Genomic DNA, 57,671 nt, shown 5'->3' with positions numbered 1-57,671 from the left:
ATAACGATTCGGTTTTATCACTGCATTCTGGTGGCTGCAATCATAAATCTAACACCGGTCACATTTTTCCAGCACATCGCACCGAAGGTTATATTACCAATGCAATCCAACACGAAATATTGTGAGGCGAGTTCCTTTCGTTCAGTCTCGGCATTGGCAGATAAACCAGGGTGTGAGAAAACGTCCGGTAAAATTGCCGCGCCTTGATAGCGAACAGGCAGCAAAAAACGTATCATTGCGCGCTTTACGCACCCTATTTTACAGAGAGAGCGGCACCATGACGCAAACTTTTATCCCGGGCAAAGATGCCGCCCTGGAAGACTCCATTACGCGTTTCCAGACCAAACTGCAGGATCTGGGCTTTAATATAGAAGAAGCCTCCTGGCTTAATCCCGTTCCACACGTCTGGTCTGTGCATATTCGCGACCGCGACTGCCCACTCTGCTTTACCAACGGCAAGGGTGCCAGCAAGAAAGCCGCCCTGGCTTCGGCGCTGGGTGAGTATTTTGAACGTCTGTCCACCAACTACTTCTTTGCCGATTTCTGGTTGGGTAACAGCATCGCTCAAGGCGATTTTGTCCATTATCCCAATGAAAAGTGGTTCCCCCTGCCTGAAGATGACAGCCTGCCAGAAGGGATTCTGGATGCGCGTCTGCGCGCCTTTTACGATCCTGAAAATGAAGTGGCTGCGTCAGATTTGATCGATCTTCAGTCGGGTAACCACGAGCGCGGTATTTGCGCCCTGCCTTTCACGCGCCAGTCCGATCAGCAAACCGTTTATATTCCGATGAACATCATTGGCAACCTGTACGTATCGAACGGCATGTCAGCCGGTAATACAGCCAATGAGGCACGGGTTCAGGGATTATCTGAAGTCTTTGAGCGTTACATTAAGAACCGTATTATTGCGGAGTCTGTCAGCCTTCCCTCCATTCCTGAGTCGGTGATGGCACGCTATCCTGCCGTGGTGGAAGCCATTGCCCGCCTGGAGGCGGAAGGCTTCCCAATCTTTGCTTATGATGCGTCATTAGGCGGTAAGTACCCGGTTATATGCGTCGTGCTGTTTAACCCTGCTAACGGTACCTGTTTTGCCTCTTTCGGCGCGCATCCGGACTTTGGCGTGGCGCTGGAGCGTACCGTCACTGAGCTGCTTCAGGGCCGTAGCCTCAAGGATTTGGACGTCTTTACGCCGCCTACCTTTGATGATGAAGAAGTGGCTGAACACGCTAACCTGGAAACACACTTTATTGATTCAAGCGGCCTGATTTCCTGGGATATGTTCAAAGAGACGGCTGATTATCCGTTTGTGGACTGGAAATTTGATGGCACTACCGAGCAAGAATTCAGCACGCTGATGGCGATTTTCGCGGCCGAAGGTCAGGAAGTCTATATCGCGGACTACGAGCACTTAGGTGTTTATGCATGCCGCATTATCGTGCCTGGCATGTCAGATATTTATCCGGCTGAAGACCTGCTGCTGGCTAACAACAGCATGGGCGCGGGCATACGTGAAACGCTGCTTGCCCTGCCTGGAAGCAACTGGAATCCGGAAGAGTATCTCGATCTGATTTCTCAGCTGGACGAAGAAGGTTTTGATGACTTCACCCGCGTCCGCGAGCTGCTGGGTCTGGCAACGGGTAAAGATAACGGCTGGTACACCTTACGCATCGGCGAGCTTAAAGCGATGCTGGCGCTGGCCGGTGGTGACCTGGATCAAGCGTTAATCTGGACAGAATGGACCATGGAGTTTAACGGCTCCGTTTTCAGCCCAGCACGTGCAAATTACTATCGTTGCCTGCAAACCTTGCTGCTTCTGGCCATGGAAGATGAGCGTAATCCACTGGAATATCATGCTGCCTTTGTACGCATGTATGGTAGTGAGGCTGTAGAAGCAGCCTCTGCGGCGATCAGTGGTGAAGCGGCCTTCAACGGGCTCCAGCCGGTGGACAGCGATCTCACCGCTTTCCCTGCCCACCAGGCGCTACTGGCGGCTTATGAGAAACTGCAGCGTGCTAAACGTCGCTACTGGGAAAACGCATAATTATTTGCGGCATTCTGTCAGATTAAGTTTGCGATAAACGCAAAGGCACTAATACTCATTAGTGCCTTTCTTTTTTACCCATTAAGCATTTCAGTTATTAATAGATCATCGTTTTTATTATCCAGAATAAAAACAACACAATAGAGATATTTTGTTAACAGCAAAGTGACATCGACACGTGCAGCACCTCGTCAATTAAACAAAACCTGTATTATTTAAAATAAATTTAATTGTTTATTTTCAATAATTTATTCAAAAAATCATTCTTTTTTGTCAGGATTTTTCCGCAATTGCCCGGCCGAACATGATCTAAATCAACTTCTACCTCTGTTGCCTTTGTTATTATTTTTTCAGACAACTTTTGGAGTGAGTTAGTGTGAAAGCTGACAATCCTTTTAACCTGTTATTACCCGCCGCGATGGCGAAAGTTGCTGAAGACGCTGGCGTTTATAAAGCAACCAAGCATCCCCTGACAACGACCTTTCTCGCGTTTACTGCGGGCATGTTCATCTCTATCGCTTTTGTGTTTTACATTACGGCCACCACCGGCAGCGGTGAAATGGCCTACGGTATGGCAAAACTCATCGGCGGTATCTGTTTTTCACTGGGCTTAATCCTTGTCGTGGTCTGCGGTGCCGATCTGTTCACCTCTACCGTGCTGATTGTGGTCGCTAAAGCGAGTGGCCGTATCACCTGGGGGCAACTGGCACGGAACTGGATTAACGTTTATTTAGGTAACCTGGCCGGTGCACTGTTTTTTGTGACACTGATGTGGTTTTCCGGTGAGCATATGGTGGCCAACGGCGCATGGGGTTTAAACGTGTTGCAAACGGCCGACCACAAAATGCATCACACGTTTATCGAAGCCGTTTGTCTGGGCATCCTGGCAAATTTGATGGTCTGTCTGGCGGTCTGGATGAGCTATTCAGGGCGCACCTTAACAGATAAAAGCCTGATTATGATTTTGCCGGTGGCGATGTTTGTTGCCTGTGGTTTTGAACACAGTATCGCAAATATGTTTCTGATTCCTTTCGCCATCATTATTCGTGATTTTTCTGGCCCTGAATTCTGGCATGCCGCTGGCACGACCGCGGCCCAGTTCCCGGCCCTCTCTGTAAAAAACTTTATTTTCGACAATCTGATTCCGGTCACGCTCGGCAACATCATCGGCGGCGGCCTGTTAGTTGGATTGACCTACTGGGTAATTTACTTACGCGGTGGGCACGAAACGCACTAATCCTGTCTCGACGGTGCATCCCAACCCGATATACCCGAGAGCAAAAGTCTCCTTAAATAAGGCAGGTATAATATGACCGAACTTAACGCAAAACTCGCCTCAGCCTGGCAAGGTTTTACTGAAGGCGAATGGCAGAACAGCGTCAACGTACGCGACTTCATCCAGAAAAACTATACGCCGTATGAAGGCGATGAATCTTTTCTGGCAGGTGCCACCGAAGCCACAACCAAACTCTGGGAAAGCGTGCTGGAAGGCATTAAAGTTGAAAACCGCACTCACGCCCCCGTAGATTTTGATACCGATCTTGCTTCTACCATTACGTCCCACGATGCCGGTTACATCAACAAATCGCTGGAAAAAATTGTTGGCCTGCAAACTGAAGCCCCATTAAAACGCGCCATTATTCCCTTTGGCGGTATCAAGATGGTCGAGGGCTCATGCAAAGTTTACGGTCGTGAACTTGATGCCGCACTGAAAAAAACCTTCACTGAATATCGTAAAACCCATAATCAGGGTGTGTTTGATGTTTATACCCCAGACATTTTACGCTGCCGTAAATCCGGTGTATTAACCGGCCTGCCAGATGCCTACGGCCGTGGGCGCATCATCGGTGATTACCGTCGCATCGCGTTATACGGCATTGACTATCTGATGGCTGATAAGTTTGCTCAGTTTACTTCCCTGCAGAGCGATCTGGAAAATGGCGTAAACCTGGAAGCCACTATTCGTCTGCGTGAAGAAATTGCTGATCAGCATCGTGCGCTGGGACAGATTAAAGAGATGGCAGCCAAATATGGTCACGATATCTCTGGTCCAGCCACTAATGCCGTGGAAGCGGTACAGTGGACCTATTACGGCTATCTGGCCGCAGTAAAATCGCAAAATGGCGCGGCCATGTCGTTTGGTCGTGTTTCAACCTTCCTGGATGTGTTCATCGAGCGCGATCTCAAAGCAGGCAAACTGAATGAAGAGCAGGCTCAGGAACTGATTGACCATCTGGTGATGAAACTGCGTATGGTACGTTTCCTGCGCACGCCTGAGTATGATGAACTGTTCTCTGGCGACCCTATTTGGGCCACTGAGTCGCTGGCCGGTATGGGTGTTGATGGTCGTACGCTGGTGAGCAAAACCACCTTCCGCTTCCTGAACACGCTGTACACCATGGGGCCGTCACCCGAACCTAATATGACCATTTTGTGGTCTGAAAACCTGCCGGTTAACTTCAAAAAGTATGCGGCGAAAGTGTCTATCGATACCTCGTCACTGCAGTATGAAAATGACGACTTAATGCGCCCTGACTTTGACAACGATGACTATGCGATTGCCTGCTGCGTCAGCCCGATGATCGTCGGCAAGCAAATGCAGTTCTTTGGTGCCCGCGCGAACCTGGCGAAAACCTTGCTCTACGCAATTAACGGCGGCGTGGATGAAAAACTGAAAATGCAGGTGGGTCCAAAAGAGGCCAAAATCACCGACGATGTGCTTGATTTCGACATCGTGATGGCACGTCTGGATCACTTCATGGACTGGCTGGCAAAACAGTATGTCACTGCATTGAACATCATCCACTTCATGCATGATAAATACAGCTATGAAGCGTCGCTGATGGCACTGCATGACCGTGATGTTTACCGCACCATGGCATGTGGTATTGCCGGCCTGTCTGTCGCTGCGGACTCACTGTCTGCAATCAAATACGCGAAGGTGAAACCGGTACGCGACGAAGACGGTTTGGCCATTGATTTTGATATTGAAGGTGAATATCCACAGTTCGGTAACAACGACCCACGCGTTGACGACCTGGCTTGCGACCTTGTTGAACGTTTTATGAAAAAAATTCAGCAACTCGAAACCTACCGTCACGCAGTACCGACCCAGTCAGTGCTGACCATTACCTCTAACGTGGTTTACGGTAAGAAAACCGGTAATACGCCAGACGGTCGCCGTGCAGGCGCGCCTTTTGGCCCAGGCGCTAACCCGATGCACGGTCGCGATCAGAAAGGTGCGGTGGCATCCCTGACCTCGGTCGCTAAACTGCCGTTTGCTTACGCAAAAGATGGTATTTCCTATACCTTCTCTATCGTTCCAAACGCGTTAGGTAAAGACGACAACGTGCGTAAAACCAATCTGGCAGGATTGATGGACGGTTACTTCCATCATGAGACCAGCATTGAAGGCGGTCAGCATCTTAATGTGAACGTCATGAATCGGGAAATGTTAATGGATGCGATGGATAATCCTGAAAAATATCCTCAGTTAACCATTCGCGTCTCCGGTTACGCCGTGCGCTTTAACTCGCTCACTAAAGAGCAACAGCAGGACGTGATTACCCGTACCTTTACACAGTCCTTGTAAGTACGGTTAGCCACTACGCTTATCTGAGGCTCCTTCATGGAGCCTCTTATTCAAAGTCTGCTTTGGTGGTTGTCTGAGATACGGATAACAACCAGAATCGATTTCCTGTTCAGAGCACGCCAGAGAGTGTGCCACCTGCTCCGCAGGCTTACCTGGAGAATACATCGCAATGTCAGCCATTGGTCGCATCCACTCATTTGAATCATGCGGAACCGTAGACGGTCCCGGTATTCGGTTTATCACCTTTTTCCAGGGCTGTCTGATGCGCTGCCTTTACTGTCATAATCGTGATACCTGGGACACGCACGGCGGTAAAGAAATCACCGTTGAGGCGCTGATGGCGGATGTTCTGTCCTATCGTCACTTTATGAATGCATCAGGTGGCGGGGTTACCGCATCGGGTGGCGAAGCGATTCTGCAGGCCGAGTTTGTGCGCGACTGGTTTCGCGCCTGTAAAGCAGAAGGCATTCATACCTGCCTTGATACCAATGGCTTTGTTCGCCGCTACGACCCGGTTATTGATGAATTACTGGACGCGACGGATTTGGTCATGCTGGACCTCAAACAGATGAATGACGAGGTTCACCAGATCCTGGTCGGCGTGTCCAATCATCGCACGCTTGATTTCGCCCGCTATTTACAGAAAAAAGGGAAACGTACGTGGATCCGTTTCGTCGTGGTACCTGGCTATTCTGACGATGATGACACCGTCCATCGCTTAGGCGCTTTTACTCAGGATATGGAAAACGTTGAGAAGATAGAGCTGCTGCCTTATCACGAACTGGGTAAACACAAATGGATTGCGATGGGTGAAGAGTACAAACTTGACGGGGTGAAGCCGCCCAGTAAAGAGACAATGGAGCGGGTAAAAAACATTCTCGCCAGCTACGGGCATGAAGTGATGTATTGATGACGATGCCGGGAATAGTCACCCCGCTCAATTCACCCCACTCACAGAAACGAATCACCCAACTCACGGGCTGCGATGTGCCAACGAAGCACAGGGCAGCTCTCTGAGAAGTCGGTCAGGCATGCGCCACGGGCGTGGCATGATGATCGGCTTTACGCAACAGCATAACCAGGTAAACCAGCGCCACTGCCGCAATCATTACAAACAGCACGCGGTCAGAATAACTCTGCATCAGCATCGCGGTCATGCTTGGACCGGCCAGGCTGCCCAGCGTATAGCTTAGTAACAACGCCTGATTCATGGCCACCAGTTCGTGGTGTGCAACGGTTTCACAGGCCCACGACATCGCCACGGGATAAAGCGTAAAACCGGCCAGCCCCAGTACAAACAATGCGGGTGCCATCGCGGCATTGGTCAGCATCGCAATAGCGCCCAGGATCACCACAAATACCTGCACACGCAGCACCATCATGCGACCAAAGCGATCGGCCAGACGACCAATCGGCCACTGCCCGACAATGCCTGCACTGACCAGTAGCGCCATCCAGTAGCCAACGTTCGCGTCACTCATGCCCTGGTGGGAAAGATACAGCGGCATCAAACCATACAGCGAACCCAAAACAATACCTGAGATGATACAACCGTTGATGCCAAGGCGAGAACTGCGGCGACGCAGCATAGGCAAAATGCGTCCACCCGGCAGCGCTTCAGCAGGGTCGCTGTGGGTGGCAACCTGAGTGAAGATGAGCGGTAAAATGGCACAAATCACCGTCGCGGTTACCCAGGGGATCACACTTAACAACTCAGTCGAAAGCTTGCTTACCAGCAGTTGGCCGGCAACCGTGCCCAGGTAATACACGATCATATAAGCAGCCAGCAGTTGTCCACGGTTGCGTACCGTGCCGCTACATAATAAAGCGCTTTCAACCACGACCCAGACTAACGCACAACCGATGCCCGCCGTAAAGCGTAACAGCGTCCATGACCAGAATCCCGACATCATCATCATGCACAGCGTGGCCCCGGCAAACAGACCGGTTGCCAGATAATAGCTACGGTTAAATCCATAATGTTTGATCAACCAGCCCGCCGTTAAGGTCCCGAGCAGATTGCCGGTATAATATGACGAACTCACTACGCCCACCTGCCAGGTAGCCAGAGCATCATGCGTCAGCCAGAGTGGAACCAACGTATTCAGCACAGCAATAGAAACTGTCATTAATAACAGGCCGCAAAGCAGCAATATCACAGGACGTGACCAGGTCGACATAGGGATTAAAAACCAAAAGAAATGAAGGAAATTGCGCGCAGTTTGCCATTGCGTTTTTTAAAGTCAACGGGGAGAAACAGGCCTCAGCACATTTTGCTGCCCGACAATTTAATTTATTTATCTTCAGTAAGTTAGCGGGATATTTTACGCCGATGAAAATAAAGCTATCTCTATGATAATGTAGATTTTTACGCTTCCGGCAGCGCGATACATCGATAACGTTTATTTGTGATAAATGCTTATGCGGTTCGTAGACATCGTTCCGCCATTTGGACCAAAAAAAAACCCAGCGGGCGCTGGGTTTTTCAGAGGATAACGGGCGATTAACCAATAAATTCCAGGCCCTTCATATAAGGGCGCAGTACCTCTGGCACGGCAATGCGGCCGTCTTGCTGCTGGTAGTTTTCCAGCACCGCCACCAGGGTGCGGCCCACAGCCAGACCGGAACCATTTAATGTATGGACCAGACGCGGCTTTTTATCCTGCTTATTACGGGTGCGGGCCTGCATACGGCGGGCCTGGAAATCCCCCATATTTGAGCAGGAAGAGATTTCACGGTACGTATTCTGCGCCGGTAACCACACTTCTAAATCGTAGGTTTTGGTGGCGCCAAAGCCCATATCGCCCGTACACAGTAGAACTTTACGGTAGGGCAGATTCAGCAGCTGTAAGACTTTTTCGGCATGACCGACCAACTCTTCCAGGGCATCCATTGAGGTTTCTGGCGCGACGATCTGTACCATCTCGACTTTATCGAACTGGTGCATACGGATAAGTCCGCGCGTATCACGGCCATAGGAGCCCGCTTCAGAGCGGAAACACGGCGTATGAGCCGTCAGCTTCAGCGGCAGGTTCTCTTCCTCGACGATTTCATCACGTACAAGGTTGGTCAATGGCACTTCTGCGGTAGGAATCAGCGCATAGTGGCTGCTTTCTGATTCTTCTTCCAGTGGTCGGGTATGAAACAGATCTTCACCAAACTTAGGTAGCTGTCCTGTTCCGTACAACGTCGCATGGTTAACCAGATAAGGTACGTAGGTTTCCAGGTAGCCATGCTGCTCGGTGTGCAGGTCAATCATAAACTGGCTAAGCGCACGGTGCAGGCGGGCAATCTGGCCTTGCATCACGACGAAGCGTGAACCGGTAAGCTTTACTGCCGCGGCAAAATCCAGCCCTTTCGCGGCTTCGCCCAGCTCAACATGATCTTTTACCTGAAAATCGAACTGGCGTGGCTCACCCCAGCGGCTGACTTCCTGGTTCTCGCTGTCGTCTTTGCCCAGCGGCACTTCATCCGCAGGAAGATTCGGCAGCGCCAGGCTAAAGTCGCGGATCTGATTTTGCAGTTCATCCAGTTCTGCTTTGGCAGCATCCAGGCGTTCGCCCAGGCTGTTCACTTCCTGACGCAGTGGCTCGATGTCTTCCCCACGTGCTTTGGCCTGACCGATGGATTTGGATCGGGAGTTACGCTCGGCCTGCAGGTTTTCGGTTTCTACCTGCAAGACTTTGCGACGCTCTTCGAGCGAACGCAGCATTTCCACATCCAGTTTGAATCCTCGGCGTGCCAGTTTTTCTGCGACTGCGTCTGGCTCATTACGCAGCAGATTGGGATCGAGCATGCTTATCCTGTGTATTTATGAGTTAAAAGAAGGGACGCATTCCTGCTGGAATGCGTTGAAAACATTGACCACATTACCGCAACGTCTGTTTTAGCGGTAGCGTTTTGTCTGGCTATTTTGATCGAGTTCAGTAAGCCAGGCCAGCTTTTCGCCAATTTTGCCTTCAAGACCACGTTGTGTTGGATGATAGTAATGTGTTTGTGCCATTTCAGGGGGGAAATAGACCTCGCCAGCCGCGTAGGCGTTGGCTTCATCATGGGCATAGCGGTAACTTTCACCCAGGCCCATCTCTTTCATTAGCTTAGTGGGCGCATTGCGCAAATGGTCGGGGACATCAAAATCGGGATGGTCGCGCGCATCACGCATCGCGGCCTTAAACGCGTTATAAACGGCGTTACTTTTTGGCGCGCAGGCCAGATAAACAATGGCTTGTGCAATCGCCCGCTCCCCTTCCGCGGGGCCGACGCGGGTAAAACAATCCCAGGCCGAAATCGCAACCTGCATACCGCGAGGATCGGCGTTGCCGACATCTTCAGAGGCAATCGCCAGCAGGCGACGTGCCACATAGAGCGGATCGCCACCTGCGGTAATAATCCGTGCGTACCAGTAGAGGGCAGCATCCGGTGCCGAACCGCGAACAGACTTATGTAACGCAGAAATAAGGTCGTAAAAACGGTCGCCCTTGTTATCAAAGCGGGCAGAACGCTCACCGGCCACCTCGGTTAACAGCTGTGGCGTTAATTCCCTTTTCCCGTCCGCGCGGGTTTCGGCCATATCCGCCATCATTTCCAGCGTGTTCAGCGCACGGCGCGCATCGCCGTTCACCAACTCAGCGATCATGCGCCGCGTATTATCCGGTAGCAGGATATCGCTGTTGCCATAGCCTCGATCGGCGTCCTGCATAGCCTGGTCAAGTACCTGCTCGATGTCCTCTGTGGTCAGGGATTTGAGCAAATAAACGCGGGCGCGTGACAACAGGGCGGAATTAAGCTCGAAGCTGGGGTTTTCGGTCGTTGCACCAATAAACGTGATTGTGCCGTCTTCAATATGCGGCAGAAAGGCATCCTGCTGGCTTTTGTTGAAACGGTGCACCTCATCCACGAAAAGAATCGTGCGACGGCCGGCCTGCTTGCTCAGGCGCGCACGTTCTATCGCTTCACGAATTTCTTTGACGCCTGATGTGACAGCAGAGATGCGTTCAACGTCCGCGTTGCCGTAGTGCGCGATAATCTCGGCCAGCGTGGTTTTGCCTGTTCCTGGCGGTCCCCAGAGAATCATTGAATGCAAATGGCCAGCCTCAATCGCGCGCGGCAGCGGTTTACCCGCAGCCAACAGGTGTTGCTGACCAATATAGTGCTTCAGGGTTTCTGGCCGCATACGCGCGGCCAGTGGTTTAAAATCTTCGCTGGAGAAATCCAGGGACAGGTTACTCACTACCACCTCACTGACGTTGATCATCCACCGTGACGCCTTTAGGCGGGGTGAAAGTGAATTTATCCGGGCTGATAGGGCCGTTTTTCTGGCTCTTTAACTGGTAGTTACTGCGCTGCCCATCCTGCTCTATGGCGCTGAACTGATTGATGGTGCCGTCTGGCGTCACATCAATTGTGAACTGCTTGAGATTGCCATCGCTTTTCTTCGGCGTCAGTTCAAATTTGTCGCCCTGCTGCTTGACGTTATATTGCTTCCAGTCACTCGACTGATTACGGGCAATCAACATAAATGGCGTATTACTGGTGGCGTTTTTTAACAGGCTTACCGTGGCCTGTTCTACAAACGGGTTGTAGAACCATAACGATTTTCCGTCAGAGATAATGACGCTCTCGTCAGGCGCGGTCATGTGCCAGTTGAACAGGCTGGGGCGTTTAACCCACAGCTCACCTTCCCCGTCCTGCACGTTAGCACCGCTGCCATCGGTAACCTTTTGAGTAAAGCTGGCGTGGAAGCTGTTTACTTTATTTAAACGCTGTTGCAGGTCAGTCGATGCATCAGCGAAAGCGCTGGCTGAACCCAAAGCGGCCATCAGGCCGAAGGCGATTACGCGTAATTTCATCTGCTTAAATCCTTATTAAATCGTTTCCCGTTGATAACGATACTAAGCCTGGTCGCTGTCCTGCATTTAATACAGGAGAAAAAACCGAAAGCCTAATCAACTATGGGGGTTAACCGCTAAAAAACAATGAGCCAGCAAGAACTGGCTCATTGATTTATGTTTCAAAGCTTATCGCTCAGGCTCTACATATCATGTGGCGGTGGTGACAGGACTTCGCGGTTACCGTTATGACCCGGCGACGAGACAATTCCTTGTGCTTCCATCTGCTCAATGATGCGCGCGGCGCGGTTATAGCCGATACGGAACTGACGCTGAACGCCCGAAATAGAGGCGCGACGCTTGTCTACCACAAAGCCCACCGCCTGATCGAACAACGGGTCCAGTTCTTCATCGCTGTCGATACCGCCTGCACCTTCGCTCTCTTCACCCGCCGTAATGCTCTCAATGTATTGCGGACGGCCACGCGCTTTCCAGTCCTGCACAACGGCATGCACTTCCTGATCGCGCACAAAGGCACCGTGAACACGGACCGGCATGGAGGAGTTTGGCGGCATATAGAGCATGTCACCCATCCCCAGCAACGACTCCGCGCCGCCCTGGTCGAGAATAGTACGCGAGTCAATTTTACTTGATACGGTAAAGGCAATACGGGTCGGGATGTTCGCTTTGATCAGACCGGTAATCACATCCACCGAGGGACGCTGGGTTGCCAGCACCAGGTGGATACCTGCCGCACGTGCTTTCTGCGCCAGGCGGGCAATCAGCTCTTCCACTTTTTTACCCACGGCCATCATCAGGTCGGCGAACTCATCCACCATCACCACAATGTAAGGCAATTTTTCCAGCACCGGTGGCGTCATGTCCATACTGTCGCCCGGTTTCCAGAACGGATCGGGGATTGGACGGCCCATCGCCTCAGCCTGCTCAACTTTCTCGTTGTAGCCCGCAAGATTACGCACGCCAAGCGCCGACATCAGTTTATAGCGGCGCTCCATCTCACCGACGCTCCAGCGCAGCGCATTCGCCGCATCTTTCATATCGGTGACGACTTCGGTGAGTAGATGCGGAATGCCTTCATAGACCGACAGCTCAAGCATTTTCGGGTCGATCATAATAAAGCGCACTTCTTCCGGCGTGGCTTTATACAACATGCTGAGAATCATGGCGTTCACACCGACTGACTTACCCGAACCGGTGGTACCCGCTACCAGTAAGTGTGGCATTTTCGCCAAATCGGCCACTACCGGCTGACCCGCAATGTCTTTACCCAGTACCACGGCCAGAGGTGAAGGATTGTCACGGAATTTTGGACAATCCAGCACTTCACGTAAGTAAACGGTCTGACGATGCTTATTCGGTAATTCCAGTCCGACATACGGCTTACCGGGAATCACTTCAACAACGCGCACTGCCGTGGTCGACAGTGAACGGGCCAGATCGCGTGACAGGTTAGAAATACGCGCGGCTTTCACGCCAGGCGCCAGATCCAGTTCAAAGCGGGTAATCACCGGGCCTGGAGAAATGCCGACGACTTCCGCCTTAACACGATAATCGCCCAGGCGTGATTCAACCAGACGTGCCGTCTGCTCCAGCGCAAACATATCAACCGGCTCCTCTTCGACAGGCGGCGCGGTTAACAGATCCAGCGAAGGCAATGGCGTGGAGGGTTTTTCCAGCGGCTGCTCATGACGCATCAGGAAAGGGTGAATCAGGCTATCATGCAGCGACGGTTTTGTGTCTTCGACGGGTTCTGGCTGTTGAACAGGTGCCACGAAGGTATCCGACACCACGCTCTGTGTCGGCACCGTTCTCTGGGCTGCCGCCTGTTCTGGCGCGGCCTGCATTTGCTGCCACGGCTCATGTTTTGCCGCCACGTCATCCGTTTCAGGCGCAGCCGCAATGGTGAACAGCGGCTCAACAGGTCCATCGTCGACCAAATCTTTCATCGGTGAGAAATCAAAAGCCGCCGAGGTATCCAGATTGAAAACCGGCGCGTTGTTGTCGGGCTCCGCCTCATAGCGCTGTTGCTGCTGTTCGGCGAACTGACGTGCCAGCGATGCCTGCTGCAGCGCCAGTTCATCGTCCTCGTGCTGCTCATCCTGTTGCCAGCGCTCGCCATAACGCTGTTGCTGTTCCGACTGGAACGCGTGGCGTAACTCGGCCTGTTGCAGCGCGTCTTGCTCCTCTGCAGACCAGTCCGGGTTGTGCATATCCTCAGGCACTGGCTGAGACGCGGGGCTTTCAGACAGCTTCGCTTTCTCTTCCGCCATGCGCTGCGAAGGCAGTTTGATCCCGTAGGAGGCCAGTTCGCGTCGGGTCGGTAATTTCACCGGATTCGGCCGGGGCAGCGCCGGGCCAATCCCCTGCTTCACCTGTGGATTCGCCTGATTTTCAGGTACCGGTTCAAACAGGGGCGACATCGATGACGCCTGCTTTGCGGCAACGGCTGATGTCACCGCACTGCTCAGCGTCGCGGCAGAGGCTGCCTCGCGCCAGTTGCCCATTTTCGGCTCATCATCCTCATAAGCCGTAAAGGGGCTTGAGGATGCAGGCGTTTCATCCGGCATTTCAAAACGGTACAGAGGTGGTTCGCTCACCGGTTTATCCTGCGGAACAGGATCAAGCGGCGCAGCATTGCGCGCGGGAGTAGAATAATGTGCTGCCGATTCCTGCGCGGACGCGGCGGCAAAATGGGCGGATTGTGCAGGTACAGCGCCCACTGGCTGAGCGACAGGGGCTACTGACTGTGCGGTCGCCGCATTGGACAGCGCCGGGGCAACGGCAGGCGGCTGGGTCGGCACCGCAGCGGACGCCACCGGCATATCGGAAGCGTCGACGGTTGCAGCGACGGCGGCGCGAGTGGCTGTTGCCGCCTTAGCCAGCAGCGGATCGTGCTCATCCAGATCAGGCTGAGCTTTACGCGGTGCGGCAAGCAAAACGTCATCGTCTTCATGCGGCTGAGCGTGAAGGACAGGCACAGCCTCTTCATGATGTTCTGCCTCATCCTCTTCCTGCCAGGGTTCGTCATGGCGTGAACGGTTGCTGGCAAAGGTCAGCACGCCCATGACAACGCCGCCGATTCTTTCCGCAATGGTTAACCATGACCAGCCGGTATAAAGCGTAATCCCGGCAGCCCAGATGCAGAGCAGTGTCAGCGTTCCGCCTGCTGGACTAAACCAGGGCGAAATTGCATTACTGACAAGACTGCCGATGACGCCACCCGAGGCAAAATACCAGATGTCGTCAGCATTGAGTGCCGCCATACCGCAGGTGGTCACCACCAACGCCAGTACGCCGATCAAACGTAAACCGATGGCGAAATAGTCAAAGTAGTCCTGATTATCGCGCTGGCGAAACGCTATCCAGCACAGCCCCAGGATCACCGGCGGAATGGCGTACGCCATCACACCAAAGATGAACAGTAAGGTATCAGCCAGCCACGCGCCTACCTTGCCACCAATATTATGGATAGGTTCATGCCAGGCCGTCTGCGACCAGCTCGGGTCGGAAGGATTAAAACTGACGAGGGAAACCATCAGATAGATGGCAAACAACGCCACCAGGATGAGCAACGCTTCCAGCAGACGGCGTCCACTGCTCAGCGACTGTAACGAAACGTCTTTATCTTCTGTGTATTCCTGGCTCAAGAGAACTCTCCAGGTGCCTGTAAAGTAAGAAACAACAGCGCCGGGCTCACCCGACGCTGGTCCTGTATGTATTCACAGGAGTGTACCGAAATTTCACAGGCTTTGCACCTGCCACGCATCAGCGCGTTTTGATCACCAGACGGTTACTCTGTTTGACCTCTTCCATCACCACGTAAGTCCGCGTGTCGTTTACACCTGGCAGGCGCAGCAAGGTTTCACCCAGCAGCTTGCGGTAGGCGGACATATCAGGCACGCGCGTTTTAAGCAGGTAGTCGAAATCACCAGAAACCAGGTGACACTCTTGAGTTTCCTCAAGTTTTTGTACGGCGGCGTTAAATTGTTCAAACACATCTGGCGCGCCACGATTCAGAGTAATCTCAACGAATACCAGTAATGAGGCGTCCAGGTAGTGAGGGTTAAGTTGCGCAGTATAACCAAGGATGAATCCCTGGCGTTCAAGACGACGTACACGCTCAAGACAAGGTGTAGGCGATAATCCTACACGTTTGGAAAGTTCCACGTTTGAGATGCGACCGTCTTTCTGCAATTCATTCAGAATGTTTCTGTCGATCCTGTCGAGGTCTTTACCGGGGCGTTTCTTATTATCTACCATTATTATTGTCTCTCTTAATTCCTTCCCTTTACCTGCCATCCCCTGAAAACGCTCATTGTTCGGGGCATTTTTTGAAGTGAAATAACAAAGTCTGAGTGCGTTCGCACCTATGTGTATGACGCATGTTGCCTGTCCACATCATGCGTCATGACCCATATCAGACGACAAAATTCGTTCGGCACATTGCCCAAAACCCGGCGGCAAAACCCGTTTTGTTCCGAAGATGTCATTCGCTTCTTACACTGTTTTCGCAAATGCGCAGGCGATTGTCAAAGTAAAATGTCTAAATTCAGGACAAGATGCCAGACACTTCGCTGGGTCACTGTTTTTAAATGAGTATTTTCGTGCGGCATGGTGCAACGAAATGAATTTTTGCCCCCTTTTGGCACAAGTGACAGGCGAAAAACGTATTCATCGTCTACGCCGTTTACAGCAATCGCCAACAAAAGCGCGCAAGTGTTGTCAATGATGCGGCTTATTCCCTACAATCGCAGACTATGTCAGGCGAATGAAACTGAGGAACGCATGAGTACGGCTAAACACAGTAAGTTGCTCATTCTGGGCTCTGGCCCAGCAGGTTATACCGCAGCCGTCTATGCTGCACGCGCAAATCTGAATCCGGTATTGATTACCGGGCTGGAAAAAGGCGGACAGCTGACCACCACGACGGACGTGGAAAACTGGCCGGGCGACCCGCACGATCTGACAGGTCCGTCGTTAATGGAACGCATGCACGAGCATGCTGAGAAATTTAACACTGAGATTATTTTTGACCACATTCATAGCGTTGATCTGCAGAATCGTCCGTTCCGTTTAACCGGTGACAGCGGCGAATACACCGCAGATGCGCTGATTATTGCCACGGGCGCGTCGGCGCGCTATCTCGGCCTGCCGTCAGAAGAAGCGTTTAAAGGCAAAGGCGTTTCAGCCTGCGCCACCTGCGATGGTTTCTTCTACCGTAATCAGAAAGTCGCCGTTATCGGCGGCGGTAATACGGCGGTAGAAGAGGCACTTTATCTGGCCAATATTGCCGCTGAAGTGCATTTGATTCACCGTCGCGACAGCTTCCGTGCGGAGAAAATTTTAATTGATCGCCTGATGCAAAAAGTCAGCAACGGCAACATCGTGCTGCACACTCATCGTACGCTGGAAGAAGTTGTGGGCGATCAGATGGGCGTGACCGGGCTGACGCTGCGTTCAACGCTGAACGATGAAACGGAAGCGCTGGAGGTTGCTGGCCTGTTTGTGGCCATTGGCCATAGCCCAAACACGGCGATTTTCGACGGTCAGTTAGCGCTTGAGAATGGCTATATCAAGGTGCAGTCAGGACTGCACGGCAATGCCACCCAGACCAGTATTCCGGGTGTGTTTGCCGCGGGTGACGTGATGGATCATATCTATCGCCAGGCCATTACCTCTGCGGGTACTGGCTGTATGGCTGCCTTAGATGCAGAGCGTTATCTTGATGGTCTGGTTAAGAACGATAAGTAAGTTGTTAATAACCTGATCTTAATTGTTTGAGGCGACTGTTTTTCAGTCGCCTTTTTTATTATCACCATGCTAAATTCATGCGCCAGGCGTGAGGGACTTGCCTCATTTCATTTGTCTTCGCCACAGTGGGTTTCGCATGAACAAATCGCGGCAGCAGCACCTTACCCGTTGGCTTCGTCAACAGCGCCATCATGCCGGTCCCTGGCTACGACTTGCCTCACTCTTAGGTTCAGCAGGCGCACTACTGATTATCATGCAGGCCTGGCTGCTGGCTTCGTTGCTGCAGGCACTTATTGTCGAGCAGCAAGCGCCGCAATCCCTCCTGCCCCGCTTTATGTTACTGCTGTTGTGCTTTGTGCTGCGCGCGGTGCTGAACTATGCCCGCGAGCAGGCAGGCTTTCGGGCCGGTCAGGCCATCCGCCAGGCACTGCGTAAACAGGTGTTGGATCGTTTATCCGATCTGGGGCCCGCCTGGATACAGGGCAAACCCGCAGGCAGTTGGGCAACACTGCTTCTGGAACAAACCGAAGATATGCAGGCGTACTATGCGCGTTATCTGCCGCAGATGACGCTGGCAGCGGTAATCCCTTGCTGCATTCTGATTACCCTGTTCCCCCTGAACTGGGCCACCGGATTGATTCTGCTGGCTACGGCACCGCTGATTCCGCTCTTTATGGCGATGGTGGGCATGGGCGCGGCCGATGCTAATCGCCGCAACTTCCTGGCCCTGGCACGCCTGAGCGGTGACTTCCTTGATCGCTTACGCGGGCGGGAAACGCTGCGGCTGTTTCACCGGGCTGATGCAGAGAAGCAGGCAATTGCCGCCACGACGACAGATTTTCGTCAACGGACGATGGAGGTTTTACGCCTGGCCTTTCTCTCCTCCTCAGTGCTGGAGTTTTTTGCCTCATTAGCCATCGCCGTAGTGGCGGTTTATTTTGGTTTCTCGTATCTGGGCGAGCTGCATTTTGGCGATTATGGTAAAGGCGTCACGCTGTTTGCCGGTTTCCTGGTGTTGATTCTGGCCCCCGAATTCTTTCAACCTCTGCGCGATCTTGGCACCTTCTATCACGCTAAGGCACAGGCAATCGGCGGGGCCGATGCCCTTGAGCGGTTTATGCAGGACACTCCGTCGTCAGACAGGGCCTCAGGTAATGTCGCGTTTAGCGCCACTTCGCCGCTGGAGCTGGTTGCTGACAATCTTGTGGTCTGCGCCCCCGGCGGCAAGGTTCTGTGCGGCCCTTTACATTTCACCCTACGGGCAAGCGGGCGCGTGGCGCTGGTCGGCAAAAGCGGTGCAGGCAAAACCGCGCTGTTAAATGCCCTGCTGGGGTTTTTACCCTATGAAGGGTCGCTCAAAGCCAATGGCATTGAGCTTCGCGACCTGGCACGACGCGACTGGCATCGGCATCTTGCCTGGGTTGGACAAAACCCACAGTTACCGGCCGCGACGTTGCGTGAAAATATCGTCATGGACGCGCCCCTGGATACTGAACGCCTGGACAGATTAACCGCCGCCTGTGGCATCAACGAATTCCTCCCCCGGCTGCCTGAAGGGCTGGATACCGCGCCTGGCGATGCCAGTAACGCGTTATCCGTCGGACAAGCACAGCGTATTGCGGTAGCGCGAGCGCTGTACAAACCGGCTCAGCTATTGCTACTGGATGAGCCTGCCGCCAGCCTGGATGCGCTCAGTGAACATCACGTTATGCTGGCGTTAAATCAGGCCGCGACGCAGCAAACCACCCTGATGATTACGCATCAGATTGATTCGCTGCAAGACTGGGATGAAATCTGGCTCATGGAGGAAGGAAAACTGGTGCAGCAGGGCCACTGGCAGCAACTTACCTCACAGCCTGGGCCGTTCCGTGAATTGCTGCAACATCGTCAACAGGAGTGCATCTGATGTCTGCTCTGCGTCCTTTTATGCGCTTGTGGCTGCGTCATCCCTTCCGGCTGACGCTGGGAATGGTTCTGGCCATCGTCACGCTGTTAGCCAGCATTGGCTTGCTGACCTTATCCGGGTGTTTTCTGGCGGCCTCGTCTGTCGCTGGCGTTGCGGGACTGTACAGTTTTAATTATATGCTTCCCGCCGCCGGTGTGCGCGGCGCGGCAATTACCCGCACGGCGGCCCGTTACTTTGAGCGGCTGGTCACTCACGACGCGACGTTTCGGGTGTTGCAACATTTACGCGTTTTCACCTTCAGTCGTTTGATTTCGCTGGCACCCGCTCAGCTTGCAGCCTTTCGTCAGGCGGATCTGCTCAACCGTTTTGTCGGTGATGTCGACACGCTGGATCATCTCTATCTGCGGGTAATCTCACCGCTGCTGGGTGCGTTTATCGTCATTGTGGTGGTGACGGTCGGTTTAAGCCTGATTGATCTGCAACTGGCTCTCACCCTGGGCGGCGCCCTGCTCGCCCTGCTCTGCATCTTCCCACCGCTCTTTTACCGTCTGGGCGCACCGGCGGGCGTTGCGATTACTCGTCAGCGCTCGCACTGGCGCGTGCAGTTAATGCACTGGCTGGCAGGTCAGGCTGAACTGACGTTATATGGTAATGCTGCAGTCTGGCGCACCAGACTCGACAGCAGTGAACAACAGTGGCAGGAAGCACAGCGTCAACAAGAACGTTTACAGGCGCTGGCGCAAAGTCTGTTACTGATATGCAGCGGCATGACGGTTACTGCGCTGCTCTGGCTCAGCGCAGAGAGCATTGCGCAGCAGCAACTTCCCGGGCCATTCATTGCGCTGGTGGTATTTTGTACCCTGGCCGCTTTTGAAGCCCTGGCCCCGGTCGCGGGCGCATTTTTGCCGCTGTCTCAGGTGATAACGGCGGCCCAACGCGTCAATGAAATTATCGAACAAACACCGGCAATTGTTTTTCCCTCTAAAACCGTTATCCCTTCTGGTGCATTACACCTAAGCCTACAGGCGCTTGATTTTTGCTATCCGGGACGCCCTGAAAAAGTGTTGAATCAGTTTTCATTAAGCATTGAGGCGGGAGAACACGTTGCGCTGCTCGGACCGACCGGCTGTGGAAAATCGACATTGCTTGGGCTGCTTACGCGCGCCTGGGATAGTCAGCAAGGTGAGATTAGGTTAAACGCAGTTCCCCTTACTGAGTGGGATGAGGCGCAACTCCGGCAACGCATCAGCGTTGTCACCCAGCGTGTTCATCTGTTCAGCCAGACCCTGCGTGACAATTTATTGCTGGCCTGCCCCAACGCCAGCGACGAAACCCTGATTGCGGCATTGATGCAGACTGGTCTGCAGACCCTGCTGGATAACGAGGAAGGATTAAATGCCTGGCTGGGCGAAGGCGGTCGTCCGCTGTCTGGGGGCGAACTGCGACGTCTGGCGCTTGCCCGTGCCCTGCTGCATAACGGCGACCTGTGGCTATTGGATGAGCCAACGGAAGGCCTTGATGCGGCGACCGAGCAGCATATTCTCGCCTTGCTGCAGCAGCTTACGGCAGGCAAAACCGTCATTATGGTCACTCACCGTCTGACAGGCCTGGCACAAATGGACAGAATTTGCCTTATGGACAGCGGCCGAATCATTGAGCAGGGAAATCATTCCGAATTAGTCGCAAAAGGTGGACGTTACTGGCGTTTCCAGCAACGCTTTGCGTTATAGTTTCGTGCAAAAGCTGATGGATAACGTAACGCGATGAGACTGGTTCAACTGTCACGGGAATCGTTGCTCTTTCCTCCCCCGGAAATGGCCCTGCGCGAGCCCAATGGTCTGCTGGCCATGGGCGGCGATCTTTCGCCTGCCCGTCTGCTCAGCGCCTATCAGCAAGGTATTTTCCCCTGGTTTTCGCCGGGCGATCCGATTCTGTGGTGGTCACCCGATCCCCGTGCGGTGTTGATCCCTGAACATTTTCATCTTAGCCGCAGTATGAAACGCTTTCATCAGCAATCGCCTTATCGCGTCACCATGAACGAAGCCTTTGCTGATGTCGTTGAGGGCTGTGCCATGGGCCGCGAAGAAGGAACCTGGATCACCTTTGAGGTGAAACGCGCATGGCTGAAACTCTATGAACTGGGTCATGCTCACTCCATTGAAGTCTGGCGCGGGCAACAGCTGGCAGGCGGCATGTACGGGCTGGCGCTGGGCCAGATATTTTGTGGTGAATCCATGTTCAGCCTGCAAACCAATGCTTCAAAAACCGCACTATGGGTTTTTTGTCAGCATTTCATTAAGCACAAAGGACGCCTGGTGGATTGTCAGATACTTAATCCCCATACGGCATCGTTGGGCGCGGTCGAAATCCCGCGTGAGGCTTACCTGGAATCGGTAAAAAACCTGTCATCTCAACCCGTTGACAGCGGCTGCTGGCTCAATCAGACCCTTTTTTAAAGCTCGCGCAGATGTTTTGCACACACAAAGTCGGTTAAGTGCTATAATAGCGGCGTTTGGTATGTCGTCCGCGCTTGAATTTCAAGCCGGAATTGCCAGGCTGGGAATCTCATCGCACTCTCGGGACTGTTTCAATCGTGCGCGTGTTACCGGTTGATTCAGATTCTTAGCCCGCTAATCCCCCGCAGACGTCACATAAACACCCTAATTTAACCGACATGCTCGCGTTATAAGCGAAGCACGGCGATGCGTTGGCTTTATTGCCGACGGTTCTTTACATAACTCGTTGAATTGGGCATTATCTTGCCGGTTCAACTGAAAGGTAGTACACCCAGAGGATTCGATGGCCAAAGAAGACAATATTGAAATGCAAGGTACCGTACTGGATACGTTACCTAACACCATGTTCCGCGTAGAACTTGAGAACGGACACGTGGTTACCGCTCATATCTCCGGTAAAATGCGTAAAAACTACATCCGCATCCTGACGGGCGACAAAGTGACTGTCGAGCTGACCCCGTACGACCTGAGCAAAGGCCGCATTGTCTTCCGTAGTCGCTGAGTTGCGTTGATGCTATTGCCTCCAGCCGAGGCAATAAAAAAAAAGGCCGGATATTATCCGGCCTTTTCTCTTTCCGTCACACAGTGCTTAGTGCACAGTGCCTTCCGCTTTACGTTTTTGCGCACTCAGGAAGTGATAGGTTAACTGGCCTTTCTCTTTATCCAGTGCAACCGATACTGAACCCCCTTCCACCAGCGAACCAAACAGCAGTTCATTGGCCAACGGTTTCTTCAGGCTTTCCTGAACGGTACGCGCCATTGGACGTGCACCCATCGCTTTGTCGTAGCCTTTCTCTGCCAGCCAGTCACGCGCTTCATCACTGACCTCAAGTGAAACGCCTTTAGCATCCAGTTGGGCCTGCAGTTCAACGATAAACTTGTCCACCACCTGATGAATGACTTCGGCCGACAAGTGGCTGAACCAGATAATGTTGTCCAGACGGTTACGGAATTCAGGCGTAAAGATTTTTTTAATCTCTTCCATTGCGTCAGTGCTGTTGTCCTGATGAATCAGGCCAATAGATTTACGCTCGGTTTCACGCACGCCAGCATTGGTTGTCATCACCAGTACCACGTTGCGGAAATCCGCCTTGCGACCGTTGTTGTCGGTCAACATGCCGTTATCCATTACCTGCAGCAACAGGTTAAACACATCCGGATGCGCTTTCTCAATCTCATCCAGCAGCACGACGGCATGAGGATGTTTGATCACCGCATCAGTCAGCAGACCACCCTGATCAAAGCCAACATAGCCCGGAGGCGCACCAATCAGGCGGCTGACGGTGTGACGCTCCATGTACTCGGACATGTCAAAACGCAGCAGTTCAATCCCCAGCGCTTTCGCCAGCTGAACGGTAACTTCGGTTTTACCGACGCCCGTTGGACCAGCAAACAGGAATGAACCCACCGGTTTGCGATCCTGTCCCAGACCTGCACGGCTCATCTTGATCGCTTCGGTCAAGGCTTCGATGGCATTATCCTGACCAAACACCAGCATTTTCAGGCGGTCGCCCAGGTTTTTCAGCGTATCGCGATCGGTGGCGGACACGCTCTGCTCCGGAATACGCGCGATACGCGCGACCACGGTTTCAATATCAGCCACATTTACGGTTTTCTTGCGTTTGCTGGCTGGCATCAGGCGTGCACGGGCACCCGCTTCATCGATAACGTCAATGGCTTTATCCGGCAGATGGCGATCGTTGATATATTTCACCGCCAGTTCGACTGCCGCACGCACGGCTTTCGCGGTGTAACGAACGTCATGGTGCGCTTCATATTTGGTTTTCAGGCCGTTAAGAATCTGTACCGTTTCTTCTACCGACGGCTCGGTAATGTCGATTTTCTGGAAACGGCGCGCCAGGGCGCGATCTTTTTCAAAGATGTTGCTGAATTCCTGATAGGTCGTGGAACCCATCACGCGGATTTTACCGCTAGAGAGCAGTGGTTTAATCAGGTTGGCGGCATCGACCTGCCCACCCGATGCGGCACCCGCACCAATAATGGTGTGAATCTCATCAATAAACAGGATGCTGCTGTTATCCTGCTCCAGCTGTTTTAACAGGGCTTTGAAACGTTTCTCAAAGTCGCCACGGTACTTGGTACCCGCCAGCAGAGAGCCGATATCCAGAGAGTAGATAGTGCAGTCCTTCATCACCTCAGGCACGTCACCCTGCACAATGCGCCAGGCTAAACCTTCCGCAATGGCCGTTTTACCGACACCGGATTCCCCCACCAGCAGCGGGTTATTTTTACGGCGACGGCACAGAACCTGAATAGTGCGTTCCAGCTCTTTGTCGCGACCGATCAGCGGGTCAATTCCGCCAACGCGAGCAAGCTGATTAAGATTGGTGGTGAAGTTTTCCATACGTTCCTCCCCGCCTGCTTGCTCTTCGTTAACCGGGTTTTCAGCACCAGGTGCCTGGCCAGGTTCGTCTTTACGCGTGCCGTGAGAGATGAAATTCACCACATCAAGGCGGCTGACTTCGTGTTTGCGCAGCAGGTAAGCCGCTTGCGACTCTTGCTCGCTGAAAATAGCAACCAGTACGTTCGCACCGGTAACTTCACTGCGTCCGGATGACTGAACATGGAAAACCGCACGCTGTAGTACACGTTGGAAGCTGAGCGTCGGTTGCGTATCACGCTCTTCTTCGCTGGCAGGCAGCACAGGCGTGGTCTGTTCAATGAAGGCTTCGAGTTCCTGCCGTAGAGCCACAATGTCCACCGTACAGGCTTCCAGTGCCTCTCTGGCCGACGGGTTACTGAGCAACGCCAGTAACAGATGCTCGACGGTCATAAACTCATGACGGTGCTCACGCGCTCTGGCGAAAGCCATGTTTAAACTGAGTTCCAGTTCTTGATTGAGCATTAGGCACCTCCTCCAGTTAATCGCTCTGACCTGCTTCCTGTATGGAGAGAGGCTCAGGCTTTTTCAAGCGTACACAGCAACGGATGATGATTGTCCCGCGCGTAATTATTCACCTGCGCCGCTTTGGTCTCAGCGACCTCTGCGGTAAATACACCACAGATTGCTTTACCGTGGTAGTGAACTTTCAGCATCAGTTGCGTTGCACGTTCAATATCATAAGAAAAGAACTTTTGCAGAACGTCAATAACAAATTCCATAGGTGTATAATCGTCATTATTCAGAATGACTTTATACATGGAAGGCGGTTTTAACCCTTCGCGTACTTTTTCGTCGGCTAAGTGTTCAAAATTTAGCCAGTCATTTGTGTTTGCCATAGTGTTCCGTTGTGATTCTGTACATCGTCATCAAATCCAGGGTCATCTGTAGAGTTTAACACGTGTGTCAAGTGCACTGTCGCTAATGCATTCTCAGGCAAAAAACCCTGCACGCGACCTGTATCACAAAATTTCAAATAGCGTTAACTACCTCAAATTTTGATGATTTTTTCCCCACGTTGCCCGGTGCTTTGCTTGACGACCGTGGCAGTTTCTCTACATTCTACCTTCATAAGCTGATTGAGTTTTAATCAAACCCGACTCACGGCTTCAGTGACCTCACCTACTTATAAAATGTCTTGCGAGGGAAGTAAAAGCATGGAGACAGGTACCGTTAAATGGTTCAATAACGCCAAAGGTTTCGGCTTTATCTGTCCAATCGGGGGCGGAGAAGATATCTTCGCACACTACTCAACGATACAGATGGATGGTTACAGAACGCTAAAAGCGGGCCAGCAGGTTCATTTTGACGTTCATCAAGGCCCTAAAGGCAACCATGCCAGTCTGATTGTACCCGTTGAAGCGCAACAGGCCGTGGCCTGAGATCCCCCCAACGTTGGACCGCTCCGTCAACAATGCCAGCCTGCCGCGCTGGCATTTTTACGCTGTAACCCCTATCCCGCTTTGCCCTGCGCCAGGGTAATCACCTGGGAAAACATCTCCCGTAGGCGTTCCGGGATTGCCTCGCTGCCGCGTTCGGCTGCTGCCATAGCGACCGTGATAGCCAGTTCAGGTTTTGATGCACGATGAATAGCTTTGGTAATAATACGCCTGGGATTAACAGGTACGTTTAACGGCAGGTGCGCTGCCTCATGATACACATCACTAAAGCCATGTCGGTAAAGGAACTGCTCCATATCCGCCGCCGGGAGCTGCGTCAGGTGATGCTTCTCGACATCATGAGGCTGGAGCTGGCTGCGCGCCGTGGCTGCATATTTTTTCCCTGCCATATCCCCGTCAGTCAGCACATGCCAGGCAATGCCCATACGTCGGGCAAATTTTAACAACGGTTTTAGCCCGGACTGTGCAAACTCAATGACTTTAATTCCTTCAGCGGCGAAGTGAAAGCCGCATTGTCGCGCCATTTCGTTGATGATCCAGACTTCGGTTTCACCTTCAACCAGAAGCCAGCAGCGGGCAAACAGGGCTGAAGGCCGGTTGACTTTGATATGGAAGCCGATGCGGCGGCTCTCCTCCGCACTCAGCCCTTCGGGACCAATGCGCCATGCGGCCACGCGCGTTGGCTCACGTACCAATCGGCAAACGTTCTCCACCGCGACCTGAGAAAGCAGCTCTCCAGAATTGGTCGTCGCAATCTTCTGTAACGGGAGCAACGTGAGAAGGTTCCATGCTACGGATAACATGATGGGATGCAGCCGGGTTTCCGGATCTTCAATCAGCAACAACGGCCGGGCGCCCGGTGCCAAAGGTTCGCTTCCTCGCGCCTGGACCAGCAAGCTAAACATGCGTAATAAAATAAGTTGGCGGCTGCGGACGTCCGTGGCGGCAATCAGGTGATTCAGCTGGTCCAGTGAACGCCAGCCCTGAATACCGTCACGTGATTGTGGATCGACGCGGTGCATCTGTCCGCCATTCTCAGGATGCTGAACCAGAAAGTAGTGTTCCATCAGCTGCTGCATGGTCTGTAATCCCTGACGCAGCATGTCATTACTCAATTGCTGTGGATGCTGTTCCAGATCCCGAGTCAGTTTATCCAGCTCTTTCGCCAGTTGATTCAGGGTGGACAGACGGGCATCAATACCGCTTTCGACCGGGCGAACACGTCGGCTAAAACGTGCATCGCGCAGCCGTAATACTGGATTCATGCGCAGCAGATAACTTATCGCCGCCGCACTTCCCTCTTCCGGTAGCACATGACCATGGCTATCGATAAAGCGCCGTGTTGAGGTGATCTGGCCGTCACGTCGCCGGGCGTGCACGCTGTAACTCAGTCGGCGTTGTCCCTGTTCGGCGGGTTGCCAGAACGGCTGTAGCAGGTCGCTGTTTTCCGCATCGTCATCCCTGAAGTGGAAAACGACCGACAGGCGATGAACCCGATCGTCGACTTCGCCCGGCGTAAAGTGAAAATCGTCAGGAGAAAACACATACTCGCGCGAGTGGGGCGACAGCAGCAGGCTGAGCGCGTCCAGCAAACTGGATTTACCCCAGGCGTTTTCGCCAATCAGCAGGTTTATACGCGTCAGGGGTAAAGAGAGCTGATTAATGCCGCGAAATCCCCGGATATCGATATGTTCCAGAATCATAGCGTTTTTATCCTCTTTGTTGTCCGCAGAATGAAGCGGCTTCATCAGGCGGTCAAGTCACTTTGTTGTAAGGGTTTACTCACCCGGGCTTTTTCGCTAGCGTGTCGAGACTTTCGACATGGACGAACCGATCAATATGTATTCCGGACTCTTAATTATCCTGTTGCCCCTGCTGGCAGGCTGGCTGTTACCGCTTCGACACGTGACGTTTCTCAAGGCCGTCAACCGACTGTTAGGCTGGATGGTCTACGTCATTCTGTTTTTTATGGGCATCAGCCTGGCCTTTCTCGATAATCTCAGCAGCAATCTGCTTACGGTGTTTTATACCGCGGCAGTAACAGCGACATGCATTCTGCTATGTAACCTGCTGGCGTTGCATTGGCTGGAGCAACGGCTGCCCTGGCAGCACAGTCACAAACCGCAAAAGCTTCCTTCACGTCTGCATATGGCGCTGGAATCACTGACGTTATGTGGTGTGGTTGTCGTAGGCTTTGCGCTGGGCCTGACCCAATGGCCCTGGCTGCATCATGCCGCCGCCGCCAGTGAATATGCATTAATCTTTCTGCTCCTGCTGGTGGGCATTCAACTGCGCGGTAGTGGGATGACGTTGCGCCAGATGGTCTTAAACCGTCGTGGCATGATGGTCGCGCTCGCGGTGCTGATCAGTGCGCTGCTGGGGGGAATGATCGCGGCTCTGGTACTGGGACTGCCGCTGAAAACCGGGCTGGCCCTGGCCAGTGGCTTCGGCTGGTACTCTTTATCGGGGATTCTGATGACGGAAGCCTTCGGCCCGGTAATTGGCAGCGCCGCCTTCTTCAACGATCTGCTGCGAGAGCTTATCGCGATTATGTTGATCCCTGCGCTGATCGCCCGTCACCGCAGCACTGCACTGGGCTTATGCGGCGCAACCTCTATGGATTTTACCTTACCGGTTTTGCAACGGGCAGGCGGTACAGAAATTGTCCCGGCCGCGATTGTGCACGGCTTTGTCATGAGCCTGTTGGCACCAGTACTCATCGCCCTGTTCTCCGCCTGACCGCCCAATTCAACTTTTGATGCAATTTTTTACGGTTGAGTTGAATCAGCGTCGTCTACGCTTCTTTGAGTTGTTTGATTCTGCTATCCCCTGGATGGCGACGGATTACCAAGGAGAAGAAGATGAAACAAACCGTAGCGGCGCTGGTGGCCAAAACCCTGGAAAACGCCGGCGTAAAACGTATTTGGGGCGTCACAGGTGACTCACTAAACGGCCTGAGTGACAGTCTGAACCGAATGGGCACCATTGAGTGGATGCCAACCCGACATGAAGAAGTGGCTGCCTTCTCGGCAGGCGCAGAAGCGCACGCCAGTGGCGAACTGGCGGTGTGCGCCGGCTCCTGTGGTCCCGGTAACCTGCATTTAATTAACGGGCTTTTTGACTGCCACCGCAACCGGGTGCCCGTACTGGCGATTGCAGCGCATATTCCCTCCAGCGAAATCGGCAGTGGTTATTTTCAGGAAACCCATCCTCAGGAGCTGTTCCGCGAATGTAGCCACTACTGCGAGCTGGTGTCGAATCCCGAGCAACTGCCACAGGTGCTGGGCATTGCTATGCGGAAAGCCATTCTGAATCGCGGCGTATCCGTGATTGTGCTGCCCGGTGATGTGGCGCTGCAGCCAGCACCGGAATCCGCACGCGCAGACTGGTATCCGCCGCAGTTGCCGGTCGTGCTACCGTCCGCCGATGAGCTGTCTACCCTGGCGCAAACCCTGAACGGCGCGACCAATATTACGCTGATGTGCGGCAGTGGTTGTGCGGGTGCACATCGTGAAGTCGTCGAGTTGGCGGCGATGCTGAAAGCGCCAGTTGTGCATGCGCTTCGCGGTAAAGAGCACATCGAATACGACAATCCCTATGATGTCGGCATGACCGGGCTGATTGGTTTCTCCTCGGGCTTTCATGCCATGATGAATGCGGATACCCTGGTGCTGCTTGGCACCCAGTTCCCCTACCGCGCTTTCTACCCTGAAAAAGCGAAAATCATTCAAATCGATATTAACCCCGGCAGCCTGGGCTCGCACTGCCATGTGGATCAGGCCTATATCGGCGATGTCAAAACCACGCTGCGTGCTCTGCTGCCCAAACTGCGGGTCAAAACCGAGCAGCGTCACCTGGACAGTGCACTGAAGCATTATGCCGAGGCGCGTAAAGATCTGGATTCGCTGGCAACAGCCAATGATGACCAGCCGATTCATCCGCAATATGTGGCACAGCAAATCAGTGAGCTCGCCGCCGACGACGCGATTTTCACCTGCGATGTGGGAACCCCAACCGTGTGGGCAGCACGCTATTTGAAAATGAACGGCAAACGCCGCCTGCTGGGTTCCTTTAACCACGGTTCAATGGCAAACGCGATGCCACAGGCGATGGGCGCACAGTCACTTAACCGTGACCGCCAGGTCGTGGCGCTATGCGGTGACGGCGGATTCAGTATGCTGATGGGCGATTTCCTGACTGTTGCCCAGTTGAAGTTGCCGGTAAAACTGGTGATTTTCAACAACAGCTCTTTGGGCTTTGTCGCCATGGAAATGAAAGCTGGCGGTTACCTCACCGATGGCACCGACCTGCACAATCCTGATTTTGCCGCCATTGCTCAGGCCTGCGGCGTGAAAGGCATTCGGGTGGAGAAAGCCTCCGAGCTGAATGGCGCGCTGGAACAGGCCTTTGCTCACGATGGCCCGGTTCTGGTGGATGTGATTACCGCGAAAGAGGAACTGGCGATGCCGCCAGAGATTAAGCTGGAGCAGGCCAAAGGGTTCAGCCTGTACATGTTGCGCGCCATCATAAACGGTCGCGGTGACGAAGTACTTGAACTGGCAAAAACTAACTGGCTGCGGTAAAACAGATGGATGTTACAGGCGGGCTCTCCGCCCGCCTGACTTTCCGCTGCCCAGGAGCACAATGTGATTGATCTACGCAGTGATACCGTAACCCGTCCCAGCGCTGCCATGTTACAGGCGATGATGACGGCTGAAACCGGCGATGACGTTTATCGGGACGATCCCACCGTTAACGCACTTGAAGCCGAAGCGGCACGACTGAGCGGCAAAGCCGCTGCGCTGTTTTTGCCAACCGGTACCCAGGCCAACCTGGTGGCGTTAATGAGCCACTGCCAGCGTGGTGAAGAGTACATTGTGGGCCAGCAGGCACATAACTATAAGTACGAAGCAGGCGGCGCAGCGGTGCTGGGAAGCATTCAACCCCAGCCCATTCTCGCTGCCGCCGATGGCAGCTTGCCGCTGGATGTGGTGGCCGAATTTATCAAACCCGACGATATCCATTTTGCGCCCACCCGACTGCTTAGCCTTGAGAACACCCATCATGGCAAAGCCCTGCCCGCAGCCTATCTGGAGCAGGCGTGGCATTTCACCCGCGAGCATAAGCTGGCGCTGCACATTGACGGGGCGCGTATTTTTAATGCCGTCGTGGCGCAGCAAACCACCCTTGAAAACCTTGCCCGCTATTGCGATACGTTAACCATCTGCTTGTCGAAAGGCCTGGGCGCGCCCGTGGGTTCGCTGCTCTGTGGCGATGCGGATTATATTGAACGTGCGCGCCGCTGGCGCAAGATGACAGGCGGCGGTATGCGCCAGGCTGGCGTGCTGGCCGCGGCTGGGCTGTATGCGCTGCAACATAACGTTGCGCGTTTGCAGACCGATCACGAGAATGCCGCCTGGCTGGGACAGGAGTTGCAGAAAATCGGTGTCGAGGTGACCGAGCAGCAGACAAATATGTTGTTCGTGCGCGTGCCGTCAGACCAGGTTAACGCGCTGGGCCAGTGGATGAAATCCCATGATGTCCTGATGAGCGTTGGTCCCGTCACCCGAATCGTCACCCATCTGGATGCTGAGCGCCCGGTGCTGGAAAAGGTACTGGGCTACTGGCGGGCGTTTTTAGCGCAGCATCGTCCCGATGCCGCCGTCAACACATCTACCCTGTCGGCGTCCCCTTACGCGGGTCGCTAGATCGGAAGCGCAGTAACCGCCGGTTATTGCGCTTCCCCATATTTTTCCAGCAGCGCCTCCGCAATCGCCAGCGTTTCAGCATCCGCGAACCCCTGATAGTGAGCAGGGCGGAAATGCATCTGAAAAGCCGCAATCAGGTTCTGTTGCTCACGCGCCGTCATTCCTTCAGTTACCTGATAGCCGTAACGCTGCAAACGATCAAGCAGGAGGGGAACCGGAACGGCGGCTTCACGATCTTGCCCGGCTAAGTAAAAAGCGACGCGTTGCGGATCGGGCCATGCCCCGATGCCCTGTTCAGCCAGCTGCTGCCACGGAAACTGCGGGCCTGGGTCCTGTTTACGCTGAGGGGCGATATCACTGTGGCCCACGATATTTTCTGGCGCAATACCATAACGCCGGGTGATGTCGTTGATGAGGGCGATGAGGGCGCGGATTTGCCCAGGCGGAAAAGCTTGCCACGTCAGCCCGGTGAGCGTCCGGCGATAGCCGTTATTGACCAGCTCGATACCGACGGATGTGTCATTGATGCGGGTTGCGCCGCGCCAGAAACTTGGCCCGGCGTGCCAGGCCAGATCCGTCTCCGGTACCAGTTGCCAGATAATGCCCTGGCCCTTACGCTGCGGCGGCTGACGGGGAATAAGATAATGGACGCTGACCTCACGATCGGTCAGCGTCGCCAGAGAAGAGGAAAAATCCTCGGCGGTATAATGTATCACCACCACTTTAACCCGTGGTCGCGCGCCCTGTGCAGGGTGACGCAGATCGACCCAGTAGCCTGGTCGCGATTCTATGCCCGACTGACAGCCCACCAGCAGCCAGACCGTCAACAGCAGCAGCAGCCGTTTCAACGAATAATAACCGCCGTGCCCGTCACGCTCACCATCAGCATACTGCTGTCTTTACCCACGGTTTCGTAATCGATATCTATACCGACCACCGCATTGGCCCCCAGCGCGTTGGCCTGCTCTTCCAGCTCTTTGAATGCGATCTCCCGCGCCTTGCGCAGTTCTTTTTCATAAGCGCCCGAGCGGCCGCCAACGATATCGCGGATACCGGCGAAAAAATCGCGGAAAATGTTAGCACCGAGAATCGCTTCCCCGGTCACCACGCCACAGTAATCCGTAATACTGTGGCCTTCCAGCGTGGGCGTCGTCGAAAATTTCATCCTGTTCTCCCGTTGCGTAAACCGACCAAAGGCTCTTTCACCTAAAAGCAGAACTATACTCTATGTTAAAAAGGCACCTTGCCAGAGAACAATAAGGAAATCGAGATGAGAAACAAAGGTTTTGCGCTTTTGCTCCCGGCCGCGCTACTGCTGAGTGCCTGTACGACAGTAGAGCCGGTAACCAAGGATAATGGCCCACGAACCGCCCCTTGCATTGAAGGCGGCCCGGATACCGTGGCACAAAAGTTCTATGATATGCGGATTGAACATCCTACCTCCGGTCTGCCTGATAGCACGACACTGGCAAACTATCGTCCCTACCTGAGCGAAGGCCTTTATCATTCGCTTCAGGAAGCGAGTCAAAGCCAAAATGCCGCCAAATGGCGCAACGGCGATGTGTTCTCCAGCCTTGCTCAGGGGCCCGCTCAGGCTGACGTTGCCGATGCATCAACCATCCCGAACCGGGATGCCCGCAATATTCCGCTACGGGTAAAAATGAGCCGCGACAATAAGCAGTGGCAGGATGAAGTGCTGATGATCCACCAGGGCAGTTGCTGGGTGGTGGACGATGTGCGCTATGTCGCAGAGGGATCGCATCCCGCAGGCGGTTCGCTGAGCCAGATGCTTGAAAAGGCGAAAAAATAAACCCTGTTCGTTCTCACGTCTGATTCACTCTCACGTCTGAAAGCGCCGGCCTGAAGGCCGTGCGTTTTCAGACGGCATCCTGTGTGCTTTCCAGAAACGCCTGCCGGTCACCTCACAACATCTTGTGCTAATCTTTTGGGTGTTTACCGCTTATTCGTAAATTTTAAGCCACCTTAATTGCATAACTATTTTGGTGACGTTAAAATCCGCAAAACTAATAGCTATTCAAAATTGGCGCATGAGTATTCAACTAAACGCGATTAATTGTTTCTACGGTGCTCATCAGGCGCTGTTTGATATCAACCTGGACTGTCCGCAGGGCGAAACGCTGGTGCTGCTTGGCCCAAGCGGCGCAGGCAAAAGCTCGCTGTTGCGTGTGCTGAATCTGCTTGAGCATCCCCGTTCCGGTCAGTTGCACATTGCAGGTAATGATTTCGACTTCAGCAAAACCCCTTCTGAGGCCGCGATACGTGAACTGCGTCAAAACGTGGGAATGGTTTTCCAGCAGTACAATCTCTGGCCGCACCTGACCGTGCTGCAAAACCTGATGGAAGCCCCCTGCCGCGTACTGGGTTTAAGTAAAGCCGATGCCCGGGCCAGAGCCGACAAACTGCTCGATCGCCTGCGTCTCACCAGCTACAGCGACCGCTTTCCTCTGCACCTTTCTGGCGGACAGCAGCAGCGCGTTGCCATTGCCCGTGCGCTGATGATGGAGCCGCAGGTGCTGTTATTTGATGAACCTACCGCCGCGCTTGATCCCGAGATCACCGCACAGATCGTCAGTATCATTCGCGAACTGGCGCAGACCCAGATTACTCAGGTGATCGTCACCCATGAAGTGGAAGTGGCACGTAAAACGGCCAGCCGCGTGGTGTACATGGAAAACGGTCACATTGTGGAACAGGGCGATGCCAGCCGCTTTACACAGCCGCAAACCGAGGCGTTTGCACACTATCTTTCGCACTAAGTCAGGATGCTAACAATGAAAAAAGTCGTACTTGCTGCACTGCTTGCCGGATTAAGCCTGAGCGCTTCCGCTGCCGAAACCATTCGTATTGCTACCGAGGCTTCCTATCCTCCTTTTGAATTTGTTGATGCGAATAACAAAATTCAGGGCTTTGATGTCGATCTGGCTAATGCGCTGTGTAAAGAGATGGATGCGACCTGTACGTTCACTAATCAGGCGTTCGACAGCCTGATCCCCAGCCTGAAATTTCGCCGTTTTGATGCGGTGATGGCCGGCATGGACATTACGCCTGAACGTGAAAAGCAGGTGCTGTTCAGCAAACCTTACTATGACAATTCTGCCACCTTCGTTGCGCAGAAAGGCAAAGTCGCCAGCATTGAAGCGCTGAAAGGCAAGCGCGTTGGCGTACAGAACGGGACGACCCATCAAAAATACCTGACTGATAAGCATTCGGATATTACCGTGGTGCCCTACGACAGCTACCAGAATGCGGTGCTGGATCTGAAAAATGGCCGCATTGATGCCGTTTTTGGCGACAGCGCGGTCGTCAACGAGTGGCTTAAGCAGAACGCTAACCTGGCCCCGGTGGGTGAGAAAGTGACCGATAAAGACTATTTCGGAACCGGTCTGGGCATTGCCGTTCGTCAGGGAAATACTGAGCTGCAAAGCAAATTCAATGCCGCGCTTGATAAAATCAAAGCCGATGGCACCTACAAAACCATCTACAGCAAATGGTTCCAGCAGTAATTTCTGATGAATGAAATAATCCCGCTTGCAAGCGCCGCCGGTATGACCGTCGGCCTTGCTGTTTGTGCCCTCATCGCTGGCCTGGTGCTGGCGATGATTTTTGCCGGCTGGGAGTCGATGCGGCTGAAGCCGCTGGCATGGATCGGTACCGCTCTGGTCACGCTGATTCGCGGCCTGCCGGAAATCCTGGTCGTGCTGTTTATCTACTTTGGCGCATCACAGGTGTTACTGACCTTATCCGATGGCGTTGTCCTGAACTTCGGCTTTTTCAGGCTGCCGGTTCAGATGCAGATTGAAAATTTTGACGTCAGCCCGTTTCTCTGTGGCGTGATTGCGCTGGCGATGCTCTATGCCGCCTATGCGTCGCAAACGCTGCGCGGCGCGCTGAAAGCCGTGCCGATTGGGCAGTGGGAATCAGGCCAGGCGCTCGGCATGAAAAAGTCAGCGATTTTTGTCCGCCTGATCATGCCGCAAATGTGGCGTCATGCGTTGCCAGGCCTGGGAAACCAGTGGCTGGTGTTGCTGAAAGATACCGCACTGGTGTCGCTGATTAGCGTTAACGACCTTATGTTGCAGACCAAAAGTATCGCGACCCGAACCCAGGAGCCTTTCACCTGGTTTTTAGTGGCGGCGGCCATTTACCTGCTGATCACGCTGTTCAGTCAGGCCGTGCTGCGTCGAATTGAACGGCGCACTACCCGTTTTGAGCGGGGGGACCGCTGATGCTGCACTATCTACCCGAACTGCTGAAAGGGCTGAATACCAGCCTGAGCTTAACCGCCGCTTCCCTGGTGACCGCGCTGCTGCTGTCGCTGATGTTTACCATCGTGCTGGCCTTGAAAACGCCGCTGTTTTCGCCGCTGGTAAAAGGCTTTATTACCCTGTTTACCGGCACGCCGCTGCTGGTGCAGATCTTCCTGATCTATTACGGGCCGGGGCAGTTTCCCAGCCTGCAAACGGAGCCCTGGTTATGGCACCTGCTGTCACAGCCATGGCTGTGCGCCATGCTGGCGTTGTCACTCAACAGCGCGGCCTATACGACGCAGCTGTTTTACGGTGCCGTTCGGGCGATTCCTGCGGGTCAGTGGCAGTCCTGTGAAGCGCTGGGCATGACGCCCCGGCAAACCCTGCGTATTCTGCTGCCTTATGCGTTTAAGCGCGCGCTGTCCTCCTACTCCAACGAAGTGGTGCTGGTGTTTAAAGGCACATCCCTGGCGTTTACTATTACGCTGATGGAGGTGATGGGGCATGGTCAACTGCTGTATGGCCGAACCTATGACGTCACGGTTTACGCGGCTGCCGGGCTGATTTACCTGTGTGTTAACGGTCTGCTTACCCTCATGATGCGCCTGATTGAGAAACGCGCCCTGGCGTTTGAACGGCGGAATTAATCCTTCGGCAGGGCAACCTGCCTGATTAATTTTATAATCATATTTATTGCATAAAAATTCATTTACTGGCATCGTGTGGCGCATTCACTTGCTGTGTTATTGATGGCTAACGGGAGCCTGTAATGAAAAAATGGATGATTGCCGCCGTACTGGCAAGCCTGGCGGTAAGCGCCCAGGCGGCTGACAAAATTCGCTTCGCCACCTCTGCTACCTACCCTCCTTTTGAATCGCTGAACAGCGACAACCAGATTGTGGGTTTCGACATTGACCTGGCGAAAGCGCTGTGTGCGCAGATGAAAGCGGAATGCTCATTTACTAATACGGCGTTTGACAGCCTGATCCCTTCGCTCAAGTTCCGCCGCTATGACGCCGTCATTGCGGGTATGGACATCACTGCCGAACGCAGCAAGCAGGTTGATTTCACTCAACCCTATTACGCGAACTCCGCCATCGTGATTGCGCCGAAAGGGAAGTTCAGTTCTGTCGATGCGTTGAAAGGTAAACGAATTGGCGTTGAGAATGGCACCACGCACCAGAAATATCTGCAGGACAAGCACCCAGAAATTACAGTCGTGGCGTATGACAGCTATCAGAATGCCATTCTGGATATGAAAAGCGGTCGCCTTGACGGCGTATTTGGTGACAGCGCAGTCGTCAATCAGTGGTTAAAAAGTAACAGCGAACTGGCCAGCGTCGGTGAGCACGTAACGGATGCCGATTACTTTGGTACCGGCCTGGGCATTGCAGTACGCAAAGGTAATGACCCACTGCGCGATAAATTTAATCAGGCTCTGGCGGCGTTAAAAGCGAACGGTAGCTGGCAGAAAATTAATCAGAAATGGTTCCCTGAATAAGTATTATGGGCCAGCGGCGTGTTCTGCTGACCGGTTCTGCACTGTCCTCAGTTCAGCAGATTACCTGACTGGCCCACCCAGCCGTTGATGCGTCAGTAGCGTCAGCACTTCAAAATGCGCCGTATGCGGGAACATATCGAACAGCTGTACCTGTGTCACATCGTAATCGCTCAGCCGGGCAATATCCTGCGCCATCGTCTGCGGATTACAGCTTGAATAGAGCACATAGTCAGGCGCCATCGTGCGGAGATAATCACACAGCCCCTTTCCAATCCCCCGGCGCGGCGGATTCACCAGCACCAGCTGCGGCACCGCATCACGCTCAGTGGCAAAGGCGGTGGAATCGAGTGCGGCAAAACTGACGTTATCCAGACCCAGCATTTGTGCTGAGCGTTGTGCGCAGGCAATGGCTTCAGCACTGATCTCGATCCCGGTCAGCTGTATCTCTGATGAAGCGCAATGCAGGCCAAATCCTCCTACGCCGCAAAACAGATCCCACATGCTGGTAATCGGAAGCTGACGCACCCAGTCGCGCGCCGTCGCGTATAGCGCACTGGCCACCTGGGGATTGGTCTGGAAAAAACTTTGGGGCCGTATCCACAGCGGAACACCGTTAAAAACGTCGGCCAGCGACTGCGTTGGCGTCAGCGCGATCTCCTCATCCCCTTCCAGAATGGCCATATGCACCGGCTGAATGTTGGCTGAAATCACTCTCAGCTGCGGCAACTGCTGCTGTAGCCAGGGCAGTGCGTTTCGCAGTTGCTCCAGCTTGGTGTGCGATCGCAGAACAAAGCGCAGCATCATCCCGCCCTGGGTACTTTCGGTCAGCAGCAAATACTTGAGTTCACCGCGCTGCCGTTCGATGTTGTAAGGGGTTAAGCCTGCGCGCGCGATAAAGGGTTTTAAGCTCGCCAGTACCGGGGAAAAGCTGTCGGGATAGAGCGGACAGGCGCAAAGATCCGTCGCCTCACCGTTACGCTGTACGATACCGAAAATCGGGCGCTCAACGCTGCCGCTCACCACCATCTTTGCCTTATTACGGAATCCTTGCTGAGCCGATGTGACCGGCGGCAGCCAGTGTTTAACCGGAAACGCGGCCAGCAGCTGGGTCAACTGGGACTGTTTCTCATCAAGCTGCTGGGAATAGGGTTTTTCGAGCCACTGGCAAGAGCGGCAACGGTTAGCGTCATAGAGCGCGCAGTGCATGGTAAAGCCTGTGTTAACGGTCGGAAGGGTTGGCGGAGCGCGATTGTATCACCGCTTACGGAAAAATGCGCGGCTGCTGGCGGGGAGAAAAAGCAGCAACAGCACCACCAGATCGGGCAGTTTTTGCAGCAGCGTGCGATGGATAATCTGCAGGTTATTATCCCCTTGAATGCTGAAGATTTCCGGATAGATCCAGCCGGTGGAAGCCATGAGCATATAAAACAGCACCACGATTTGCGCTACGACAAATCCCCAGCGCCCCCGGTTGCTGCCGCGCATCAGGGTAAAAGCACAACGCAGTTCAAATAAGAAAATGACCTGACTGGCGATAAAGATCAGCGTGGAATCCCATGACTGCGCACTGCGGTGCACAAAGTTAGCTATTTCGGCGTAACCCAGCGCATTCGCCAGCATCAGCACGCTCAGACAGCGCGTGGCAATAATCGCCACGCCAGCCACCGTGACGGGCACCGGGGCTGAGGGTAAAACAGAGCCGTGCTTAAGGGTTTCCGACATGCCTTTTACTCCACCATGACGATAAAGAGGCTGGATTAACCAGCCTCGTCACAGAATGGCAAAAGTCGGCGGTTTTAGCCACGTTTCGCTTTCTGAATATCGCTTATGCGCTGCTTTTCTTCATGAGCCATCACGCGCCAGGCAATAAAGCCCACGATGCCCACAACGAACAGGATCAGGGAAGCCAGCGCGTTAATCTCCGGATTCACCCCACGTCGCACCGTGGCGAAAATAGCCATTGGCAAGGTGGTGGCGCCCGGCCCGGTCACAAAGCTGGCAATCACCAGGTCATCCAGTGACAGCGTAAAGGCCAGCAGCCAGCCCGTCACAATCGCTGGTGCAATCATCGGGACCGTAATCACAAAGAAGACTTTCAACGGCGTCGCGCCCAGATCCATCGCCGCCTCTTCGATAGATCGGTCCAGCTCCCGCAGCCGCGAGTTAATCACCACCGCCACATAAGCGGTACAGAACGTCACGTGTGCCAGCCAGATGGTAAGCGTACCGCGTTCCGTTGGCCAGCCCAGCGCATTTCCTAAGCCGACAAACAGCAGTAACAGTGACAGCCCGGTGATCACATCAGGCATCACCAGCGGTGCGGTCAGCATAAAGGCAAAGCCGTTATGACCACGAAAGCGCCCAAACCGCACGATAATCACCGCCGCCATCGTGCCCAGCACCACCGCCATCGAGGCTGAAAGCCCGGCAATGGTCAGGCTCAGCAGCACCGCATCGATCATGGCATTGTCCTGAAACAGCACCCGATACCAGTTGAATGAAAACCCTTCCCAGACCGTCACCAGTTGCGAACTGTTGAAGGAGTAAACCACCAGCAGCAGCATCGGTGCATAAAGAAACAAAAAGCAGCAGGCTAAAATCGCCGTACGCCAGGGAGAGCGGATCGTTGGCAGATTGTTCATCCCTTCTCTCCCATTTCACGGTTTTGATGTTTGTGGAACCAAATAATCGGCAGAATCAAAATCAGCAAAATGATCACCGCCAGCGCAGAGGCCACAGGCCAGTCACGATTGTTAAAGAACTCCTGCCAAAGAATACGGCCAATCATAATACTGTCCGGACCGCCCAGCAGTTCGGGGATCACGTACTCGCCCACCGCCGGGATAAACACCAGCATGGAACCGGCAATGATACCGCCCTTTGTCAGGGGCACGATCACGCTGAAGAAGGTTTTCAGCGGGCGCGCGCCCAGATCCAGTGAGGCTTCCACCAGCGAATAATCGATTCGCGTCAGCGCGGTATAAATAGGCAGCACCATAAAGGGCAGATAGCAGTAGACAATCCCGATATAGACCGCCGTATTGGTATACAGAATCACTAACGGATGGTCGATCACGCCTGTCCACAGCAGAAAACGGTTAAGAATACCGTTGTTGTTCAGCAGTCCCATCCAGGCATAAACCCGCACCAGAAACGACGTCCACGACGGCAGGATCACCAGTAACAGCAGGACAGAACGCATCGAAGGCTTGCTGTGCGCCACGGCCCACGCCAGCGGATAACCAATCAGCAGGCAGATCACGGTGGAGATAGCCGCCACTTTTAACGACTGTAAATAGGCGTCGATATACAGCGGATCGTCGCTCAGCGTGACATAGTTGCCCAGATTCAGCACCAGGCTGAGTTGATCGTCAGCCCAGTTGACCAGTTCGGTATAAGGCGGAATCGCCCGGGCAATATCCGCGAAGCTGATTTTCAAAACAATCAGGAACGGCAGCAGAAAAAAGAGAATCAGCCACAGGTAAGGTAATGCAATGACGAGCTTGCGCCCGTGCTGCATCTTTATGCGCGTTGCCCAGCGCTGCAACGGCGTACCGAGCAGCTTAGCCGGGGCTTTCGTGCGTTGAAAAATCTGGTTCATCGCGCCTCCTTAAACCGTCAATACCACGCAGCTGTCACTGTCCCAACACAGACGCACTTGATCGCCCCAGGTCGGTAACCCTTTGCGGTAGCGATGTGCATTTTGTAGCTGGGCACTGAGCATCTGGCCGCTGTGCAGGCGAACATGGTAAATGGAGAGATCGCCCAGATAGGCAATGTGGACCACCTCACCGTCAGCAAAGTTACAACCATCGGCAGGCACGTCTTCACACAGCATCACTTTTTCAGGGCGCAGGGCGACGTGAACCGGCACGTTATCCACCACCGATACGTCTGAATCGACTTTAAGAGGATGCTTCAGGCCGGGGCTGTCAATCACCAGGCCGTCTTCCTGACGTTCGCGCAGCAGGCCTTCAAACACGTTTACCGAGCCGATAAACTCGGCGCTGTAGCGGCTGGTAGGATGCTCGTAAATCTCTTCCGGCTCACCGATCTGCACGAATTTGCCGCGGTTCATGATGGCAATACGCCCTGCCATCGTCATGGCTTCTTCCTGATCGTGCGTCACCATTACACAGGTCGCCCCAACGCGCTCCAGAATGTCCACCACTTCCAGTTGCATGCGGTCGCGTAGCTTTTTGTCCAGCGCCCCCATAGGTTCATCCAGCAGCAGCAGTTTCGGCCGCTTCGCCAGGCTGCGCGCCAGCGCCACGCGCTGACGTTGACCACCCGAAAGCTGGTGCGGTTTGCGTTTGGCAAATTCCTGCATGTGTACCAGCGACAGCATTTCTTCGACGCGTTGGGTGATTTCCCCTTTTGCCAGTTTGTCCTGCTTCAGGCCAAAAGCAATGTTCTGCTCTACCGTCATATGGGGAAACAGCGCGTAGCTCTGGAACATCATATTAATAGGACGTTGATAGGGCGCGACATGCGACAGATCGTGACCATCCAGTACAATCTGGCCGCTGGTGGGCTGTTCAAACCCTGCCAACATGCGTAACAGGGTTGATTTGCCACAGCCGGACGCGCCGAGCAGGGCAAAAATCTCGCCTTTATAAATGGTCAGGCTGACGTCGTCCACGGCATGCTGGCCGTCAAAGGATTTGGTCAGATTACGAATTTCCAGCAGCGGCGTTAACGCTTTTGCTGTTTTATTTTGCGGGCGAGGGATGGCATCGTTCACGAATGTAGTTCTCCGGAGCCAGGCGGAACAACGCGGCAAACAGTGCCGCTAAAAATGGCACAACAGAGGCCTGTACTGCGCCTCTGTTGCTGTTGCATAACATATGCTGTCGAATTACTTACCGCTTTTAACCTTAGTCCATGCACGTGTGCGCACGCGATCCAGTTTCGGGTCCTGAATCTTCAGCACAAACAGTTTGGCCATCGCATCCGGTGTGGGGTAAATACCCGGGTTGTTACGGATATCGGCATTAATTAACGGCAGTGAGGCTTTATTGCCGTTGGCGTAATTCATTTTATTGGACACGTCAGCAATGACTTTCGGATCCATGATGTAGTTCAGCCAGGCGTAAGCCGCATCAATATCTTTTGCGTCTTTAGGAATCGCCATCATATCGAAGAACGCGAGTGCGCCCTCTTTCGGTACGCTGTAACCAATGTTGACGCCATTCTTCGCTTTCTCCGCGCGGTTTTTCGCCTGAAGAATATCGCCCGACCAGCCAATGGCCACACAGATATTGCCGTTCGCCAGGTCGTTAATATATTGCGAAGAGTGGAAGTAACGAATATTGGGACGCAGCTTCAGCAAGAGATCCGTCGCGGCACCGGAATAATCTTTCGCATCGCTGCTGTTAGGATCTTTGCCCAGGTAGTTAAGTACGGTGGCAAAGATCTCTTCGGGCGCATCCAGGAAAGAAACGCCACAGCTTTTCAGTTTTTCCAGGTTTTCTGGTTTCATCACCAGATCCCAACTGTTTACCGGCGCATCAGCGCCCAGCGCGGCTTTAACTTTTTCGACGTTATAACCAATTCCGGTGGTGCCCCACAAATATGGAATGGCATATTTATTATCCGGGTCATGCTGGGCGACTTTCGCCATCAAGGCAGGGTCCAGATTTTTATAGTTTGGCAGTTTGCTTTTATCCAGCGGCTGAAACACGCCAGACTGAAGTTGACGTCCCAGGAAACTCGATGAAGGCACCACGATGTCATAGCCGGTGCTACCAGCCATCAGTTTGCCTTCCAGGACTTCATTGGAATCAAACACGTCATAGACCACTTTAATACCGGTCTGCTTTTCAAAATTAGGCACGGTATCTGGCGAAATATAATCCGACCAGTTATAAACGTGCAGCGTCTTATCTTCCGCCATGGTACTGGCTGAAGCAGCCATCAGCACCCCAGCCACCACACCTGACAACCATTTTTGACGTTGGTTGAACATGCTTTTAATCCTCCTGAGCGGGTTATAACAACGCTGCACATCAGTGATTCGGTTTTGCGTTTAGTGATTAAAAATCAGTTACACAATGAATCATTATTCAGTGGACGTTTAATAGTAAAAACCTATACCTGCACGGCATTGTCACTGTTGTCGCCGCCCCGCAAGCATAGCCCCCCCGTTCAGGGTTAACCAGATCTCAGCGTAAAAAACGCCTGAACTCAATATTTTATGCATGTTTAAGCTATGAGGTTCGGCTTTTATGGCATAAACAACGTCATTAATCTGGCAATTAAGGGCTTAATGCAGAATAAAACATTACGGTTATAAATTAACCTGTGTTGTTCACTATTGATAACATTAAGAATTACAGGCGCGGAACCGCAAAAATCGTCGTTGTGGCGTCAGCCAGGAGGGGAAATACGTGGCAGGTAACAAAGGGCGCGTCGGAAATAAAAAAGCCGTCAATGATGACGGCTTAATCAACGCAGATGTTTAATGCAGGACAGAATGCATGGCGCTGCTTGCAACATGCTCTTCATCTTCACCTATCATCAGCAAATTATTGGCAAAGGCTTCCATGATGACCATGGAAATCTCTTCTTCACTCTGCTTCATAAAATGCGAGAACTGACCGAAGGTTAACCCGGCCGTGGTCATCATTGACTGGCAAACAATAAGCTTAGGCAGATTGTCATCCTGTATATCGATGAACGCCTTAACCGTCAACGAACTGGCGTTGATTTGCGATAAGTCACCCACCAGCGGAATTAATGCGGTCGGTTTGACTTCCGCCAGTGCTGAAAACAGAATGACGTTATCGACCAGGTCGATTTTAGCGTCAAACACCCCGTCGAAGTTTTGCATATGCGGCAAATGAAGCGCCTGGCAAGCATCACATTCAAACCAAGTGATATTTTGCTGATCCAGCCAACGACGCAGCAGGTCGATATCCGGAACGACAAGAGAATCCATTGTAAAATCCCATGGGGTGATAAATAAGCGACCTAGCTTACGGAAAAACCGGGTGAGATTCCACGAAAACCACTGGAAAACGCGGGTCAACCCGCGGTTTTAGGACGGAGCCCGGGGGTAGCATGTCGTTCAATGTGGTCGATCATCATGCCTGCAATGTCCAGACCGCTTGTGGTTTCAATGCCTTCCAGGCCGGGAGACGCATTTACCTCCATGACCAACGGGCCACGTTTTGAGCGCAGAATATCCACGCCTGCCACATCCAGCCCCAGTACAGCGGCAGCTTTTACCGCCATCTCACGTTCCTGCTCGCTGATGTCAACCGTACAGGCGGTACCGCCTCGATGTAAATTCGAACGGAAATCCCCTTCTTTCGCCTGACGCTCAATGGCTGCCACGACACGATCGCCAATCACCAGGCAACGCACATCGCGTCCGCGCGCTTCCTGGATAAACTCCTGCACTAAAATATGTGCATTAAGCCCGCGAAAGGCATCAATGACGCTTTCTGCCGCCTGGCGCGTCTCGGCCAGCACGACGCCAATGCCCTGGGTTCCCTCGACCAGTTTCACCACCAGCGGCGCACCGCCCACCATGGCGATCAGGTCCTGAGTATCATCCGGAGAAGAGGCAAAACCCGTTACCGGCATATCTATCCCGTCCCGGGCCAGCAGTTGCAGGGAACGGAGTTTGTCGCGCGCGCGGGTCACAGCGGCGGATTCATTTAACGGATAACTGCCGCACATTTCGAACTGGCGTAACACCGCGGTGCCATAAAAGGTAATACCGGTGCCAATGCGCGGAATAACGGCATCGAAATGCCCCAACAGCTCGCCGCGGTAGTGAATACCGGGCGAGGCGGGGTTAATGTTCATATAACAAGAGAGAGGATCAATGATCTGCACAAAATGACCGCGCTGTTCGGCGACGTCACGTAAACGGCGACAGGAATAAAGCGTTCCATCGCGCGACAGAATGGCCATTTTCATCCATCAAAATCCTTGCGTTAAATTAGCGTGTTGCCCAGCCCTGCTGATGCAGGTAATCCAGCATAAACGGGCGGGTTTCTTTGATGATCAGGCGCTGAATCAACTGGCTCCAGGTTTCGCTACGCTGATTGCTGTCGCGTTGTTCATAGTAGATCGCCGTACGGCTATCGTAATCAGCCAGCACAGCCGGGTCCACAGGTTGATAACGATTTTCATGTACCAGCATCGACTGCGGAATACGTGGTTTCACATCCGGCACGGATTCAGGATAGCCCAGGCAGAAACCAAACAGCGGCAGTACAAACTTTGGCAGCCCCAGCAGCTCGGTTACCTGGGCGATGTTGTTACGAATACCACCAATAAATACGCCGCCCAGCCCCAGGGATTCTGCTGCTACCATGGCATTCTGCGCCATCAGTGCTGTATCCACACAGCCGAGCAGCAGCTGTTCTGCCCGGCCTAACTGGGCATCCGGGCAGATTTGCAGATGACGATTAAAGTCCGCGCAAAATACCCAAAATTCCGCCGCATCGGCCACCCACGTCTGGCCGCCCGTCAGGGTGACCAGTTGATCGCGTAACGCCGGATCGGTCACGCGTACAATGGATGAGCACTGCAAAAAGCTGGATGTGGACGCCGATTGCGCCGCAGCAATAATCGCGTCACGCTGTTCAGTACTCACCTTCTGGTCAGTGAAAGAACGGATTGAACGGTGGCTGCACAGTAAATCGATAGTCGGTGTCATAAAATCTCCAGCTAATTCTCTTTTTTTTCAGATTGGTTGAACAACTGCGGCGCCAGTGCTTTGGCACAGCGCCACATCAACAGCCAGGCGGCAGGCAACATCAGCATAATGCCGATGATAAACAGCGCGGTCGCTAAGTGCTTACTTCCGGCACCGTTGGGCAGGCCAGGTAACCAACGGTTAACCACGACCAGCGCGCCGACAATAAGCAAACCGCCCAGCGCTTCCATTGCCAGTATGGTCTTAGGCAACGTTGCGATGTTCCGCATAGCTTTCTCCTGCCTCAAGGCTAATTGACTCTCAATTATGGATAACATCCCTTAAATTGCACATCAGCGGTTTCAGATCGCGCTCTGACTCACTTTGTGGATTCATAGGATGCAGGCATCAGACTAACAGGTAAATCCTGCTTTCTTTAAGCGCGACGAGCGGGCATCATTATCGGCTTTCCTGACTTTGTCGTGTGATCATCATCACACAACGTACCTCGCAAGGAGTTCTCAATGATTGCTGTTATTTTTGGTCGTCCCGGCTGCCCTTACTGCGTTCGCGCCAAAGAACTGGCGGATAAACTGCAGGCCGATCGTGATGATTTCAACTACCAGTATGTTGATATTCAGGCGGAAGGCATCACCAAAGCCGATCTCGAAGCCAGTGCGGGCAAACCGGTCAGCACCGTACCGCAGATTTTCCTGGACGATCAGCATATCGGTGGCTACACCGAGTTTGCGGCGTGGACAAAAGAGAACCTGGGATTTGTTGCCTGAGCAACAGAGGCGGTAACCTGAATGTGCGCGCTGGCGTGATGCCAGCCGCGCCTTAATGAAATGGCTGACCTGACTCAACAGGATAACGGGCAGTACATAACCCCGTATAAGCACTTAACGTCTGGACGCGGCGATCAGTCGCAGCAACCGCACGAGTAGTGCACCGCATCCCGCCCAAAACATGCCGCTCAGGCTCCAGATAGCAATATAATCCCATCGGGTAGGCTCAGCGAAAACGCCATGCAATAACAGCGCGGCCAGTAGCGTCCCGGTAAACGCCATAATCAGCGTACTTTTTAGCGGGGCCTCTTGCTGCATCAGCGCCATTAATGCACCAGGTAGCAAAAAAAGCAGCAGTTCAGGCTGGCCGTGTAACACCTGCTTATCTAACAGCCGGAAATCCTGGGTAAACATAAAGACTAAACAATAAAACACGCCACCTGACAGGCAGGTTGCCCAGAAATAATAACGCTGCGGCATAACTCCCCACTCATTAAAAACTCGCCAAAACATCGTCTGTGACCTTGCTGAGCCCGGTGGAAATAAAAATAAACAGCCGTTTGCCATACGAATGAAAGTCGCCAATGGCTGAGAATGGTTTTTCTGATTAGAATATCGGCCTCGTTACCTTTTCAGAAATCGATGATCGCTGAAGGTAATCTTACGGCTTGCTCAAGATAGCGAAAAACAAGCCTCTCTTCAATAGGTTACAAGTAAACAAGAAGTTAAAATGTTGAATGTTAACATCGCAGAATTGTTAAGAGGTAATGACATTCTGTTATTATTTTTCGTGCTGGCTCTGGGACTTTGTCTGGGGAAATTACGTTTTGGCTCGGTGCAACTCGGCAATTCCATTGGCGTATTAGTGGTTTCGTTATTATTAGGCCAGCAGCACTTCTCGATGAATACAGATGCCCTAAGCCTGGGCTTTATGTTGTTTATTTTTTGTGTCGGTATTGAGGCGGGTCCCAACTTTTTTTCTATTTTCTTTCGGGACGGCAAAAACTATTTCATGCTCGCCATCGTGATGGTGGTCAGCGCCCTGCTGTTGGCCCTGGGATTTGGCAAATTCTTTGGCTGGGATATCGGGCTGACCGCGGGCCTTCTGGCCGGTTCCATGACCTCTACGCCGGTGCTGGTCGGTGCAGGCGATACGTTGCGCCAGAGCATCAGCGATCCTAAACAGCTCAGCATGATGCAGGATCAACTCAGTCTGGGCTATGCCGTTACCTATCTGATAGGTCTAGTCAGCCTGATTTTTGGCGCTCGCTATCTGCCCCGTCTGCAACATCAGGACTTACCCACCAGCGCACAACAAATTGCACGTGAGCGCGGCCTTGACGCTGACAGCCAGCGCAAAGTGTTTCTGCCGGTGATTCGTGCTTATCGTGTGGGCCCGGAGCTGGTGGCATGGAGCGGCGGTAAGAATCTACGTGAACTCGGGATCTATCGCCAGACAGGCTGCTATATCGAACGTATCCGCCGTAATGGCATCCTCGCCAGTCCGGATGGCGATGCGGTGCTGCAACTGGGGGATGATATTTCGCTGGTGGGCTATCCGGATGCGCACGCGCGACTGGATGCCAGCTTCCGTAACGGAAAAGAAGTCTTTGACCGCGATTTGCTGGATATGCGGATTGTGACCGAAGAGATTGTGGTAAAAAACCACAACGCCGTAAACAAGCGGCTGAGCAAACTCAATCTTACCGATCACGGCTGCTTTTTAAACCGCGTGATTCGCAGCCAGATTGAGATGCCAATTGACGACAATATCATGCTCAATAAAGGCGATGTGTTGCAGGTCAGTGGTGAGGCGCGGCGGGTAAAAAGTGTGGCGGATCGCATTGGCTTTATTGCGATTCACAGCCAGATAACCGACCTGCTGGCATTCTGTGCCTTTTTTATCATCGGCCTGATGGTCGGGTTGATTACGTTTCAATTCAGCAACTTCAGTTTCGGCATCGGTAATGCCGCTGGGTTGTTGTTTGCCGGCATTATGCTGGGCTTCCTGCGCGCTAACCATCCCACCTTTGGCTATATTCCGCAAGGTGCGCTGACGATGGTTAAAGAGTTTGGGCTGATGGTGTTTATGGCAGGCGTTGGCCTGAGTGCCGGGAGCGGTATCGACCATGGCATATCGGCTAACGGCGCGCTGATGCTCTTGTGCGGTCTGTTGGTCAGCCTGTTACCGGTAGTGATTTGCTACCTGTTTGGCGCTTATGTTTTACGCATGAACCGCGCGCTGCTTTTCGGGGCCATTATGGGTGCACGCACCTGCGCACCTGCTATGGAGATTATCAGCGATACGGCGCGCAGTAATATCCCTGCGCTGGGCTATGCCGGCACCTACGCCATCGCGAACGTTTTGCTGACGCTGGCGGGCACATTAATCGTTATTATCTGGCCGTTACTGTCCTTATAAAATTTTTTTACTGACGTCCAGAACTTTTTTTACCGACCACAGTCTGAATAAGTGCCACTGCTTTTCTTTGAAATCCCCAAATTGTGGAGCCCGCTGGTCTTTTTCCCAGCGGGTTTTTTTATGCCTTGCATCCTGCCCGCCCCACTTCAACATTAAAACTTCACCAAACTTAAACCATTTTGCAACCTTAGTGCAGATTAAGAACCTTGTGATGGACTCTCTGCCCGTCTGCACGCAGGATAGGCAGCTTATTTTGTTAGCAACATGTGCTAGCAGATGCGACAGACTCAATCTGCTTTTGCCCGTTGGCTTAAGCCCTTTTTCCGGGATTGAGAGAATCTGAACATCAGTAAGAGGAAACGACCACGTAATGGAAGAATTGAACCGCACCCTATTTATGGCGATTAACGCTACCTCAGACTCACCTCACTGGTTATTGCAGCTTGCCCTCTTCATAGCCAAAGACGTCATTGCCATTGTCCCGCTGCTGATTGTGGCATTGTGGCTGTGGGGACCGCGCGATCAGGTGGCGTCACAGCGAGTGCTGGTGTTAAAAACCGGCATCGCGCTGCTCTATGCATTAGCCATTTCCTGGTGCGTGGGACAACTGTTCCCGCATCCGCGTCCGTTTGCGATCAACTTCGGCCATCAGTTTCTGGCACACGCTGCCGACGACTCGTATCCCAGCGATCACGGCACCACGATTTTCACCTTTGCGCTGGCTTTCCTGTTCTGGCACCGGCTCTGGTCGGGCATTATCCTGATGGTGGTCGCCACTGCGATTGCCTGGTCACGTGTTTATCTTGGCGTGCACTGGCCAATGGATATGCTGGGCGGTTTTCTGGTGGGAATGCTGAGTTGCCTGGCGTCGCACCTTGCCTGGCAGCTGTATGGCGAACGTCTGCTTAATATCATTAACCCGTTCTATCGGGCGCTGTTCGCTTTACCGATACGTAAAGGCTGGACACAAGGTTAATACACAAGGGACGCCGCGGCGTCCCTTCCGTTTTTTAGCTGAACCACTTCCCGAACCAGCCGTTAAACTTCATCATCACAAAATCAATGATACGGTTGAAGAAGCCGCCTTCCGGCACATCCTGCAGCACCACCAGCGGACGCTGTTCAATCGTTTTGCCGTCCAGTTGAAAATCAATGGTGCCGACCACCTGGTTTTTCTTCAACGGCGCCTCTAGCTGCGGCGATGTCAGGCTGTAGCTGGCTTTCAGGTTTTTCATCTGCCCTTTAGGAATGGTCAGTGCCGCGTCTTTTTCCACTCCAAGGTTGACCTGATTCTGTTCGCCAAACCAGACGCGCTGCTGGGCAAAAGGGGCATCCGCTTTAATTGGGGTCACGGTTTCAAAAAAGCGGAAACCCCACGTCAGTAATTTTTCACTCTCGCGGAAGCGAATGGCATCGCTGGCGGTTCCCAAAACAACCGAGATCAGCCGCATATCGCCTTCGGTGGCTGAGGCCACCAGATTATTACCGGCACCAGAGGTGTGACCGGTTTTGATACCGTCCACCTTCAGATTGCTGCTCCAGAGCAGACGGTTACGGTTTATCTGACGGATGTTGTTAAAGGTAAACTCTTTTTCCTTGTTCAGGGCATACTCTTCCGGCACATCGCGAATCAACGCCTGACCAATCAGCGCCATGTCGCGCGCGGTACTGTACTGCCCCTCGGCATCCAGGCCATGCACCGTCATAAAATGGGTGTTTTTCAGGCCAAGCGCATTGACATAGTTATTCATCAGACCAATAAAGGAATCCTGACTGCCAGCCACATAGTCCGCGAGTGCGATGCAGGCATCGTTCCCGGACTGGATCACAATGCCTTTGTTCAGCTCATGCACCGGAATGCGGTCACCGGGCTTAAGAAACATCAGCGAAGAACCGCGCAGTTTGGGATTGCCGGTAGCCCAGGCATCCTGCCCCACCGTCACCATATCATCGGGTTTAATTTTGCCGGATTTGATTGCCTGCCCAACCACATAGCTGGTCATCATTTTTGTCAGGCTGGCAGGATCGAGTCGCTGATCGGCATTCGACTCTGTCAGAACTTTACCGCTGGCATAGTCGATTAAGATCCAGGCCCTGGCATCAATTTGAGGCGCGGCGGGTGCCTGTTCAGCAAAAACAGCCATCGGCGCGATGAGTAACAACGAGGTCGCAGCGATGCGCCGCAGGGGAGATGAAAAGCAAGTATTTGTCATGGGCTTGGCCGGATTGTCCTTAGTAAAACGAAAGTCAAAGGCTTAACACCTTCTGTGAGAACGCTACCCGCTGGCGTCAATGAAAAAAACCGCTTAATCGTAAAGTTTTATAGATTTTAGTAGATTAACCCTGGTCTGAGCGCCGCGCGCGTGCCATTTTCCCTCACGAATGTCGCACATAAAAATGCGCTAAATTCTGATTTTTTAATCAAAAAGTTAAGGCCGTCACAAAACTGGGTTAACCTGACTTTATTCAATCGAGGAGAACCCCCTATGGATTTAGCCCTGTTTGATCTGGATGAAACGCTGATTAGCGAGGACAGTACCGGCCTGTGGCTGCGCTGGCTGGTCTCACAAGGCTTCGCCTCCAGTGACCTGCTTGATGAAGAACAGGAATTAATGCGCCAGTATTACGCCGGAACGCTGTCCATTGACGAGTACATGCGTAAAACCCTCTCCCCCTTAGCCGGGATGGCAACGATGACGGTGGAAGGATGGGTTCGGCGCTTTATTCACCGCGATATTATGCCGCGCGTCTTTCCTGAAGCGCGGGCGCGTCTCGACTGGCATCAGGCGCGCGGAGACAGAATTATCGTCATTTCCGCCAGCGGCGAGCATCTGGTGAATCCGATTGCCCGCCAGCTTGGTGCCTGTGGCGCGCTGGCTATCGGCGTGGAAGTGGTGGATGAGCGCTACAGCGGCAATACCTATGGCACCATGACGTTTCAGCAGGGCAAAGTGAAACGGGTGGAAGAATGGAAGGCTGAGCGCCCTGCGGAACAGTACGCACATACCTGGGCCTACAGTGACTCCATGAATGACCTGCCCATGCTGGCGCAGGCCGATTATGCACACGTGATAAACCCGGCCGAGCCGCTGCGCCAGGAAGCCGAAAAACGCGGCTGGCAGGTCTGCCACTGGGTCCGCTAATTTAACCGCGGGACGCGCTGGCGTCCTGCTTCAGACCTACCTTCAGTAATTTACCTTCGGCTTCATCTGTTAAGACATAAAGATAGCCATCTGGCCCCTGGCGGACATCGCGGATGCGTTCATTTCGCCCGTCCAGTAAGCGTTGCTCTTCCACCACTTTCTCGCCGTTAATGTGCAACCGAATCAGGTTCTTCTCTTTCAGCGCCCCGATAAACAGGGAGTTTTTCCACTGCGGGAAACGCGCGCTGTTATAAAAGGCCATACCACTGATCGCCGGTGAGACTTTCCAGTAAAACGCGGGCTGTTCCGTGCCCTCAACGTGCGTGCCTTTAGATTCCGGGACCTTACTGCCGTTGTAATCAATACCGTAGGTGGCCAGCGGCCAGCCATAGTTTTTGCCCTTCTGGATGATATTCACCTCATCTCCACCGCGCGGACCGTGTTCACTTTCCCACATCGTCTGCGTCCAGGGATTCAGCGCCAGCCCTTGCGGATTGCGCAGGCCATAGGCCCAGATTTCTGGCCGCGCGCCCTGCCTGTCAACGAAAGGATTATCTTTTGGCACGCTGCCGTCCGCGTTCAGGCGCAGCAGTTTGCCCTGAAGTTTATCGAGGTCCTGTGCGGCGCTGCTGACAAAGTTGTCGCCAAAGGCAATCCATAAAAAGCCCTGACGATCAAAGGCCAGCCGGGTCCCGATGTTGTTACCGCTTGAGAGGCGCGGCGTTTGCTGAATTACCGCATGAAAATCGGTTAACTGGCGATTGTCGTTACTGAGTTTGCCGTAGCCCACCACGGCGCCGGCCTTGCCGTTGCTGTCCGCTTCGGTATAGCTGAGCCAGACGCGGCGGCTCTGCGCAAAATCGGGTGCCAGCACCACGTCCAGCAGTCCGCTCTGACGCTGCGCCCAGACCTTCGGCACGCCCTGAATCGGTTCGGACAAGCCGCTGTCTGGCCGCCAGCTGCGCAGTTGACCGGATCGTTCGGTGATCAGTAGGGTTTGATTATCCGGCAAAAACGCCACTGACCAGGGATGATCCAGCTTATCCTGGAGCACCTCAACCTTGAGTTCATCAGCCCACAGCGGGCTGGAAAAGAGTAGCGCGCCACTGAATAACAACGGGATCGAAACACGGGACATAACCTTCTCCTCACAGGGTGCAGTGTTGTTAAGCGTAGTCAGCGGGTCGGGGATGCTGTTGAGGATTTACAAAAGATTAAACAAGGTGTTGGCAGCAGGATGCGCAATGGCAGGCGCGGGAGAAGCCGACCGAAAAGGTATCGTGAAGAGAAGAGACCGCCCGCAGTAAGATAGCGGGCGGAAGCGGTTATTCGAAACAGGTGTCCGGGTTTTCCGCCAGTGAGATAAACTCTTTACCGCCTGGCGTCAGAGCCAGAATCGTGCCGCTTTCAATATCGTACACCCAGCCGTGCAGCCGCAGTTTACCCTGACGTAACCCGACCGATACCGACGGGTGAGTTTTCATGTTGTTTAGCTGGGCAATCACGTTTTCCTGCACCATTTCGTTGAGTTTTTTCTCAGGCGAATCGTATTCACGCTGCTCAACCACCGCTTTTGCCGCATCGGCATAACGCAGCCAGTGCTCAACGGCTGGCATCGAATCCATACAGGCACAGGAGGCGATGGCGTTCATTGCGCCACAGTTGGAGTGACCACAGATGATGATGTCAGAAACGCCCAGCGCCATGACCGCGTACTCAATGGTCGCTGACACACCGCCCGGCTCCGGGCCAAAAGAGGGCACAATGTTGCCCGCATTGCGGATAACGAACAGCTGCCCAGGTTCCTGCTGCGTCACCAGTTCCGGCACCAGACGGCTGTCTGAGCAAGAGATAAACAGCGCTTTTGGATTCTGGTTTGATGCCAGACTTTTAAAAAGCGCTTTTCTTTCGGGAAAGACTGTCTGCTGAAAACTCAGAAACCCGTTGATGATCTCTTTCATTATTTCGCTCTCACATTATCCACGTCATGATCTGAAGAAACGGTGCCTTCAGTACTTGTTAAGCGATTCATTATTAATGAAAACAAGCAAATATCAACCGAGAATCTGGGCAAAAGCCCGCCAGTAAAGTCAGGATTGTTAAATATTTATTCCCTCCAGTTATTAGGTGTTTATTGGAATTTCTTTTACAGAACGGTGAGTTAGTGCTTTTCCCCCGCCCGCCTGCTCTGCCGTTTCGTCAACGGCAACCGCGCCTGACCTTTACCGGTTTTTGCGTTACTTTACGCTTAACCAATCCCTTACAGATAACGCTACAATTTTCATCACAACACAGGTAAAATCGCGCGCCATTGCTGTGCTGAACCGGAAACCACCTTATGTCCACTACGAATACACTGCCGCCGCGCGTAGGATTTGTCTCGCTTGGCTGCCCAAATGTCAACAATCCAAATCAATGAGCATTGAATATATCAGTTCCATCCAAATTTCTTAGCTATTATCATTGATGTTCAAACTATTCAGATGTAAAACTAAAACGATAATATTTTCACCATAAATCACTAAAATATTAAACTCCGAACCTCACCTAAAAAATCAGTTATCGATAAATCTTAACCTAGTATATTCGCAACTGATCTTTATTAAAGCCAATGAATAATTAAATAGCATTTAACATGGAGTATAAGATGGGTATAGACACAGGTGCTAAAGCTAGATTAGGAATCTTAAAAAGAGACAGTGAGCAGCAAATAGTTTCACCATTTAAAAGTCATGGCTGGGAAGTCACACTTGCATCTGAATTAGATGGTGAAAGCAGCTTGATTTATCACGCTAGCAAAGAAAACATTAAGAAAAGAATTGGAGTGTTATATTCAGAATCTAGCTCAAAACAAACCTACGCCATGCTCGACTCTCATGCTGACATTATACTGATTAATGGGAGTGCTGAGAATCATGACAAATGGGATGGCGGAATACAAACTGAGGTTATTTCCATTAAAGAGTCCTTGAGCTTACTCATCCGCTGGAATAGAGAAATAACCCCACCTAAAAAAACTAAGCCTGTAGATGCTAAGAAACCAATAAGAAGAGTTACAACTGAGCGTCCATTAGAAAGAATTTGGTACATACTTAATCAATACGCAAGCATAGAGCTTGCTAAGAAACTTATTCAGCGTAGACATGATATGCTTGGAAAAGATATTAGCAGTGAGATACTTACATCTAAAGCGATAGGTTTATCATACACAATTAAGAATGCTTCAGACTATTTTAAAGCAGCCCCGCATGAAAGTTATAATAAACGCGTAATCAGTTTATATTACGGCACATTATCATTGGCATTTGCTGAAATGCTTGCCTCACCCGGTGGTGCATCAGGTTTGGATGAAGTAGAAGGCATGACAAAGCAAGGACACGGGCTTTATACAGTTCCATCAGAAAAAGGAACTTTCAACACATTTAATGTTGGAGTCCTCGCTACTGGCTTCTTCCCAAGATGGATGGATTTCTTGAATGTAGACATTTCTGAATATCCCAAAAGGAAACCTAAATCAGCAAGTGACTTAGATACGATCCCCTTCCAGTTTTATGCCACCATTGAGAATCTTATATCATCTATTCCCGATTTAGGCGATATGTTATCAGATGTATTCAATATTTCACCTTCATGGTTCACTGTTGCATTTGATATGTCAGGTAACCCTAGAAGTTCAAGGCATGAAAAGTCACCATCCAGCTATATCAATCTCTATGATCATTCTGGTATTTTTGATTTCAAAAGAATCTCCAGCACTTCTTGGCCTATTACTGAAGTTAATAAAGTCGATGATAAAGACCCTTTTGATGAGAAAAACATCAGTAAATATAGAGCTAGAGTAGATCATGAAGGATATGACTATTGGCACGAAGTGTTGCCGATACGAAACAGTTCATTTACTAATAGTCAGTTCATGGTGGTGCCAGTGTTAGGTGGCAATACAGAATATCGTGCTAATGCGTTAGCAATATTGTATGCATTGTCAATCATGGTCAGGTATATGCCAAGTCTTTGGAGAAGGGTGGAGGGAGGCGATCAAGACCAATATTTCACAACTGTTCAGTTCATGCTTGATATTTTTGAACGAAATCTTCCACATGAATTTCTTGAGTCGATTTCTGATGAGAGAATTGTTACAGGACTTCCAGGTGGATTGTTTTAGATTTTAACAATTTGATTAACCACCACCAATCAAGATTATCAGTACTTTCCACACATCAGCAAGTGGGATTGTGGGAAGTACAACCCCAAACAAAGCCAGTACTGGAATCGCTACATAGTTCCACGCAACGATGAACGTTAGCACATAGCCCAAAGCCTGACGCCACGTAAACCCCTTGCGTGTTTCCTCAAGTGTGATCTCATTCTGTTGTTCAGAATTCTTTGCCTCTAACTCTTCTTTGCTTTCCTGCTTCTTAGTGAAGTACCCCACTGCGGTCTTTACTAACTCTAAAATTGTACCTAATACGAACATTTAGACTAATTCCTTTAATTGAATGACGAATAGCTGAACCCATACGCCCTTTATAAATACTTTTCTCTTACGTAAGACCCTACAAGGCCATTCTTCATCGTGCCGTGTCCAAGTACTGAATTGTCCCGGTTTTAAATCCTTTGGTTCTGTACCATCCATGTATGCGATATTCATACACATTCCCGCATTAGGGTTAACTTTATATTCTCCAGTATGAAACTCTGGAGCCATTTCACTTGAATGATACACAAAGCTATTCATTAATGGTTCAACACCTGCAAGTGCCAAGTCTTGATTCTGTTCTTGTGTATAGTGTTGTTCTGTCATTATTCTGTCCTTCTTGTAAATTTAAAAGTACCGTTAACATCACTCAAAAGTAACTTCGCCCCATCTTCAGCATTCTTGAAAAAATCGTAAACAAGTTTTCTTCTCTTCTTTTCCTTAATGCCTATTACACGTTTTGAGTGCTGTTTCTTAGATTTCTTAGTTGTATCAATCAGGTATTTCTTACCCTTCTCTTCAACAACAATAAGTTTCTTACTTGATATGCCCTTATTTAAAGTACTTATATTTCCCTGTTTAGTTAAACGGGCTGATCCTGTCGGAATGATCTTTTCATATAGTTCATTTGAATCTGCAGGATTAAGTACTGATCTCAGGTATGCAGCCTGATCACCACGTACAATTATTTGATTGATTCGTTTGTCACCTGACTGTATGTAATTGAAGAACAACGCACGCTTAGTGAATGCCACCGGGCCGCCCTTAATTTCTTCATTTAGTTGATTTTGCATCTGGCGGGCAAGTTCTCTACATCTCTTAGTAATTTCACTCTGTACGTTAATGATGATCCTGCCGCCTTCATCGTTTATCCATCGTCCCGCATCATCCGGGCCGCTTCCCTGTCTCCAAGCCATTATGTTAACCATCCTTGTATTTCTTGTATTACGCCATATAGACGGCGGCGATCCTTCGCATTAGGTAATCTTGCTTTGTGCATCAACGCAAGGTTGATACATGCGGGATGTAAACCCACTGAAAGAATCAATGCCGCCTCGACAAGTAATGTCTCTTTCATGCTTTTGAAGGGCCATAAGATTGTACGGGTGTACTCAATCCCTTCTTCAATCTTCGAGTTAACTATCTTTGAGCTTGAGCTATAGTGACCTGCCCCCAGTATTAGATACAACCATCAGTTAGTAATGTCGGTTTGTTTACCTTCACATTTTCCATTCCGCCACCGTGCTGCAAACTCTGA

General features: G+C 52.4%; 52 protein-coding genes and 1 pseudogene. 24 read left to right on the top strand and 29 right to left on the bottom strand.

What is annotated here, in order from left to right; all coding sequences use genetic code 11:
- Positions 1-277: 277 nt before the first annotated feature.
- From ycaO to pflA, 4 genes are all read left to right on the top strand, one after another.
- Positions 278-2,041: a 30S ribosomal protein S12 methylthiotransferase accessory factor YcaO gene (gene ycaO, locus FBY13_RS21310; protein ID WP_145395090.1), complete on the top strand. Its 1,764-nt coding sequence runs from the start codon at positions 278-280 to the stop codon at positions 2,039-2,041.
- Positions 2,042-2,417: 376 nt separating this feature from the next.
- Complete coding sequence (gene focA, locus FBY13_RS21305) at positions 2,418-3,278, top strand: formate transporter FocA (RefSeq protein WP_145395089.1); 861 nt, start codon at positions 2,418-2,420, stop codon at positions 3,276-3,278.
- A 72-nt stretch (positions 3,279-3,350) separates the two neighbouring features.
- Positions 3,351-5,633, top strand: coding sequence for a formate C-acetyltransferase (gene pflB / locus FBY13_RS21300; protein WP_109717233.1), 2,283 nt, complete (start codon positions 3,351-3,353; stop codon positions 5,631-5,633).
- Positions 5,634-5,802: 169 nt separating this feature from the next.
- Positions 5,803-6,543, top strand: coding sequence for a pyruvate formate lyase 1-activating protein (pflA, locus tag FBY13_RS21295; RefSeq protein WP_145395088.1), 741 nt, complete (start codon positions 5,803-5,805; stop codon positions 6,541-6,543).
- 115 nt (positions 6,544-6,658) lie between these two features.
- Here the strand turns inward: pflA and FBY13_RS21290 are convergent, their stop codons facing one another.
- The 6 genes from FBY13_RS21290 to lrp all read right to left on the bottom strand — a co-directional run bounded on the left by FBY13_RS21290 (position 6,659) and on the right by lrp (position 15,742).
- Positions 6,659-7,813, bottom strand: a complete 1,155-nt coding sequence (locus FBY13_RS21290) for an MFS transporter (RefSeq protein ID WP_063878942.1) — start codon at positions 7,811-7,813, stop codon at positions 6,659-6,661.
- Between the two features lie 323 nt (positions 7,814-8,136).
- Positions 8,137-9,429, bottom strand: coding sequence for a serine--tRNA ligase (serS, locus tag FBY13_RS21285; protein ID WP_145395087.1), 1,293 nt, complete (start codon positions 9,427-9,429; stop codon positions 8,137-8,139).
- A gap of 90 nt (positions 9,430-9,519) precedes the next feature.
- Positions 9,520-10,863: a replication-associated recombination protein A gene (locus FBY13_RS21280; protein ID WP_145395110.1), complete on the bottom strand. Its 1,344-nt coding sequence runs from the start codon at positions 10,861-10,863 to the stop codon at positions 9,520-9,522.
- Between the two features lie 7 nt (positions 10,864-10,870).
- Entirely contained in the window at positions 10,871-11,482 is a 612-nt protein-coding gene (lolA, locus tag FBY13_RS21275; protein WP_063878940.1) for an outer membrane lipoprotein chaperone LolA, read from the bottom strand.
- Between the two features lie 182 nt (positions 11,483-11,664).
- A complete protein-coding gene (locus FBY13_RS21270; RefSeq protein WP_145395086.1) occupies positions 11,665-15,129 on the bottom strand; it encodes a DNA translocase FtsK 4TM domain-containing protein in 3,465 nt (1,154 codons plus the stop codon).
- Positions 15,130-15,247: 118 nt separating this feature from the next.
- Positions 15,248-15,742: a leucine-responsive transcriptional regulator Lrp gene (lrp, locus tag FBY13_RS21265; RefSeq protein WP_006118610.1), complete on the bottom strand. Its 495-nt coding sequence runs from the start codon at positions 15,740-15,742 to the stop codon at positions 15,248-15,250.
- A gap of 525 nt (positions 15,743-16,267) precedes the next feature.
- Here lrp and trxB point away from each other — a divergent pair.
- From trxB to infA, 5 genes are all read left to right on the top strand, one after another.
- Positions 16,268-17,233 carry a thioredoxin-disulfide reductase gene (gene trxB / locus FBY13_RS21260; RefSeq protein ID WP_063878938.1) on the top strand — a complete coding sequence of 322 codons (966 nt, stop codon included), beginning with the start codon at positions 16,268-16,270 and terminating at the stop codon, positions 17,231-17,233.
- 136 nt (positions 17,234-17,369) lie between these two features.
- Positions 17,370-19,139, top strand: a complete 1,770-nt coding sequence (gene cydD, locus FBY13_RS21255) for a cysteine/glutathione ABC transporter permease/ATP-binding protein CydD (RefSeq protein WP_145395085.1) — start codon at positions 17,370-17,372, stop codon at positions 19,137-19,139.
- Positions 19,139-20,869, top strand: coding sequence for a cysteine/glutathione ABC transporter ATP-binding protein/permease CydC (cydC, locus tag FBY13_RS21250; RefSeq protein ID WP_145395084.1), 1,731 nt, complete (start codon positions 19,139-19,141; stop codon positions 20,867-20,869). The genes cydD and cydC overlap by 1 nt, the downstream gene beginning before the upstream one ends.
- A gap of 33 nt (positions 20,870-20,902) precedes the next feature.
- Complete coding sequence (gene aat / locus FBY13_RS21245; protein WP_109717228.1) at positions 20,903-21,595, top strand: leucyl/phenylalanyl-tRNA--protein transferase; 693 nt, start codon at positions 20,903-20,905, stop codon at positions 21,593-21,595.
- A gap of 343 nt (positions 21,596-21,938) precedes the next feature.
- The gene (gene infA / locus FBY13_RS21240) at positions 21,939-22,157 is read left to right on the top strand and encodes a translation initiation factor IF-1 (RefSeq protein ID WP_002211347.1); all 219 of its coding nucleotides are present in this window, start codon (positions 21,939-21,941) and stop codon (positions 22,155-22,157) included.
- Between the two features lie 87 nt (positions 22,158-22,244).
- On the opposite strand, the gene clpA is transcribed toward infA, so the two are convergent.
- Together clpA and clpS are read right to left on the bottom strand one after the other, a co-directional pair.
- Positions 22,245-24,521, bottom strand: coding sequence for an ATP-dependent Clp protease ATP-binding subunit ClpA (clpA, locus tag FBY13_RS21235; RefSeq protein WP_063878934.1), 2,277 nt, complete (start codon positions 24,519-24,521; stop codon positions 22,245-22,247).
- A gap of 53 nt (positions 24,522-24,574) precedes the next feature.
- Positions 24,575-24,895: an ATP-dependent Clp protease adapter ClpS gene (clpS, locus tag FBY13_RS21230; RefSeq protein WP_063878933.1), complete on the bottom strand. Its 321-nt coding sequence runs from the start codon at positions 24,893-24,895 to the stop codon at positions 24,575-24,577.
- Between the two features lie 318 nt (positions 24,896-25,213).
- Here clpS and cspD point away from each other — a divergent pair, with 318 nt between their 5' ends.
- The gene (cspD, locus tag FBY13_RS21225; protein ID WP_006118603.1) at positions 25,214-25,438 is read left to right on the top strand and encodes a cold shock-like protein CspD; all 225 of its coding nucleotides are present in this window, start codon (positions 25,214-25,216) and stop codon (positions 25,436-25,438) included.
- A 71-nt stretch (positions 25,439-25,509) separates the two neighbouring features.
- Here the strand turns inward: cspD and FBY13_RS21220 are convergent, their stop codons facing one another.
- On the bottom strand, positions 25,510-27,159 hold the full coding sequence (locus tag FBY13_RS21220; protein ID WP_145395083.1) for an ATP-dependent endonuclease: 1,650 nt from the start codon (positions 27,157-27,159) through the stop codon (positions 25,510-25,512).
- Positions 27,160-27,295: 136 nt separating this feature from the next.
- On the opposite strand from FBY13_RS21220, the gene FBY13_RS21215 reads away from it, so the two are divergent.
- From FBY13_RS21215 to ltaE, 3 genes and pseudogenes are all read left to right on the top strand, one after another.
- The gene (locus FBY13_RS21215; protein ID WP_096012525.1) at positions 27,296-28,195 is read left to right on the top strand and encodes a lysine exporter LysO family protein; all 900 of its coding nucleotides are present in this window, start codon (positions 27,296-27,298) and stop codon (positions 28,193-28,195) included.
- Positions 28,196-28,317: 122 nt separating this feature from the next.
- The gene (gene poxB, locus FBY13_RS21210; protein WP_145395082.1) at positions 28,318-30,039 is read left to right on the top strand and encodes a ubiquinone-dependent pyruvate dehydrogenase; all 1,722 of its coding nucleotides are present in this window, start codon (positions 28,318-28,320) and stop codon (positions 30,037-30,039) included.
- Positions 30,040-30,102: 63 nt separating this feature from the next.
- A pseudogene (gene ltaE, locus FBY13_RS21205) lies at positions 30,103-31,101 on the top strand (low-specificity L-threonine aldolase); the annotation flags it as partial.
- 86 nt (positions 31,102-31,187) lie between these two features.
- On the opposite strand, the gene FBY13_RS21200 reads toward ltaE, so the two are convergent.
- Together FBY13_RS21200 and FBY13_RS21195 are read right to left on the bottom strand one after the other, a co-directional pair.
- Complete coding sequence (locus tag FBY13_RS21200) at positions 31,188-32,012, bottom strand: N-acetylmuramoyl-L-alanine amidase (RefSeq protein ID WP_063881141.1); 825 nt, start codon at positions 32,010-32,012, stop codon at positions 31,188-31,190.
- Positions 32,009-32,329 carry a heavy metal-binding domain-containing protein gene (locus FBY13_RS21195; protein ID WP_096012214.1) on the bottom strand — a complete coding sequence of 107 codons (321 nt, stop codon included), beginning with the start codon at positions 32,327-32,329 and terminating at the stop codon, positions 32,009-32,011. The genes FBY13_RS21200 and FBY13_RS21195 overlap by 4 nt, the downstream gene beginning before the upstream one ends.
- 105 nt (positions 32,330-32,434) lie before the next feature.
- Here FBY13_RS21195 and FBY13_RS21190 point away from each other — a divergent pair, with 105 nt between their 5' ends.
- The 6 genes from FBY13_RS21190 to artJ (FBY13_RS21165) all read left to right on the top strand — a co-directional run bounded on the left by FBY13_RS21190 (position 32,435) and on the right by artJ (FBY13_RS21165) (position 36,933).
- On the top strand, positions 32,435-32,974 hold the full coding sequence (locus FBY13_RS21190) for a lipoprotein (protein ID WP_063878928.1): 540 nt from the start codon (positions 32,435-32,437) through the stop codon (positions 32,972-32,974).
- 238 nt (positions 32,975-33,212) lie between these two features.
- Positions 33,213-33,941, top strand: coding sequence for an arginine ABC transporter ATP-binding protein ArtP (gene artP / locus FBY13_RS21185; protein ID WP_096012212.1), 729 nt, complete (start codon positions 33,213-33,215; stop codon positions 33,939-33,941).
- Positions 33,942-33,956: 15 nt separating this feature from the next.
- Positions 33,957-34,688: an arginine ABC transporter substrate-binding protein gene (gene artJ / locus FBY13_RS21180; RefSeq protein ID WP_063878927.1), complete on the top strand. Its 732-nt coding sequence runs from the start codon at positions 33,957-33,959 to the stop codon at positions 34,686-34,688.
- Between the two features lie 6 nt (positions 34,689-34,694).
- Positions 34,695-35,411 (top strand): arginine ABC transporter permease ArtQ, encoded by a 717-nt coding sequence (artQ, locus tag FBY13_RS21175; protein WP_145395081.1) that lies wholly within the window; start codon positions 34,695-34,697, stop codon positions 35,409-35,411.
- The gene (gene artM, locus FBY13_RS21170; protein ID WP_145395080.1) at positions 35,411-36,079 is read left to right on the top strand and encodes an arginine ABC transporter permease ArtM; all 669 of its coding nucleotides are present in this window, start codon (positions 35,411-35,413) and stop codon (positions 36,077-36,079) included. The genes artQ and artM overlap by 1 nt, the downstream gene beginning before the upstream one ends.
- Positions 36,080-36,201: 122 nt before the next feature.
- The gene (gene artJ, locus FBY13_RS21165) at positions 36,202-36,933 is read left to right on the top strand and encodes an arginine ABC transporter substrate-binding protein (RefSeq protein ID WP_096012209.1); all 732 of its coding nucleotides are present in this window, start codon (positions 36,202-36,204) and stop codon (positions 36,931-36,933) included.
- A gap of 60 nt (positions 36,934-36,993) precedes the next feature.
- Here artJ (FBY13_RS21165) and rlmC read toward each other — a convergent pair whose 3' ends face one another.
- From rlmC to FBY13_RS21115, 10 genes are all read right to left on the bottom strand, one after another.
- On the bottom strand, positions 36,994-38,139 hold the full coding sequence (gene rlmC, locus FBY13_RS21160) for a 23S rRNA (uracil(747)-C(5))-methyltransferase RlmC (protein WP_145395079.1): 1,146 nt from the start codon (positions 38,137-38,139) through the stop codon (positions 36,994-36,996).
- A gap of 48 nt (positions 38,140-38,187) precedes the next feature.
- Complete coding sequence (locus tag FBY13_RS21155) at positions 38,188-38,655, bottom strand: YbjO family protein (RefSeq protein ID WP_063878922.1); 468 nt, start codon at positions 38,653-38,655, stop codon at positions 38,188-38,190.
- A gap of 74 nt (positions 38,656-38,729) precedes the next feature.
- Positions 38,730-39,575 carry a putrescine ABC transporter permease PotI gene (gene potI, locus FBY13_RS21150; protein ID WP_096012207.1) on the bottom strand — a complete coding sequence of 282 codons (846 nt, stop codon included), beginning with the start codon at positions 39,573-39,575 and terminating at the stop codon, positions 38,730-38,732.
- Positions 39,572-40,534 carry a putrescine ABC transporter permease PotH gene (potH, locus tag FBY13_RS21145; RefSeq protein WP_063878920.1) on the bottom strand — a complete coding sequence of 321 codons (963 nt, stop codon included), beginning with the start codon at positions 40,532-40,534 and terminating at the stop codon, positions 39,572-39,574. The genes potI and potH overlap by 4 nt, the downstream gene beginning before the upstream one ends.
- Positions 40,535-40,543: 9 nt before the next feature.
- Positions 40,544-41,677 carry a putrescine ABC transporter ATP-binding subunit PotG gene (gene potG / locus FBY13_RS21140; protein WP_063878919.1) on the bottom strand — a complete coding sequence of 378 codons (1,134 nt, stop codon included), beginning with the start codon at positions 41,675-41,677 and terminating at the stop codon, positions 40,544-40,546.
- 114 nt (positions 41,678-41,791) lie between these two features.
- Positions 41,792-42,901 carry a spermidine/putrescine ABC transporter substrate-binding protein PotF gene (gene potF / locus FBY13_RS21135; protein ID WP_063878918.1) on the bottom strand — a complete coding sequence of 370 codons (1,110 nt, stop codon included), beginning with the start codon at positions 42,899-42,901 and terminating at the stop codon, positions 41,792-41,794.
- 492 nt (positions 42,902-43,393) lie between these two features.
- Complete coding sequence (locus FBY13_RS21130; protein ID WP_063878917.1) at positions 43,394-43,873, bottom strand: YbjN domain-containing protein; 480 nt, start codon at positions 43,871-43,873, stop codon at positions 43,394-43,396.
- Between the two features lie 86 nt (positions 43,874-43,959).
- Positions 43,960-44,862 carry a 30S ribosomal protein S6--L-glutamate ligase gene (gene rimK, locus FBY13_RS21125; protein ID WP_063878916.1) on the bottom strand — a complete coding sequence of 301 codons (903 nt, stop codon included), beginning with the start codon at positions 44,860-44,862 and terminating at the stop codon, positions 43,960-43,962.
- A 22-nt stretch (positions 44,863-44,884) separates the two neighbouring features.
- Positions 44,885-45,607: an oxygen-insensitive NADPH nitroreductase gene (gene nfsA / locus FBY13_RS21120; RefSeq protein ID WP_063878915.1), complete on the bottom strand. Its 723-nt coding sequence runs from the start codon at positions 45,605-45,607 to the stop codon at positions 44,885-44,887.
- A gap of 11 nt (positions 45,608-45,618) precedes the next feature.
- Positions 45,619-45,876, bottom strand: coding sequence for a DUF1418 family protein (locus FBY13_RS21115; RefSeq protein ID WP_145395078.1), 258 nt, complete (start codon positions 45,874-45,876; stop codon positions 45,619-45,621).
- Positions 45,877-46,110: 234 nt separating this feature from the next.
- Between FBY13_RS21115 and FBY13_RS21110 the strand changes: the two genes are divergently transcribed.
- Positions 46,111-46,374 carry a GrxA family glutaredoxin gene (locus FBY13_RS21110; RefSeq protein WP_063878913.1) on the top strand — a complete coding sequence of 88 codons (264 nt, stop codon included), beginning with the start codon at positions 46,111-46,113 and terminating at the stop codon, positions 46,372-46,374.
- Positions 46,375-46,488: 114 nt separating this feature from the next.
- Here FBY13_RS21110 and ybjM read toward each other — a convergent pair whose 3' ends face one another.
- Positions 46,489-46,854, bottom strand: a complete 366-nt coding sequence (gene ybjM, locus FBY13_RS21105) for an inner membrane protein YbjM (protein ID WP_145395077.1) — start codon at positions 46,852-46,854, stop codon at positions 46,489-46,491.
- Between the two features lie 253 nt (positions 46,855-47,107).
- Between ybjM and FBY13_RS21100 the strand changes: the two genes are divergently transcribed.
- Complete coding sequence (locus FBY13_RS21100) at positions 47,108-48,796, top strand: aspartate:alanine antiporter (protein ID WP_063881139.1); 1,689 nt, start codon at positions 47,108-47,110, stop codon at positions 48,794-48,796.
- Here FBY13_RS21100 and FBY13_RS23510 read toward each other — a convergent pair.
- Positions 48,791-48,949: a hypothetical protein gene (locus FBY13_RS23510; RefSeq protein WP_156506656.1), complete on the bottom strand. Its 159-nt coding sequence runs from the start codon at positions 48,947-48,949 to the stop codon at positions 48,791-48,793. The two genes, FBY13_RS21100 and FBY13_RS23510, sit on opposite strands and share 6 nt — an antisense overlap.
- 217 nt (positions 48,950-49,166) lie before the next feature.
- On the opposite strand from FBY13_RS23510, the gene ybjG reads away from it, so the two are divergent.
- Positions 49,167-49,772, top strand: coding sequence for an undecaprenyl-diphosphate phosphatase (gene ybjG / locus FBY13_RS21095; protein WP_063878911.1), 606 nt, complete (start codon positions 49,167-49,169; stop codon positions 49,770-49,772).
- Between the two features lie 34 nt (positions 49,773-49,806).
- Here the strand turns inward: ybjG and FBY13_RS21090 are convergent, their stop codons facing one another.
- A complete protein-coding gene (locus tag FBY13_RS21090; protein ID WP_063878905.1) occupies positions 49,807-51,009 on the bottom strand; it encodes a serine hydrolase in 1,203 nt (400 codons plus the stop codon).
- Positions 51,010-51,282: 273 nt separating this feature from the next.
- Here FBY13_RS21090 and FBY13_RS21085 point away from each other — a divergent pair, with 273 nt between their 5' ends.
- A complete protein-coding gene (locus FBY13_RS21085; protein ID WP_145395076.1) occupies positions 51,283-51,939 on the top strand; it encodes an HAD family phosphatase in 657 nt (218 codons plus the stop codon).
- A 1-nt stretch (position 51,940) separates the two neighbouring features.
- Here FBY13_RS21085 and FBY13_RS21080 read toward each other — a convergent pair whose 3' ends face one another.
- Complete coding sequence (locus tag FBY13_RS21080; RefSeq protein ID WP_063878903.1) at positions 51,941-53,077, bottom strand: PQQ-dependent sugar dehydrogenase; 1,137 nt, start codon at positions 53,075-53,077, stop codon at positions 51,941-51,943.
- Between the two features lie 187 nt (positions 53,078-53,264).
- Positions 53,265-53,900: a carbonic anhydrase gene (locus FBY13_RS21075; protein WP_013025190.1), complete on the bottom strand. Its 636-nt coding sequence runs from the start codon at positions 53,898-53,900 to the stop codon at positions 53,265-53,267.
- Positions 53,901-54,586: 686 nt separating this feature from the next.
- Here FBY13_RS21075 and FBY13_RS21070 point away from each other — a divergent pair.
- On the top strand, positions 54,587-56,101 hold the full coding sequence (locus FBY13_RS21070; RefSeq protein ID WP_145395075.1) for a hypothetical protein: 1,515 nt from the start codon (positions 54,587-54,589) through the stop codon (positions 56,099-56,101).
- A 15-nt stretch (positions 56,102-56,116) separates the two neighbouring features.
- On the opposite strand, the gene FBY13_RS21065 is transcribed toward FBY13_RS21070, so the two are convergent.
- The 3 genes from FBY13_RS21065 to FBY13_RS23825 are packed head-to-tail and all read right to left on the bottom strand — an operon-like array spanning position 56,117 to position 57,330.
- On the bottom strand, positions 56,117-56,413 hold the full coding sequence (locus FBY13_RS21065) for a hypothetical protein (RefSeq protein WP_145395074.1): 297 nt from the start codon (positions 56,411-56,413) through the stop codon (positions 56,117-56,119).
- Positions 56,414-56,740, bottom strand: coding sequence for a hypothetical protein (locus tag FBY13_RS21060; RefSeq protein WP_145395073.1), 327 nt, complete (start codon positions 56,738-56,740; stop codon positions 56,414-56,416).
- Positions 56,740-57,330 carry a hypothetical protein gene (locus tag FBY13_RS23825; protein WP_255474526.1) on the bottom strand — a complete coding sequence of 197 codons (591 nt, stop codon included), beginning with the start codon at positions 57,328-57,330 and terminating at the stop codon, positions 56,740-56,742. The genes FBY13_RS21060 and FBY13_RS23825 overlap by 1 nt, the downstream gene beginning before the upstream one ends.
- Positions 57,331-57,671: the final 341 nt, after the last annotated feature.

The sequence above is a fragment of the Pantoea sp. SJZ147 genome, assembly GCF_007828605.1.
Lineage (GTDB): Bacteria > Pseudomonadota > Gammaproteobacteria > Enterobacterales > Enterobacteriaceae > Pantoea > Pantoea allii.
The sequence above is the reverse complement of the archived record's forward strand: the minus strand, read 5'-3'. Positions and strand labels throughout refer to the sequence as shown.

Excerpts from the sequence above, each read along its gene's own strand:
- ycaO (WP_145395090.1), top strand. The coding sequence starts at position 278 with ATGACGCAAACTTTTATCCCGGGCAAAGATGCCGCCCTGGAAGACTCC.
- pflB (WP_109717233.1), top strand. The coding sequence starts at position 3,351 with ATGACCGAACTTAACGCAAAACTCGCCTCAGCCTGGCAAGGTTTTACT.
- pflA (WP_145395088.1), top strand. The coding sequence starts at position 5,803 with ATGTCAGCCATTGGTCGCATCCACTCATTTGAATCATGCGGAACCGTA.
- FBY13_RS21290 (WP_063878942.1), bottom strand. The coding sequence starts at position 7,813 with ATGTCGACCTGGTCACGTCCTGTGATATTGCTGCTTTGCGGCCTGTTA.
- serS (WP_145395087.1), bottom strand. The coding sequence starts at position 9,429 with ATGCTCGATCCCAATCTGCTGCGTAATGAGCCAGACGCAGTCGCAGAA.
- lolA (WP_063878940.1), bottom strand. The coding sequence starts at position 11,482 with ATGAAATTACGCGTAATCGCCTTCGGCCTGATGGCCGCTTTGGGTTCA.
- lrp (WP_006118610.1), bottom strand. The coding sequence starts at position 15,742 with ATGGTAGATAATAAGAAACGCCCCGGTAAAGACCTCGACAGGATCGAC.
- trxB (WP_063878938.1), top strand. The coding sequence starts at position 16,268 with ATGAGTACGGCTAAACACAGTAAGTTGCTCATTCTGGGCTCTGGCCCA.
- cydD (WP_145395085.1), top strand. The coding sequence starts at position 17,370 with ATGAACAAATCGCGGCAGCAGCACCTTACCCGTTGGCTTCGTCAACAG.
- cydC (WP_145395084.1), top strand. The coding sequence starts at position 19,139 with ATGTCTGCTCTGCGTCCTTTTATGCGCTTGTGGCTGCGTCATCCCTTC.
- aat (WP_109717228.1), top strand. The coding sequence starts at position 20,903 with ATGAGACTGGTTCAACTGTCACGGGAATCGTTGCTCTTTCCTCCCCCG.
- infA (WP_002211347.1), top strand. The coding sequence starts at position 21,939 with ATGGCCAAAGAAGACAATATTGAAATGCAAGGTACCGTACTGGATACG.
- clpA (WP_063878934.1), bottom strand. The coding sequence starts at position 24,521 with ATGCTCAATCAAGAACTGGAACTCAGTTTAAACATGGCTTTCGCCAGA.
- clpS (WP_063878933.1), bottom strand. The coding sequence starts at position 24,895 with ATGGCAAACACAAATGACTGGCTAAATTTTGAACACTTAGCCGACGAA.
- cspD (WP_006118603.1), top strand. The coding sequence starts at position 25,214 with ATGGAGACAGGTACCGTTAAATGGTTCAATAACGCCAAAGGTTTCGGC.
- FBY13_RS21220 (WP_145395083.1), bottom strand. The coding sequence starts at position 27,159 with ATGATTCTGGAACATATCGATATCCGGGGATTTCGCGGCATTAATCAG.
- FBY13_RS21215 (WP_096012525.1), top strand. The coding sequence starts at position 27,296 with ATGTATTCCGGACTCTTAATTATCCTGTTGCCCCTGCTGGCAGGCTGG.
- poxB (WP_145395082.1), top strand. The coding sequence starts at position 28,318 with ATGAAACAAACCGTAGCGGCGCTGGTGGCCAAAACCCTGGAAAACGCC.
- FBY13_RS21195 (WP_096012214.1), bottom strand. The coding sequence starts at position 32,329 with ATGAAATTTTCGACGACGCCCACGCTGGAAGGCCACAGTATTACGGAT.
- FBY13_RS21190 (WP_063878928.1), top strand. The coding sequence starts at position 32,435 with ATGAGAAACAAAGGTTTTGCGCTTTTGCTCCCGGCCGCGCTACTGCTG.
- artP (WP_096012212.1), top strand. The coding sequence starts at position 33,213 with ATGAGTATTCAACTAAACGCGATTAATTGTTTCTACGGTGCTCATCAG.
- artJ (WP_063878927.1), top strand. The coding sequence starts at position 33,957 with ATGAAAAAAGTCGTACTTGCTGCACTGCTTGCCGGATTAAGCCTGAGC.
- artQ (WP_145395081.1), top strand. The coding sequence starts at position 34,695 with ATGAATGAAATAATCCCGCTTGCAAGCGCCGCCGGTATGACCGTCGGC.
- artM (WP_145395080.1), top strand. The coding sequence starts at position 35,411 with ATGCTGCACTATCTACCCGAACTGCTGAAAGGGCTGAATACCAGCCTG.
- artJ (WP_096012209.1), top strand. The coding sequence starts at position 36,202 with ATGAAAAAATGGATGATTGCCGCCGTACTGGCAAGCCTGGCGGTAAGC.
- rlmC (WP_145395079.1), bottom strand. The coding sequence starts at position 38,139 with ATGCACTGCGCGCTCTATGACGCTAACCGTTGCCGCTCTTGCCAGTGG.
- FBY13_RS21155 (WP_063878922.1), bottom strand. The coding sequence starts at position 38,655 with ATGTCGGAAACCCTTAAGCACGGCTCTGTTTTACCCTCAGCCCCGGTG.
- potI (WP_096012207.1), bottom strand. The coding sequence starts at position 39,575 with ATGAACAATCTGCCAACGATCCGCTCTCCCTGGCGTACGGCGATTTTA.
- potH (WP_063878920.1), bottom strand. The coding sequence starts at position 40,534 with ATGAACCAGATTTTTCAACGCACGAAAGCCCCGGCTAAGCTGCTCGGT.
- potF (WP_063878918.1), bottom strand. The coding sequence starts at position 42,901 with ATGTTCAACCAACGTCAAAAATGGTTGTCAGGTGTGGTGGCTGGGGTG.
- FBY13_RS21130 (WP_063878917.1), bottom strand. The coding sequence starts at position 43,873 with ATGGATTCTCTTGTCGTTCCGGATATCGACCTGCTGCGTCGTTGGCTG.
- rimK (WP_063878916.1), bottom strand. The coding sequence starts at position 44,862 with ATGAAAATGGCCATTCTGTCGCGCGATGGAACGCTTTATTCCTGTCGC.
- nfsA (WP_063878915.1), bottom strand. The coding sequence starts at position 45,607 with ATGACACCGACTATCGATTTACTGTGCAGCCACCGTTCAATCCGTTCT.
- FBY13_RS21115 (WP_145395078.1), bottom strand. The coding sequence starts at position 45,876 with ATGCGGAACATCGCAACGTTGCCTAAGACCATACTGGCAATGGAAGCG.
- FBY13_RS21110 (WP_063878913.1), top strand. The coding sequence starts at position 46,111 with ATGATTGCTGTTATTTTTGGTCGTCCCGGCTGCCCTTACTGCGTTCGC.
- ybjM (WP_145395077.1), bottom strand. The coding sequence starts at position 46,854 with ATGCCGCAGCGTTATTATTTCTGGGCAACCTGCCTGTCAGGTGGCGTG.
- FBY13_RS23510 (WP_156506656.1), bottom strand. The coding sequence starts at position 48,949 with ATGTTGAAGTGGGGCGGGCAGGATGCAAGGCATAAAAAAACCCGCTGG.
- ybjG (WP_063878911.1), top strand. The coding sequence starts at position 49,167 with ATGGAAGAATTGAACCGCACCCTATTTATGGCGATTAACGCTACCTCA.
- FBY13_RS21090 (WP_063878905.1), bottom strand. The coding sequence starts at position 51,009 with ATGACAAATACTTGCTTTTCATCTCCCCTGCGGCGCATCGCTGCGACC.
- FBY13_RS21085 (WP_145395076.1), top strand. The coding sequence starts at position 51,283 with ATGGATTTAGCCCTGTTTGATCTGGATGAAACGCTGATTAGCGAGGAC.
- FBY13_RS21080 (WP_063878903.1), bottom strand. The coding sequence starts at position 53,077 with ATGTCCCGTGTTTCGATCCCGTTGTTATTCAGTGGCGCGCTACTCTTT.
- FBY13_RS21075 (WP_013025190.1), bottom strand. The coding sequence starts at position 53,900 with ATGAAAGAGATCATCAACGGGTTTCTGAGTTTTCAGCAGACAGTCTTT.
- FBY13_RS21070 (WP_145395075.1), top strand. The coding sequence starts at position 54,587 with ATGGGTATAGACACAGGTGCTAAAGCTAGATTAGGAATCTTAAAAAGA.
- FBY13_RS21065 (WP_145395074.1), bottom strand. The coding sequence starts at position 56,413 with ATGTTCGTATTAGGTACAATTTTAGAGTTAGTAAAGACCGCAGTGGGG.
- FBY13_RS21060 (WP_145395073.1), bottom strand. The coding sequence starts at position 56,740 with ATGACAGAACAACACTATACACAAGAACAGAATCAAGACTTGGCACTT.
- FBY13_RS23825 (WP_255474526.1), bottom strand. The coding sequence starts at position 57,330 with ATGGCTTGGAGACAGGGAAGCGGCCCGGATGATGCGGGACGATGGATA.